The following is a 57,671-nucleotide window of genomic DNA, read 5'->3' as shown; positions in this document are numbered from 1 at the left end:
GCAAATAAGCACATTAATCCCCCTAAAAACGAATATCTTCCTCCCCTAAAAATGTCATTTATTGGTCACATTTGCAATGAAATCATGACTGATTTTTAAACTAACTAACCAAAAAAATAACTTATGAAAAAAAACAAACATGACAAGATGTTTTTTCTTGGAGGAAATTATCTAAAACTAATTTTACTGCTGTTTATGTGTATTCTTTCGACCACAACGAATGCACAGGAAACTTCAATCACAGGAAAAGTAGTCGATAGTCAGGGCTTACCCTTGCCAGGCGTAAATGTGCTTGCAAAAGGAACATCAAAAGGAGTTCAGACAGATTTTGACGGAAATTTTAGTATCAATGTTGCCACTAAGAGTGTATTAGTTTTCTCTTTTATTGGGATGGATGAGGTTTCAGTAGAAACTGAAAATAAAAAGAATCTAAAAGTAGTGATGAAAGCGAGCTCTCAGGCACTAGACGAAATTATAGTAGTAGGTTACGGTACAAAAAAGAAAAGCGACGTAATCAGTTCTGTGGCATCAGTAAAACCGGGTGACATGACTAAAGTTGCCACTTCTGATGTGGCCGAAATGTTAAGAGGTAAAGCAGCAGGGGTTCAGGTATCATTGGCTGATGGCGGACCCGGAAATTCTTCAACAATACAAATTAGAGGAAAAAAATCCATCAACGGAAGCAACGAACCTATCGTAATTGCTGATGGTATCGTAATAGGAAACATCAATGATATTAATGCTAATGATATTGCTTCTTTAGAAATTTTAAAAGATGCCGCCGCGCAATCTATTTATGGGGCAAGAGCATCAAATGGGGTTATTTTAATTACGACTAAAAGAGGAAAAACAGGAAAAGCAAAAATTGCATATAATGGTTTCTCCGGAGTACAGACAATTAATAGAAATTTCGATATCTATAGCGGCGAAGAGTTTGCCCAGCTAAAAAGAGAAGCCTATAGAACAAGTAACAATGGCGTTTACAGACCGGACAATCAGGTTTTTTCTCCGCTTGAATTAGAATCGGTTCAATCCGGAAAATATATCGATTGGGAAAAATACGCTTTAAGAACCGGAGTTACGAACAACCATAGTTTGAGCGTTTCATCGGGAACTGATAAAACCAGCATTTTTACGAGTTTAAATTACATTAATACTTCGGGTGTTGTACCCAATACCGACTTCGAAAAAGTGGCTATGAGAATTAATGTTGACCAAAGAATTACAGACTGGCTTAAAGTGGGAATGAATCTTTCGCTTCAGTTTTCTGAGTCAAATCGTCCTAATGTGGGGAACATTTTAAATAATGCCATTAATACTTCACCGCTGGGTAAAATTTACAATGACGATGGTTCGTTCCGTCATCTTCCGGGAGGAATTCAGGAAACACCAAATCCGCTTATTGATATTTATGAAACCAATACAAATGAGTTAAACAGAAATGACATTATGAATGTGTTTCTGGATATCAACATTTTAAAAGGTTTCACCTATAAATTAAATGCCAGCAGAAGATCGTGGAATTACAAAGCAATGAATTTTAATTCTTCGAGATCACTTTCAGGAATTGCAAATTCAGGACAAGGAAGCGGCAGTATTCTTTTTAAGGATAATGTAGAATATCAGTTTAGTAATATTTTGAATTACAACTTTAACCTGGCCGAAAAAAATCATTTTAGCGCAACAGGAGTTTACGAAATAACATCCTCAGAATATAATGAATTTAAAAATTCCTCAAACAGAATTCCGAGTGATATTTTAGGGATTTATGGTCTGGAAAGTGCTTTCCTGAATACGCCGGAAATTGGCGGTAACGAACGCTCTCTTATTTCATTTGCCGGAAAATTGGAATATGATTTTGACAACAGATATTATTTTACCGTTTCGGGCAGAGCCGATGGATCATCAGTATTTGGTAAAAACAATAAATGGGGATTTTTTCCTGCTGTAAATGCAGCATGGAATGTTTCGAACGAAAATTTTATGAAAGAACACGTTCCTGTATTGAGCAATTTAAAATTAAGAGCCAGTTATGGTAAAGTTGGAAATCAGCCTAAAGATCCGTACCAAAGTATGGCAGTGGCAGACCAGAGAGATTATATTATAAACGGAATAAAAGTATCAGGTTACGTTCCGGGTTCTCAATTGTCTAATCCGGATTTGCGCTGGGAAACTTCAACACAGTTAAACCTTGCCGCTGATTTTGGTTTATTCAAAAACAGATTAACAGGAACAGTTGAGGTTTATAATACAGATACTTCAGACTTATTGATCTATGAAACTTTAAATGCAAATACTGGATATACAACCAAATTGTCCAATCTTGGAAAAGTAAATAACAAAGGTTTAGAGATTACTTTGAATGGAGATTTGATCAAAAAACAAGATTTTAGACTGAATGTTGGCGCAACTTTCACCAAAAATAAAAACAGCATCGTAAGCATTTATGGCAAAGATGCCAACGGAGACGGAAAAGAAGACGATTCTGTGGGAAATCTATGGTTCATCGGGAAACCAATCGATGTTTATTATAGATATAAAGCTGTTGGAATTTATCAGCAAGGCGAAAATATTCCAATTGTTACAGGAACAACTCTGTATCCGGGAGATATAAAATTATACGATGCAGATCCGTCAAACGGGGCAAATCCAAATCCGGATCAGGATAGAGTGATTACTTCAAAACTGCCAGATTGGTTCGGAACTTTTTCAGTGAGTTTAGAATACAAACGTTTCGATTTCTCGGCAGATATTTATACTGTTCAGGGCGTTACCAGAGACAATTTATTTTTATACGATTATGTAAAAGGAGGTTCTTTACGTGGAGTAAAAAACGGTATTAAACAAGATTACTGGACACCGGAAAATCCTGGTGGAAACTGGCCGAGACCAAGAGACGGAAACGATCCGCCATATATCAACACTTTAGGATTACAGGATGCCTCTTATATACGTTTACAAAACGTATCACTTGGGTTTAAATTTCCTGAAAACACACTTAAATCATTGGGCTTAACCAATATGAGACTTTATGTAACAGGAAGTAATTTAATTACCATTACAGATTATCAGTCGTATAGTCCTGAAAAAGAGATAAACGAATATCCTGAACCTGTTACTTGTGTTATAGGCTTACAAGTAGGTTTCTAACAACACATTTAAGACATCAATAAAATAAAAATAACAAGATCATGAAAAATATAAATTTTCTATTTGTTTTGATATTCGGACTTTCTTTAGGATTGACTTCGTGCGAGGAGTTTCTGGAAGAAAACGTAAAAGATCAGATTTCTGTAGATTATATCTACACTTCTCCGGCAGGATTAGAAGTTGGAGTAAATGCACTTTACAACCAGATGAGGTATTATAATTCGCCATCCGGAGATAATAACGATTTATGGGCCAATGTATTTTTTATGGTTGCCACCGATTTAGGATTGCACAGAACCTGGAATACACCTTACGGAACAGGCCATAATCCGCAATCTTTTACAGGATCAAAATGGATTCAGGGATATAAAATTATCGACAGATGTTCCGCCATAATAACTTCGGCAAGATCGATTAATATGGATCAAAATGCGAAGAAAAGATTGGTGGCACAGGCACGTGTTATAAGAGGCGAATTGTATCTGGATTTAAAACAAATGTACGGGGGGATTTTAATTGATACTATTCCAACAACACCCGAAAACATTAATGATGTAGTAGAATACAAAGTAGCCAGCGATGCTGATGTTTACAAATTAATAGATGGCGATCTTGATTATGCTATTGCTAATCTTCCGTTTAAGGTAGATGCAGGACGTTACGGACAAGGTGTTGCAAGACACATTCGCGGTAAAAGCGCTTTATGGCAACAAGATTGGGCAGGAGCAGCAGCACAATTTGATGCCATTATCAATGACGGAACTCACGGTTTAGTACCATTGGCTGAGGTTTGGGGACAAAATGCCAACCATAAAGAATCACTTTTTACCTATCAAAGAGATTTTCTATTAGGACCAAGTGATGATTTGGCAGGTGGCGGAGGTTTTTGGCTTGGAAGTGTTTTTACACAAAGAACGTATGAGCTTAATGCAAGCGAACTAATTCAGGATGTGGCTTATGGAGGCCAGTCTTTAGGATGGTTTTATCCCAACAATTATTTGAAATCACTTTACGATCAGGCCAACGATTTGAGGTTTAAAACCTATTATTATTCGGATAATTATCAGGACTATAAAATCAATGTTCCGGGTAACCCAAAATTTGGCCAGCCTATTACCAATCCTGCAATTGCCGCTCCAAACGGAAATTACAGAGCCTGGCACTGGAGTTTAAAAAAATACCACGATACAGAAAAACTGCCTATGACATCCAACAGTTACAAAGATTATATGTATTACAGACTAGCCGAAACTTATTTACTAGCATCTGAGGCATATCATAATTTGGGGAACGATACAAAAGCGCTTGCCTATTTAAATAAAGTGAGAAGAAGAGGATACACCGGAAATCCGGAAAGTGTTGTAACAACTTTTGATTTAACAGCCTGGACATTAAATAATTATTTAGACGAATCGGCAAGAGAATTGGCTTTCGAAAACAACAGATGGTTTCTGCTAAAACGATTAGGACTTTTGGTAGAAAGACAAAATTTATATTTCCGTTCAAGTCCATCAGGAACGAGTGCCGGAGAAGTGCCTTTAAAAATGACACCAATAATGGTCAATATGCCAATTCCGCAAACTCAGATTGATTTAATGGGAAAACCGGCAGGATTTAATGTGGGCTATAATTAATTAGAATCAAGTTTTTGTTAGTAACAATAGATTTGGAAATCAGATTCAGTTTTGGTTTCCAGATCAAATAAAAAATAACACGATGATAAAGAAACAATATATTTTAGGTCTATTAACCGTTTTGTTGTTTGCTTCTTGCAGCAACGACGAAAAAACAGTTTTTATTAACGTAGATGATGAAACTCCGGTTAATCCGAATCCTGTAACTCAGACTTTAAAAGAAAAAGCAAAGTTCAAAATTGGTGCAGCTGTTAAAATGAAAGATTTACAGGGAGAAGTCAATTATAAAAATGCAGTGCTGAAACATTACAGCCAGATTACTGCCGAATACGAAATGAAAATGGCCAGCATCTGGACTTCGGCCACAACTTACAATTATACTGCGGGCGATTATCTGGCCAGCTTTGCAAAAGACAATAATCTGGAAATTCACGGACATACCTTGGTTTGGTATGATTCATTTCCGGAATGGTTTAAAAATGCCAAATACGATTCTATTGCATTCGAAGCCAAAGTCAAAATTTATATTACCGATGTTGTAGGACATTACAAAGGGAAAGTAAAAAGCTGGGATGTGGTAAACGAGGTTTTTGCAGATGGCGGAGCTTTAAGAAATGAAGCCGTAATAAATCCGCTTTTTAAAGATCCGATTGGATTTTACGGAAGGTGTTTTAAATACGCAAAAGCAGCCGATCCTGATGCCAAATTATTCTACAATGATTACAGCGTTGTAATTGATGCAGGAAAAAGAGCCGCTATCAAAAAAATGGTAACAAGATTCAAAGCCAATGGAGTACCAATTGATGGTTTGGGAGATCAGTTTCATTACGCTACCGACACCAATCGACAAACCATGAAAACGGGTTTTACAGATCTGGCTTCAACGGGATTGTTAATTCATATTTCAGAATTGGACATTAAAGTAAATACAGGAAAATCAGATTCGTATGTCTTTAATGATGCTGAACAGCGAAAACAATCCGAAACCTATAAATACATTACCGCAATGTATGAAGAACTGCCTCAAAATCAAAAATTTGCCATTTCAACCTGGGGTGTAACCGATAAATATACGTGGCTGACAAGCTTCTGGCATTCAAAAGAATATCCATTGCTATTAGATGCTGATTATAACAAGAAACCGGCTTACCAAGGATTTTTAGACGGATTAAAATAAATATAGAGGGAATAGATGCAAGAAGTTAGAAGCAAGATTGCCAAGAAAATAAGCAAAACAGTTATAAAGTCTTTTCTCTTGCCTCTTGCTTCTAATCCTCTCTAAAAAAAGATCAAATGAAAAAAACAATTACAATACTGCTGCTTACTTTTTACTGTACTGCTGTCACAGCGCAAAAGAGCGTGGAGAAAAATGCGGCAGATAAAAAAATAGCCGGGCTTTTGTCGAAAATGACTCTTGAGGAAAAAATCGGACAGATGACTCAGATTACTTTAGGGACTTTTGAAGACAAAGGAAAGCCGGGTTTTAATACAACAAAATTGAATGAAGGAATCCAGAAATATCATATTGGTTCAGTATTAAATACACCATTCCCGTATGCACCAACAGTAAAAGGATGGCAGGATATTATGACAGCCATTCAAACGGCAAATAATAAAACAGGGCTTAAAATTCCGGTATTATATGGTATTGATGCCATACATGGCGCAAGTTATACGCAGGGAGCGACCTTGTTTCCGCAGCAAATTGGTATGGCAGCTACTTTTAATCCGGAAATCGTTAAAAAAGGAGCTGAAATCTCGGCTTATGAAACAAGAGCTTCTTCGATTCCGTGGGTGTTTTCTCCAGATTTAGATTTGCCGAGAAACCCGGCGTGGTCAAGAATTTGGGAATCTTTTGGAGAAGATGTGTACTTGTCTGCTAAAATGGGTGAAGCAATGGTAAACGGTTTTGAAGGTGGAAACATTGGTTCAAAATACCAAGTGGCTTCCTGCATGAAACATTTTATTGGTTACGGAAGCACAACCACAGGAAAAGACAGAACGCCAAGCATTATTCCCGAAAGAGTTTTAAGACAGTTTGATCTTCCTATTTATGAAGCAGCCATTAAAGCGGGCGCAAAAAGTGTCATGATTAGTTCAGGAGAAATAAACGGAACGCCGGTTCACGCCAGTAAATATCTGATTACAGATGTTCTAAAAAAAGAACTAGGTTTTCAGGGTGTTGTCGTAACCGACTGGAAAGATATCATTTACCTGCATACGCGCCATAAAGTAGCCGAAACCAATAGAGAAGCGGTAAAAATGGCTGTTTTGGCAGGCGTAGATATGAGTATGGTTCCCGAAGATTATTCGTTTTGCAATGATTTGTTAGACCTGGTAAACAAAGGCGAAATTCCAATGTCACGTATTGACGATGCCGTAAGCCGAATTCTAAAACTGAAAATCGAATTGAATTTGTTCGAAAATACAATTGCCGATGCAAAGCAATATCCAAAATTTGGTTCTTCAGAATTTATAAAAGAAGCCTATAATGCAGCTGCAGAATCGATCACTTTGCTAAAGAACAAAAATGCAATTCTGCCTTTAAGCAAAAACGAAAAAATTCTCGTAACCGGCCCAACGGCAAATAGTATGATTTCGTTAAACGGAGGATGGACGTACACTTGGCAGGGAGAAAAAACAGATGAAATTGCAGCAGACAAATTCACTATTCTCGAAGCGTTGCAGCAAAAAGCAGGAAAAGAAAATATCCTGTATACAAAAGGTGCTGATTTGGCTTTAGAAAACGAAGACGAAATCAACAAAGCCATTGCATTGGCAAAAGACGCTTCGAAGATTGTTTTGTGTTTAGGCGAAAAGAATTATACCGAAACACCAGGCGATATTACCAATTTGTATATCAGTGCTTCGCAGATCAAATTAGCACTGGCATTATCTAAACTAAACAAGCCTATTATTTTAGTTTTAAATGAAGGAAGACCTCGATTAATTAGTGATTTTGAGGACAAAATGGATGCCATTGTTCAATGTTATTTACCCGGAAATGAAGGAGGAAGGGCTTTGGCGGATATTTTGTACGGCGATGTAAATCCAAGCGGAAGATTGCCTTATAACTACCCGAGATATCCAAATTCATTAGAAAAATACAATCGAAAATATACAGAAAGTCTGGCCGATAATGAGCAGAATGACGACGCAAAATACCAAAGAAGTTATCAGCCTCAATTTGAATTTGGAACAGGTTTATCATATACCACTTTTACGTATTCAAATTTTCAATTCGATAAAAACGAAATTAATTCTAATGAAGAAATTACGGTAAGTGTTGATGTTAAAAATACAGGAAAACTGGCCGGAAAAGAAGCTGTTTTACTTTATCTAAGCGATTTATACGCCAGTATTACGCCCGAAGTAAAAGCCTTAAAACGTTTCGAGAAAATAGATCTTGCCCCAAACGAAACAAAAACGGTTCACTTTACTTTAAACCAAAAAGATTTGCAGTTTGTCAATAACGACTTAAAATGGATTTCGGAAAAAGGAACTTTTAAAATCCAGATAGGCAATCAGACGAAGCAGTTTGTATTGAAATAATTTTTACAGATTAACTAACTATTACTAACCAAAAATTTTGAAATCATGACTTTACAACTAAATCATATATCTAAATTAAAATACCTGTTTTTAGTTCTTTTCATAGGTTTACTTTCCTGTGAAAATGATGTGCGCGAAGTATATCTTTATAATAAAGGAAAGCTAGAAGCAACTTCGACAAACACTTCTGTTAAAGCAGGAGAAACGGTCACATATACCGATTCATCAACAAAAGTTCGTGCTGTAAAATGGACTTTTCAGGGCGGATCTCCAGGAGCCTCAATCGAGCGAAATGTGGAGGTAAAATATACTAAAGGAGGAACGTTTACAACGACTCTCGAAATCACTTTTGTTGATAATACAGTCGAAAAGAAAACATTTGCTGTTGAGGTCGAAGCTCCTGCAATTCCGCCAATTGTTATTCCGACTGACGCCCTTAAAATTTATTCTGACAATCCTGATTTTACCAAAACGGCCCCTGTTTTAAATTGGGTTTCAAGCAATCAGTTTGTAATTAAAGAAGTTGCTAATGATGGTTATGAAGGGGCGTATAGAAATTTTTCTCTTCCGGCAACACCACCTGCAACAGAAGCTAAATGGGCGATGGCAATTCTGTCGTTTGTAAATTTCACTGATATTTCATCTTACACTTATATTAATATGGCGGTAAGAACGACCAGCACCGGAAAAATCAGATTTAGAATGAAAGATGCCTCGAATACAGGATATGTAGAGTTCGATGCCACAAGCAATTTATACGGACTTAAAAGAGATGGAAGCTGGAATATGGTTAAGATTCCAATTGCTGAATATAAAAAACAGAATCCGGCATTAGACCTGACAAAAATCAAAGATATTTTGGTTTTAAGAAGCGTTGATCCTGAAGATGTAAGAGTTTTAAATAATTACGTTTTCGATTTCGATCATATTTATTTATCGAAATAATTTTTTAAACACATAGAGACATAGGTTTTTTAGATTTCAAGAAGAATATAAAAAAAAGAAACTAGTTTTCTCACACATAGATGAGCTATATGAATTTAAACTAGTGAAACGCCTTTTATACTCAAAGTAAATCTATGTTTCTATGTGTTAAAGTACTGTCCCAAAATTTCTTCAATTTCCAAATATTAAAAACTAATGTAATGAAGCATTTCCTTTATCTAATATTCTGTTTTACGAGCCTGATTTCCCTGCACGCACAGAATAATATAAAATACCAAAAAGTCGAAGCGAGACAAAATGCCTTAGACCCAAAATGGGTTTCGTATGAAGCCAAAACGATTGATAAACTTCCCGGTTTTAAAATAAAAAAACAAGAAGCGATTTCGATTTATGGCGGATCAAAAGCCTGGCAGAAAGAAGCAACAGGATTTTTTAGAACGCAAAAAATAGACAACAGATGGTGGATTATCGATCCCGAAGGTTATCCGTTTATTTATAAAGGAGTTGCCGTTTTTAATGCCGGACGTTCTGTAAATCAGCAAAAAGCATTTGATAAAAAATTCGGAAGTTCGGAAAATTGGTTAAAACAAGAATCAAAATTACTTCGCGATAACGGATTTAACGGAGTAGGAGCGTGGTCGAATACAGACTTAGTGAGAAAAGGAGAAAACCCTCTGGTTTATACCGTAATTATTTCGCCAATGGGTATGTATCATTCAGACCATATTAAAAAATATGGTGGAAAATACAAAGAAGCCAGCTGGCAGAATTACCGTTTTGATTTGGTTATGGTTTTTGATAAAGAGTTTGATGCCTATATCGAAAAAGCATTCAAAGACCTTTCTCAATATAAAAATGACAAGTATTTGATGGGTTATTTTACTGATAATGAGCTTCCTTGGTATAACGACGCATTAGATAAACATTTAACTTTATTGGCCAAAGATGAACAAGGATATATTGCGGCAAAAGAATGGTTCGATCAAAGGAAAGGTTTTAGCGCTTCAGCCTCAGATATTACGCAGGAAGATCGAATCGCGTTTACCGCTTTTTACTTTGAAACCTATATGAAAAAGGTAACCGTTGCACTTAAAAAAGCAGATCCCAATCATCTTTATTTAGGATGTCGTTTTAATCAGGATAAAGAGCAAGAATTAACTAATCCGGAGATTTTTAAGGTGGCCGGAAAGTACATGGATATCATTTCGATTAACCATTACAGAAAATGGGAACCGAGTCAGGATTTAATGAATAAATGGGGCGAATGGTCCGGAAAACCGTTTTTAATTACAGAATGGTACACCAAAGGAGAAGATTCCGGATTGCCGAATAATACAGGTGCAGGATGGTTGGTTCGAACTCAAAAAGAGAGAGGCCTTTTTTACCAGAATTTCACATTGGAATTGCTTAAAAATAAAAACTCGGTGGGCTGGCATTGGTTCAAATATATGGACAATGATCCGGAAGATTTAAGTACCGATTATTCAAACAGAGATTCGAATAAAGGTATTGTAAACAGCGCATTTGAACCGTATAAGCCTTTATTGAAAGAGATGAAAATAATCAATGAAAATGCGTTTGAATTGACACGCTATTTTGATAAACAATAAATATTAATTTTTTTAACGGAAGTAAGCGTAATCTTATCGAAATGAAATATTAAACGAAAACATTCTAATGAAAATGAATGCCCTAGCCCCGATAGAAGTGGAAATCCTTTTGTGTAATGAAATGTAGCAAAAGATTGGAACGGATAGCGGGATTAGCTCCTAAAAAAGATTAATAATATCATAGAAATTAGATTGATAAAAATGCGTATAAGGACAAGGATTTATAATTAAAAATAAAAAACAATTTTGACTATGAGAAAAATAATAATGCTGTGTTTTACTTTTCTGTTTTTTGGGAAAACGATGGCACAGGAAATTCCGTTACTATCCAATATTTCGGCTCGAAATAACATCAACTTAAACGGAAAATGGAGTTATATTGTAGATCCGCTCGAAAACGGATATTATGATTATCGGTTAATGCCGTTTAAAAACAACGGATTTTTCGAAAATAAAAAATTCAATACAACAGATTTAACCGAATATAATTTTGCAACGTCGGCAACGATGGATATTCCGTCTGACTGGAATAGTAAAGACGAAAGATTGTTTTTTTACGAAGGGACAGTTTGGTTTCAGAAAGACTTTAATTATAAAAAGAGTTCTCAAACCAAAGGTATTCTTCATTTTGGAGCAGTTAATTACGATGCAAAAGTATATGTAAACGGAAAATTAGCTGGAAGTCACGTAGGCGGCTATACGCCTTTTAATTTTGATGTAACCAATTTGCTTGTTGACGGAAATAATTTTGTGGTAGTAAAAGTGGACAACAAACGTCATAAAGATAATGTACCAACCGTAAACATGGACTGGTGGAATTACGGCGGAATCACCAGAGATGTTACTTTGGCTCAGGTTCCGAATACTTATATCGAAGATTATCTGTTTCAGTTGGATAAAAAAGACCGAACAAAAATTTCGGGCTGGATAAAGCTGAACAGTGAGACAGCAAATCAGTCGGTTTCGATTACAATTCCCGAATTAAAAATCAAAAAAAGCATCACAACAGATGCAAAGGGAATGGCCTATTTTGAAATTAAAACCAATCCCGTTTTGTGGACACCGGAAAAACCCAAATTATACGACGTAACCATTGACAAAACCGATGAAAGTATTGCTGATAAAATTGGTTTTAGAACGATTGAAACCAAAGGAAAAGAAATTCTGTTAAACGGAAAAAAGGTCTTTTTACGCGGTATCAGTATTCACGAAGAAGCACCGTTTAGATCTGGAAGAGCCTGGTCTACAGAAGATGCGGTTACTTTATTAACCTGGGCAAAAGAATTGGGCTGTAATTATGTTCGTTTGGCGCATTATCCGCATAACGAAAATATGGTAAAAGAAGCCGAAAAAATGGGATTGATGATTTGGTCTGAAGTTCCGGTATATTGGACCATTTCGTGGACAAATCCGGATACATACGCCAATGCCGAACGTCAGCTGCACGATATGATTTACAGAGATAAAAATCGCTGCGGAATCGTAATTTGGTCTATAGCAAACGAAACCCCGCATGGCGACGATAGAGATGTCTTTTTGAGTAAACTCGCTAAATATGCCCGTACGCAGGATAATTCACGTTTAATAAGTATGGCTATGGAAGTAACCAAGAGTCCAAATAATGTAAATACACTTCATGATAATATGAACGAATATGTAGACATTGTGAGTTTTAACCAATATTTAGGCTGGTACAGAGGAACAAACGAGTCTTGTAAAGACATGCAATGGATAATTCCGTATAACAAACCTGTTATCATCAGCGAATTTGGCGGTGAAGCGTTGCAAGGTTTACACGGAGACAAAACACAACGCTGGAACGAAGAATATCAAGAAGAATTGTATGTACAAAACACGCAAATGTTCAATCGTATAGAAGGTCTGGCAGGAGTTTCCCCTTGGATTTTAGTTGATTTTAGATCGCCACGCAGACAATTGCCTAATATTCAAGATTTCTTTAACCGCAAAGGCTTGATTTCAGATCAGGGAATTAAAAAGAAAGCTTTTTATGTAATGAAAGATTGGTATGCGCAAAAAGAAAAGGAATATAAATAAAGTTGGAATAAATTAGTTAGAAAAAATGCGGTTGTCTGAAAAGGCAACCGCATTTTTTTTCAATAAATAAATAAATAAGATTCTTATGTATTGGAGTGGTAGATTTTCAAATACAGCAGAGCATAACAAATTGTTTGTGAGGCGTTGCTCAGGCTAATGCTTTTTTTAACTTACTGTTTTGTAATTGATTACGGTGTTCGATTCCCGCAGACTTCATTTTTGTGTACAATACTTTCTATAATTCAAAAAAGAATATTTGTTAAAAGAATAAGAATTGAAGTGATTGAAAGATTTAAAAACGAATGTTTTTTGAGAATTAAATAAAAAAGGAAGGTGTTCTACACCTTCCTTTTTGTGGAGTCGCCGACTATAGCGCTAATTATATCAGAGTTGGTTGTTAATAATTGATTATCAATAAGAAACGCTTGTTTTGTAGTAATTCTTATATTTGTTATAACTAAGTTTTTATAACTAAATATGGCATTATTGTCAACTAAATTGTCAACTGATGAAATACACTTTTAATCTTAAAGAGCCGAAGAGTGATAAAGAAACTTTGATTTTATTTTCATGCTATTTTAAAAATGAGAATAAGAAATTTGTCTTTTCAACTGGTGAGAAAATAATGCCTGAAAATTGGGATTTTGAAAATAGATTCCCTTTTGTAAATGGGAAAAAGAAATCAAAATTTGTTCAAAGTATAAGACTTCAGATGAATCGATACTCTGATTTATTTCTTGAAACAGAAAGCTTGTATAAAAGAATAAATGAACCTTTTACTTCGAAGAATTTAAAAAAAATTTTTGACGAAGAGTTTAAAAAAGCTCCGTCCGGGAAAAATGCATTTTTTGATGCGTATGATGAGTTTACTGCCGAAAAGGAAAAAGGCAAAGAATGGTCTGCGTCAACAATCAAAAGGTATAAAAATATAAAGAATATTCTAGAAAAATTTGAAGCGGCTAGAAAATTCAAATTGACATTTAGTAAGATCGATGAAACATTTCATCGTGAATTCACTGCCTATTGTATGGATGATTTAAAGCATATTAATAATACTTATGCTAGAAATCTAGGGCTTTTCAAAACCTTTATGTTTTGGGCTAGGAAAAATAAATTCACTTATAATGATAGTTTTACAGAATTTAAAAAAGTTGAGAGAGTAATTACAAATCAAATTGCATTAACAATTGATGATTTGAATAAGTTGATGCAACACGAATTTGAAAGTGAAAAGCTAGGGAAAGTTCGTGATGTTTTTGTCTTTGCTTGTGTAACTGGTATGCGTTTTGGTGAATTATCTTTGATAAGAAGAAGTAATGTAACTAATGATTTTATTTTATTAAAAGAAAATAAAGATGAAACTAAAGAAACCAGGGAGATACCTTTAACCAATATTTCTAGATATATTTTATTAAAATATGATTATAAACTGCCTTTAATTGCCAATCAAAAACAGAATAAATATATAAAAGAAGTATTTCAGGAGATGGAATACAATAATAAAGTTCAAAAAGTTACAACTAAAGGGAAAGAAAATATTAAAGAAGAAATGTTCTTCTACAATAGAATAAGTACCCATACAGCAAGACGAACTTTTATTACTATGATGAAAAGACAAGGTAAAAGTGATAAATTAATTGCATCTATAACTGGACACAACGATATGAAAACTTTGAATCAATATTATCAGATTAGTGAACCAGAGAAAAAAGAAGCCATGGATGAAGTTTTTAATGTTGAATTGAAATTGAAAATCGTTTAGTATGGATTTTAAAAAGAAATATTTTAAAAAGAAATCAGAATTTATTGATTTAAAGCCTCTTGATAATAAGAATACTAATAGTGAAATTAAATTAGGTGTAGTTATTCTTATTATGGTTTTTCTTTTTTTGATTGCTTTTTATTTTTTCGAAAATGTTTTTCTGAAATCAGAAGGAATATTTAGACTAGTTGCTATAGGAATAACGTTTTCGGCAGCAATTATGGTTGTTTTATATTTTCGTCTTTTGATTGATAAGACTGATAAGAGGAATAAAATAAATTCAGCAATAGTAAATTATGATTTTTTAAATGATGAAAATAATACAATAGAAGTTCGCTTTAAAGATTTTTTTAAAGATGAATTGTGTTATTTGAATTTTAAAAATAATGCCATTAAAATTGGATTAATTGACCAAAATTGTAAGTGGTTGTATAAAGAAAAAGAAATTTTATACTTCGCTTTATTGTTTTCTAAGTTAAAAGAGAATAATTATTTTAAAAACACAATTGAAAACAAAAATTTTTGTGAGGTTTCTAGCCAATTTTTAGATATTAAAATTAATTCAACGATGCTAACAAAATATGATCTTTCCAAGGAAAATAATCTAATTAAAGCACATCATGAAAAATATTATGAAAATGATTATTCCATTTTTAACCAAATATAATTCAACTCATTTTCAATTGAATTCAATTGAAGATATTGAATACAAATAAATTATAATTAATATGATTAAGTTATAAAATTGTAAAAAATTAAATCTACAATTTTATGCAAAATCCATTTGAAACAATTCAATCAGAATTGAAAGAGCTAAAAAGTTTAGTTGCACAACTTCTTACTAAACCAGAGAAAGATTTATCGAATAACATGTATACTGTCAAAGAAGCGGCAGAACTCTTGCATGTGGATCGCCAGACCATTAGAAACCACATTGAAAAGGGTAATATTAAGGCTTCTTCTATTGGGAGAAGAATTTTAATAAATCACGAAGAGTTATTTGACTCTCTTAATGAAGTAAAATCCCTGAAATATAAAAGACAAGTATAGAAAGCACCATTTCTATACTTGTTTTTTTATTATCTAACCTATTGTATACACTATATATACAATAAAAAACATTGCACAAAATGGAAGAAAAATATTTACGAGTAGGAACTTCCTATTTCAAAATTATAGATAAACCTTTAATTTCTGGTGATAAAGTAAAAGTAATGGTTCGATGGAATCGGGAAACAATCATTTCAGATCATGGAAAATCATTTTTGAACGACATATCCAAATTAGATGGATTTTGCTGTATTCCTAATCATTTTGGTTACGAGCAAATTGTAGATGATTTTTATAATACCTATCATGAACTCCCTAGCCAACCGATCGCTAAGGATTTTTCAATTCATGAACTCGAAAAATTGATTCCGAATTCATTGCAATTTATTCAACATATTTTTGGAGACCAAAGAGAGTTAGGCTTGGACTATATAAAACTTTTATATGAAAAACCTACTCAAACATTGCCAATTCTTTGTTTAGTAAGCAAAGAACGATCGACAGGAAAAAGCTCTTTTATAAAGTGGTTGAAGGCAATTTTTGGAATGAATATGACTTACATAAAAGGCGATTCATTTGGTTCACAGTTTAATTCTGATTGGGCGAGTATGTTACTTGTAGCCATTGATGAAGTCTTTTTTGATAAAAAAGAAATTACAGAACGTTTAAAATACCTTTCTACGACGGACAAAGATAAAGTAGAAGCAAAAGGAAAGGATAGACAAGAAATTGAATTCTTTGCAAAATTTATTCTTTGTTCTAATAATGAAGATAATTTTATTCAAATAGATGAAGAAGAAATCCGTTTTTGGATTCGTAAAATTCGCACTATAAATACAGAAGACGTATTCTTTCTTAAAAAACTGAACAAAGAAATTCCGTATTTCTTAAAGTACCTGCAAATGAGAAATTATTTTTCCGAGCAAAAAACCAGAATGTGGTTTAAACCCGAACAGATTATGACCGCTTCCTTGTTAAAGCTTGTAAATCGAAATAAAGAAGAAATTCTGATGCTTGAATTGATACATGAGTGTTTTGAAAAAATGGAAGAGGATGAGTTGAAATTGGCTCCTAATGATATTTTCATTCTACTGAGGAGGCAAAATAATAGAATAAATATTTCTGCTAATGAAATAAGAAATATTCTGAAACGATGGGGTTTTACTCCTGAAGATAATACGAAGTCTTATTGTGGAATTGAATTATTGTCGCATGGCGAATATGTAAAAGTAGATCGAAGAGGACGTTTTTATACTATCAAAAAGATTTTGTTTTATAAAATATTTGATGCTTTGATGCAAAATTAGTATAAAGTCTTGTAATTGAGCTAAAGAGATCTGCATCAAAGCTTGCATCAAACTAAAAAACAATCTTTTTTGATGCAAAACTGATGCAGGGCAAAAATAAAGTGATGCAATGATGCGGCTATTGATGCAGTGTAATGTTAGTATAATCAATGGATTAGGTGGAATCTGCATCAAAACATCAAAAAAAGAAAAAGTTATAATTCTTTTTTTCATTAGCAAATGAACAGACTTGTACCAAATCAAGTAGAAGGTTTATTAAAAAAAAACAATTATGGAAAAGTTCACTTGTAAAATTGCAAATCAAATTGATTTAGTCAATTATCTTGAAATATTAGGGCATGAGCCATCAAAAATAAAAAATCAGGATCATTGGTATCTATCGCCACTTAGAAATGAAAACACACCCTCTTTTAAAGTGAATCAGAAATTAAATTTATGGTATGACCATGGATTGGGCAAGGGAGGGAATGTAGTTGATTTTGGGATTGAATATTTTAGATGCACTGTTTCGGAATTTTTACAGCTTTTAAATGGCAGTAGTATTTCCTCTGGTATAAGTTTATCACTTAAGAATGACAATCGACAGTATCCAAATCCAAAAATTGCAGATGAAAAGAAAGGTAACCTCACTGATAAAATTGTCATTGTTGACGTACACACATTGGAAAATAGGGTGTTGATGTCTTATTTAGATAACAGAAGCATTTCACAAGAGATCGCAAGGCAACATTGTAAAGAGGTTGATTTTTGTTTAAATAATCGAAAGCATACTGCAATCGGATTTGAAAATATTTCAGGAGGATACGAACTCCGAAATGAATATTTTAAAGGCAGCAGCTCACCAAAAGATATCACATTCATAGATACCCAAGCAAAATCAGTAGTCGTTTTTGAAGGCTTTTTTGACTACCTCTCTTATAAAATGATGAATCAAAAATCGGTTAACCTACAAACAAATTTCCTGATACTTAATTCACTGTCTTTTTTTAAGAAGTCTCTGCAATTAATGGAAAAACACGAGAGAGTAGATCTCTATTTAGACAGAGATACGGGAGGTATAAAATGTACTAATGAAGTCCTGCAAAGAGACTCTATAAAATATATTGACCAAAGTTTTTTATACGATCAAAAAAAAGATTTAAACCAGTGGCTCAATGAGCCAAGACAAATCAAGAAGAGCCAAAATTTTAGGCGATCTATATAACGTCCGAGTGGTAGCCAGCTATGTTTTGGTAAAACCAAAACGCTGGCTCCCCTCATGCTGCCGCATTCGTTGAGAGGGATTTTTTTCATGCATCCGCATTCAAAAAATAAATGATAAAAGACTATGGAAGAGAAAGAAATAAAAAAGAACAGAGGGGGTAGACCAAAAAAGGTAATAAAGAGAGACCAACTGATGGCGATTAAATGTACACTCTACGAGCGTAAAATAATTGAATCCAAAGCTAAAAAAGTAAATCTTACCGTTTCTGAATACCTTCGTGAAATCGGACTCATGGCAAGGATTGATTACAGAAATAAAGTCCTTCCGAAAGAGATTCTAAGCTTTACCGGAGTGCTTAACCACATGGCGGCAAACCTGAACCAAATAGCGAAAAAGAGAAATAGTAACGATGAATTAAGTCCGCTTGAACGAGCAGAGTTAAAAGTACAGTCAGGTCAGGTTAAAGATCTTGCTGTCCAAATTAAAAAATTTATGTCATGATAGGTCATGTAAGTATAGGTCGCTCTTTTTACCACTGCATCAGCTACTGCCTGGAAGATAAAAGGGAATTATCTGAAAAGAAAAAACTTGCACTGGCAATGCAAGACCATTTGCAGCATAAAGGGCGTGCGGAAGTATTGGAATACAATAAATGTTTTGGTAACAAGTATGAGCTTACAGAGCAGTTTAAGGATGTCAGAAAATTAAGCAGGCGTGTTGAAAAACCAATGTTGCACCTGACCTTACGTTTAGCTCCAGAAGACACATTGACTAAAGAACAATTGAGAGAGATTGGAAGAGAATGCGCTAAGGAGTTTGGTATAGCAGACAACCAATACATTTGCGTACTACATAAGGATACCAAAGAGCAGCATATTCATATAGTAGCCAATCGAGTAGGTTTTAATGGTAAGGTTGCCAATGATAGCAATAGCTACAAACGCATGTCTGAACTTTGTCGTCGTCTTGAAAAAAAATATAGTCTTCAAGAAGTATTAAGTCCAAGAGTATTCCTATCTTCTAAAGATAGGTTATTGCCTCGCCATGATAGTAGAAAAGAAAAACTAAAAACAGATATCCAACAGACATTAAAGTATGCCGGTTCTTATTTAGTTTTTGAAAGACAGATGCAAAATTTAGGATATAAAGTTCTTAAAAGTAGGGGGATTTCTTTTATAGATGATAAAAAAGTAAAAATAAAAGGGAGTGAAGTTGGTTTTTCTTTGACAAAAATTGAAAAGATATTACGTCAGAAAAAACAGCTTGCAATAAAAAATGCAGGAGAAGTGAAAAATCGTAATAAAGACAGTCTTTCAATATCCAATTCTTTCAATACTGGTATGCAGAATGAAGAAAAGCAAAGCTATAACTCAGGTAGGACAGGAGGGGAAGTTGTTAAAGAGATTTTAGGGGTTACAGCTCAACTAATGAATTTTGAATATGAACCGGATTATATTGATCCTGAATTACAGAAAATCCCCAAAAAGAAGAAAAATAAGCCATCATTAAGGAGATAATATTTTAAAAAATAGTAATATGGAAACAAATGTAAACAAAGATCATATAGAACGAGAGGCATTACAATTAGTACTGGAGGAATTTACAGAGGAACAGAAAACAAACAATCAGCATATTGAGATGCTTATTATTGCGTTTAATAACGTAGCCAATAAAATGGATACATTTATTAAGGATCATAAAGTAGAAAAAAATGTTTCAGAACCATTGGATGTTAAATTAGTAGAGGCTATTCTGCAAAAAGGTTTTCTTGATATAAAATATATGATTGGCAGACAACCGAAAAGTATCATTAGGAAATTTCAGATTTTGTTATTTCCTGAACAGGATGCGAAACTATTTTATAAAATTGTTTTTGGTAGATGGTTTTTATGGCTTGTTATAATGGTAGCTCTAAGCAATCTTTACAACTGGGGAATACATTATAGTGATAATAGCAAAGAAATTGAAATGCAACAAATTCAAAACGATAGGATAAGAAAAGCTTGGGAATATATGTATACTACTAATAATAAAGAAACTAAAAAACTTATGAAAAAAGCGTATATAAATTCAATGGAAAATAAATGATTGTTGAAAATTTGTAAAATAATTTCTTTCGTTTCATGGCGTTTTTGATAGTGTCTAAAAATAGTTTTTACTGTTTTTAACAACTGTATCTTTAATTATTATTTCTGACAATAAATCATTTTTTTATACTCGAACTTTTCTTTTTAGAACTTTACTGATATTAATTCTATATATAGTTTCGCTCTTTGTATTAAAATAAAAGCAATGCAGTCTATATTCAAATCTACAATCTCCACATCGATACTACATCATTACTACATCAACTGATATTTTTTTCACACAAAAAGATTACATAAACTATTATTATTATGTGATTTAAGTAGTATTTTGTCTTTAGTGAATTTTCTCACAAGTATTTTTTTTGTCGCAGAAGACCTGCAATTACATACATTTGAAATTGTAAAACTTTAATAGATTTTTATTTACAAATAGAAATGGTTTTGTTTTTTCAGTGTTTTGCTTTTTGTGTTATTTATATTAATAAATTAAGACTTGTCTGTGTTTTATAAGCTTAATATTTTTAATTATGTGTATTACAAAATGTTCACTTGAATTGGTCATAAAAAAGTATATAATATTTCATGAATAAAAGAGGTGTTTTAAGTCTAATTGTACTGTTTATTTTTCCAGTGTTTTTATTTGCACAGGTAGAGGTAAGTGGTAAAATTGTTGATCAAAATGGCAAAACATTAGAATTAATGGAAATTCTTATGTTGAGTAGTGATTCAACAGCAGTAAAAAGTGTCCACAGCAACAGTAACGGTGAATTTACTCTAATTATTGACAAAGGTGAATATCTTTTCCAGGTAAAACGATTGGGTAATGTTTTATGGAAAGAAAAACTTAATATAAGTGGTGATCTAAAAATAGGATCTATAATGGTTAATCTAAGTGAAAATCAATTATCGGAAGTAATAATAAGAAGCAAAAGGAAGCTTTTTGAAACAAAAGTAGATCGTGTGGTTTATAATATATCCAATGACGCTTTCAACAAAGGTTCAAATTTAACGGATGCTCTAAAAAGGATTCCAAGATTAAATGTAGAAAATGATGTAATTAAAATAATAGGCAAAACCGGTAATGTAAAATTCTTAATTGATGGAAGAATTCAAAATCTGTCTGATGAGGCTTTAAAAGCTAAAATACGTGGTTTAAGAACAGAACAAGTTGCAAAAGTAGAAATAATAGCCACACCCCCTTCTCGATATAGTGCTGAAGGAAACGGAGGTATGATTAATATTATATTAAAGAAAGACGAAAATCAGGGACTGCAGGGAAATGTTAATAGTGGTGCGGGTGTTCAGTTTGAAAAATTATCCACCGACGCAGGTGCTAATTTGAATTATAAATTGAAAGGGCTTGATGCTTCTTTAATTTTAAATCACAGTGATTCAAACGGTAGCAATGTAAATCGCTTAACGTATGATTTCGGAAAATCTATTACTACAACCGATTTAACGCCAGATTTTAATTCTAAAAATACTGCGTTGAATATGGTTTTACAATATAAAATAAACTCAAAAATCAATATAGGTAGTACACTGGATTTTGGAAAACGAAATGGTCAGATATATTCTCCTAGTACAACACGTTATTACAATAATGTTTTACAAAAAAATGATTCGCTACTATATTCTAAGAATATAAACTATAATAGTAATAAAAGCCAGGCAATTTCAATTTTTTCTGATTATGTTTTGGACAGTATTGGTAAAAAGATTAGTTTAATTTACAATTATTCATTTAATGAAAACTTATCCAATGCAGATAACACTGCTAAAATAGATAACGGTATTGAATTACACAATAGTGCATTTACAAATATGGGCTCCAATCGTTATCAAATTAATGGAGGTCTTTTAGATTTTGAATTGCCTTTTAAGTTTGGAAGAATTGAAACTGGTGCTGCGTACACTGATATTAGTAATAGTACGTCTATATATTATTATGATGAACAAAACATACTAGATCCTACTAGAAGCAGTCAATTTGAGTACAGCGAGAGGACTTCTGCAGCTTACCTTTCCTTTCAGAGAGATGAAAGCAAAAAATGGGGATATAAATTAGGTTTGAGAGTTGAGGATACCCGCACAAAAGGATTTTCTCCAACATTATCTATTACAAACAAAAATCATTACAGTAAATTATTTCCAACATTATTTGTTAGTTATAATCCAAACGATACTAATGCAATTAATCTTTCTTATTCTAAGAGATTGGATAGACCAAGTTTTTATGATTTAAATCCTTTCAGATATTATACAAACCCTTACAATTACATAGCTGGAAATCCACAATTGTTACCTATATATACCAATGCATTAGAGGTAAGTTATACTTTTAAAAATAATTTGAATATAATCGCATATGGCAATTATATTACAAATGGACTAAGTTATTTAACGCAAATTAACTCAGATAATTCATATGTTGTTCATCCTGCGAATAATTTTACGCAAAAAAAAATTGGACTCATTAGTAGCTATACATGGCAGATTTTAAAATGGAATTCTTTGTATATCGCTGCAGACTGTTATTATACTGATTTAGTCTCAAAGAAAAATATACAGGGAATTAGTGGTTATGGAGGAAGTTTTTCGTTCAGGAATTCCATACAGCTAAATAAATCGCAAACCAGTCTTTTAGAATTTGATTATGCAAATTATCTACCTTCAAAGGCACAATACAGTGATTTTACAAGTAAAAACCAAGCCCGATTTGGGATTAATTTTAAACAGCTTTTTCTTGATAATGATTTGGTGCTTAATTTAATGATAACTGATCTTTTTAGACAAAACATTGGGAGATCTGAAAAACAGTATGACACCTTTCATTACTCACAATATAATGATGTTCATAATAAAGGAGTCTATTTTTCACTCAGCTACAATTTTGGTAACAAGAAAGTCCCGGGAATATATAAAGATACCAAAAACAAAGAGAAGTACCGGGTTAGTAAATAAATTGATTATAATTAGCTAAATATAGTTGGGAAGAGGTATAAAGCCCAAGAAAAGAAGACAAAGTATTAACCATGTAAAATAACAAGCTATGAAACTTACTAAATTTTCAATGCAGAAAATGTCTGTTGCAGAAATGACTGCAATTAAGGCTGGTTCGGGATCTTCGGATTGTGGTGGAAGCACTACCACATGTACAGGAACAGATCACGACAAAGGTCCTAGTGACTGGGATTAAGGTTTTTATAGTTAGGGCAAAATGCCCTAACTATTTTAATTTTTTAACACTATTAGTATGATATTAATCTTTACAATTCAATATGATTTTTCCAGTACTTCTATTGTTCAATTACTGACTTTAATGGGACATAGCGTCGTACGAATTAACGCTGATGATTCTGTTCATAAGTTTGAGAGAATAGGTAGTGATGGATCGATATACTTTAAAAATACGATTACGAATGAAAGCATTAATTTGAGTAAAGTCACAGCATGCTGGTGGAGAAGGACTGGGATATCGCAAAACCATTTTTTTAGTGGAGAAAAAGAGTTCAATATTAATCAAAGTGAGTTAACATTCCTAAAAGAAAAAAAAATCGATTATTTCTTTGATGAATTCATGAGTTTAAAAGAATATATTTTCAACTCTCTATATCGAACAACTGAGATAAATTTAGGAAAGCCTCTATTTAATCTTAATCGATTGTTAGTTTTGGATGTAGCAAGAAGAAATAATCTTAAGGTTCCTGACTATGAAGTGATTATAAATGGAGAGCAATTACTAGCAACTAAGCAAAGTTTGGGAAGATCAGTAACCAAGGCAATTTCAAATGGTGTTCAATGGGAAAGTGAGAATTGCAGGTTCTATACTTATACAGAATTGATAGAGGATGACTTTTACGAAAGAAGTGTCAATACTAATTTTTTTCCTTCATTGGTAACAGGATTAATAGAAAAGGAATTAGAAATTAGGACGTTTTACATTGATGGAAGTTTTTTTTCTATGGCGATATTCTCGCAATCTGATAAAAAAACATCAATTGATTTTCGTAAGTATACCAATAATAGAAATGAACCTTATAAATTGCCTTTTGATGTAGAAGAAAAGTTAAAAAATATTTTTACAGATCTGGAATTAAACTGTGGCTCTGCTGATTTAATACTTGATAAAAACGGCGAATATATATTTTTAGAAATTAATCCTGTGGGTCAGTATGCCATGACATCATTACCGTGTAATTATAATTTAGACAAAAAAATCGCCAATTATTTAATAAATGGAAATATCAGAAATTAATTTAACAACAGCTGAATTACAAAACACACCATTGTTTTTACATCGTATTTTTTACAATCAATTAACAACATGGGAGGAAGAAAAAAAGAATTATCACTTTGATAATTTTTCACAAACCAGTTTACATAGAGCATCGTACTCTAAAAGAGAAATTTCTAAAACTATCAATCATAAAATATTTGATTTAAATGAAAAGTGAATTGTTTTTTATATTATCGTCTTCTTGTAAGGTTGTAAAAGGCTATTCGCGAAGCGTAATAATTGATTATTTAAGAGGAAATTTATATTTTATATCACACCAGTATCATGATCTGATAGAAAAACTTGACAGGAATCAAATAGTAAAAATAGCCAACGATCTGGAAGATGAGGAATCAATTGTTTACTTTAATGATTTTCTTTCGTTTGTTTTAGAAAATGAATTGGCTTTTCTGGTTAAGGATGTAGAACTTTATCCTAAAGTAAGTGAAGAAGTTGATGATGATTTTACATTATTGCAGGATGTGATAATAGAAATAGATGAAAATTTATTTAATAAAAATCATTTTGTTGCTTTATGTCATGACTTAACTACTTTGCACTGTAAAGATTTTCAAATTCGATTATTGTCCAGCTTCAATACTGAATTTCTGAATGAAATTATTTTGCTCATTAATGAAACAAATTGCAATTATCTTGAAATTCATTGTAGTTACAATGAAGAAACAACTAGAGAATCTTTAGATAAATTTATTGAAGAGCATTGTATATTAAGTAGAATCTTTATTTATGATGCTCCAAATATTTCAAAGCACGAAGTGGTTAATGAAATTCAAGGACACTATCCTATAAGTCTAGGCGAAATAATGTATATAAATTACTCTTTTGATAATGGTAATTGTTGTGGTATCATTAATTATGAAAGTTTAAATTTTACAAGCTTTTATATGCACAACAAGCTTAAATCAAAAAATGGTTGTTTGGATAAAAAGATTAGTATAGACCGCTATGGAAATATTAAAAATTGCCCATCCATTAAAAATGAATATGGAAATATTCAAAATGATTCGATAATAGAAGTACTGAAAAATGATTTGTTTACAAAATATTGGAATATAAACAAAGATCAAATTACGACTTGTAAAGTTTGTGAGTTCCGATATAACTGTACTGATTGTCGTGCATTTGTCGAAGATTCAAATGATATTTATAGTAAGCCCTCAAAATGTAGTTATAATCCAATAACTTGTATTTGGGAAGATGAGGCAGTTATCAATTAATTTATGACTATTTTTAATTCTTTTCCTTTTGTAGCACAACATGATGCTATGGATTGCGGTCCGGCATGCTTAGCAATGATCTCGAAGTTTTATGGCAAACCACATTCCTTACAGTATTTGCGAGATGTTTCTTTTCTAACAAGAGAGGGGGTGAGTCTCACTGGTTTAAATGAAGCTGCCGAAAATATTGGTTTAGAATCAATGGGAGTAAAAATTACACTTTCTAAACTGCTAGCTGAAAAGCCATTTCCTTGTATTATTTTTTGGAATAATGCACATTTTGTTGTCTTGTATGGTGTGAAAAAGAAGGTTTTTAGCAGAAAAAGAATCTTTAGAATTGCTGACCCAGCAAAAGGATATATTAATATATCGGAGAAAGCTTTTTTACAGTGTTGGAGCAATAATGCAGATGAAGGAGTTGCTTTTTTGGTTTATCCAACCGAGAAGTTTTATAAAACGGAACTAAAGGAAACAGAGAGACATCAAATAAAATATCTTTTAGCATATTTAAATCCATATAAGAAGGAACTTTTGCAGCTATTTTTTAGTTTGGCAATTGGAAGCAGTTTGACGTTGATATTTCCTTTTTTGACAGCATCATTAATAGATAAAGGTGTAAATCAAAAAAGTTTAAATATTGTATTTGTCATACTTTTGGCTCAAATATTTTTATTTGTAGGATCCGTAATTATTGAAATAGTTAGAAATTGGCTTGTAATATATATTGGAGCTAGAATCAATATAGCTATTATTTCAGATTTTTTTAAGAAAATAATGAGGCTGCCATTGCGTTTTTTTGACACCAAATTTTTAGGTGATTTTTATCAGAGAATTCAAGACCATTCACGAATCGAGCATTTTTTGACTTCACAAAGTTTAACCACTTTTTTTTCACTGATTAATTTTCTGATTTTCTTTATAGTTCTCTTACGCTATGATTATAAAATTTTAATAGTTTATGTAACATTAACTTTAGTGGCAGTTTTTTGGTCTCGTATCTTTTTAAAAAATAGAGAACGACTTGATTATTTTAGATTCAAATCAAATGCGCTTAATCAACAAGCGATAAATGAAATGATTTATGGAATCCAGGAAATTAAATTAAACAATTTTGAAAGCTATAAAATTAATGAGTGGGAGAAAGTGCAGGTAGAAGTTTTTGATGTTAATTTAAAAATTTTAAAATTAGATCAGTTACAGCTTACAGGTTTTGATTTTATTAATCAATTAAAGAATATTATTGTTACCTACTTGGCCGCAAGAGAGGTCGTGTTAGGTAATATTACCTTGGGGACTATGTTAAGTATATCCTATATAATAGGGCAAATGAATTCGCCCGTAAATCAGTTGATTGTCTTCTTTAGGTCATTGCAAGATGCACAATTAAGCATGCTTCGTTTAACTGAGGTCCAGAATCACAAAGAGGAAGAGGAGAAAGGACAAAAAAAAATAAAATTCAAAAGCGGCCAAATTGGCAAAGGTGGGATAAATATTAGCAATTTAAATTTCCAATTTGAAGGACCACATTCACCTTTTGTTTTAAAAAATATAAACTTAAATATTCCTGCCGGTAAAACTACTGCTATCGTGGGGGCAAGTGGTGGAGGTAAAACTACTTTAATGAAATTGTTATTGCTTTTTTATGAACCAACTAATGGAGCAATAAAAATCAACCAATATGATTTATCGAAAATCTCGCCCTTAAGCTGGAGAAAAAATTGCGGCGTAGTTATGCAAGATGGGTACATCTTTGCAGATACTATTGAACGTAATATTGCGACTCAAGACATTAATATTGACAAAGAAAAATTCGCAAACGCAATTAAAATTGCCAATATTGGTGATTTTATAGAATCTTTACCACTAAAAGAAAAAACTGTTATTGGATCGACTGGTAATGGTATATCGGGAGGGCAAAGGCAGCGAATTTTATTAGCCAGAGCTGTATATAAAGAGCCACAATATGTGTTTTTTGATGAGGCAACAAGCGCATTAGATACAGAAAATGAAAAAATAATACACGATCATCTAGGAGATTTTTTCAAGGATAAGACCGTGGTGATTATTGCACATAGGTTAAGCACCGTAAGGCATGCAGATCAGATAGTGGTTCTCAAAGAAGGAGAAATTATGGAAATAGGAAATCATAAGAGTTTATTAAAACAAAAGGGGACCTATTATAATTTGGTTAAAAATCAACTAAACCTTGATAAGATATGAGTGATTTAGACGTTGATGAAAAATTAAATAAAAATAAATTTTTTCTTATAAAAAATGCCATTGTAATTAATATTTTGGTTGTTTTTGCTCTAGTTATAATGTTATACTTATTGAAAATAGAAAAAGAATCAATTCTCGAACTAATATTTAAATATTATTTAAACTAATATTTCTAATGAAAAAGAAAACTAGTATTGCCATGTTAATTTGTTATGTTGGAAAACTACCGTGGTATTTTGATTATTTTGCCCATTCTTGCAGATATAATTTAGATATTCATTTTTTTATTATTACAGATGATCAATCTTATAGTAAGGAAGTTCCCGAAAATATTCATTTTATATACAAAACACTTGCAGAAATAAATGGAATTGCTACAAGTAAATTAGGTTTTAGAACTAATATTAAGTCTGGTTATAAGTTATGTGACTTTAAACCTGTGTATGGGCTCTTATTTTCAGAATTAATTGAAGAATATGATTTTTGGGGTCATGGGGACTTAGATATTATATTTGGTGATATTCGAAAGTTTATGACTGAGGATATTCTGGCCAGTCATGATTTAATAGCTGTCAGAGATGATTATTTGACAGGATATTTTTTATTGTTTAGAAACAATAACCAAATGAGACTTCTCTTTACCAATAGTAAAGATTATAAAAAAGTATTTTCTGATGAGAAACATTATTGTTTTGATGAAACTAATTTTAGTTTTACAGATTTTGCAAATGAATTACATTATTCAGAAGTAAAAAGTGAAGTTGAAAGTATGACTCATGTTGTAAAACAGCTACATGAGAAGAAGTTGATAAATGCCTATTTCGATTTTCATGTAATTGAAGGGGCTTATGGTAAATTGTCATGGGAAAAAGGTGTTTTGATGTATAATAATAAATATGAGGCAATGCTTTATCATTTGATTTTGTTAAAAACGATCTATAAACCAAAAAGAAAAATTAAAATTATCCCAGACAGTTTTAAAATTAGTAAAACTAGAATTTATTAGTGTTTGATTTAAGCCACACTATAATTAATGTTCATTTATAGGTTAGTGAAAGTTTTTTATTAACAATGAAATATCAACTAAATTGTCAACTAAAAAATAAAAAGCCTGTAAACATTGAGTTTACAGGCTTTTTTGTGGAGTCGCCGAGAATCGAACTCGGGTCCAAACAAGCAACTAAAGAGCTTTCTACACGTTTATTTCCTGATTGGATTTTCGTTGTTAAGCTAGGTCAGGAACAACCACTCAACACTTATCTTCGTAATTTCGATCTCCACCCGAAGCTCATGGAAATCTAGGTTTATTTTTACGGTTCTCCTGGACTGACCGCCACAAACCAAGGCTTTCAAGGAGAATCCAGCTTTCCTATCTGATAGGAACGTGGCTTAATCTTACTATAATTCGGATTATGCAGCTAAAGCGTAGTTATTTTCGCCGTGTAAAATTGTAAGATCTTATATTTACGAGCAAGGTCTCAATGCTCGACGTGCTTACTTTTCAATTCGACTTGCTGTCAAAACCAGTCGACCCCAAAAATGAGTTTGCAAATTTATACTATTTGAAGTTAGTTTTGTAATAAATTTTAGAGAAAAATAATATTATTCTTCATCTTTAAAATTAAACGGGTAATCGCCAAAAATTGGAGCCAGTTTACGAACCGCATAAGTGTTTCGCGTCATTTTGTTTGATAAAGCAATAATAGTAACATGCTCTTTCATTAAGGGAATATAGGATGAGGTATTACCATGCCACCAACCATTATGGAAGTAATAATTCTGCCCGGTTTCCCAATTGATCATTCTGATTCCTAAACCGTAATTTTTTGTACCTTTTCTTTCATTACTATAACCCGTATAAACTTGTTTTAAAAGTTCCGGTTTCAAAAAGCCCGGAGCATTTCTGGCGCGGTCAAATTTTAAAAGATCTCTTGCGGTCGAAAATACGTTTTTGTCTCCATACACATTATCCAGATAATCAAAACCAATTTCTACACCATTACCTTTATAAGAAGGTACAATCTTTTTTCTGTCTTTATCATCATCAAAAACATAGGTGTGTGTCATTCCCAGAGGTTTGAAAATCATTTGAGACATGGCTTCTTTATATTTTAACCCTGTAATTTTTTCAATAATAAGCGCAAGCATGGCATAATTGGTATTGCAATAACTAAAACGTGTTCCGGTTTTTGATTCTAATCCAATGTCTTTTGTTGCTAAGATATCTAGAATATCTTTATTAGTAAGTTGATTGTGTCTGTCCCAAACCGATTTATCTCTGTCTGTAAAATAAGCATAGTTACGCATTCCGCTGCGGTGGCTTAATAACATTCTTACAGTACAATCAGGATATGGGAAAGTTTTTAAAATCGTATTTACCTTTTGGTCTAAATCAATTTTACCGGCATTAACCAATTTTAAAACTGCTGTTGCAGTTAGGACTTTGCTGACAGAAGCAATCTGCACGGGAGTTTCTGCCGTAATCTTCGTTCCTTCATTTTTATTGGCAAAACCATTATAGCGTTCAAAAATAATCTGACCGTTTTTTGCCACTAAAAAACTTCCGTTCATACTATTGTTGGGCCAGTTTTTTGCATAAAAATGATTTATTCTTCCTGCGACTGAATTAATATAGGCTTGCGAAACTTTAGGTTCAGGACCTAATGGTTTCATTTTAGGTAAAGTATCTTCGACTTCTGCTGTTGTATCTGTTTGTGTTTTTTTGTCTTTACCGCAAGAGGTTAAAACTAGTATTGAGAAAAGTATTTGTGGTATATTTGTTTTTTTAAGGAGGCTCATTTTCATCATTCTTTAAAAACAAATATATAGAATTCAATATTTATGTTTTGTCTTTTTTTACTGTTTAAAAAGATAATTTTAACAAAATATTAAGACGTAGTTTAATTAGTTGATTGTTATTCAGCTTTTAACGGTTTTAAAACATTCTAATTCGTAATTCAACAACAAAACTTTAACTATATTTGTTATATTTGAAACAAATATAGTTCAAAAAGTTATATTAATAATTATTTTTAATCTGCTATAAATGAAATTTGGAATTATTAAGGAAAGAAAAAATCCACCGGACAGGCGTGTTGTATTTTCACCAAATGAACTCACAAGACTGAAACAAACGTATCATGATGCTATTGTTGAAGTAGAAAGTTCTGATATCAGGATTTTTTCTGATGTTCAATATCAAAGTATGGGAATAACTGTTACAGATGATGTTTCAGGGAGTGATGTTTTGTTTGGGGTAAAAGAGGTTCCGGTCGAAAATTTGATTCCAAATAAAGCGTATTTCTTTTTTTCGCATACAATAAAGAAACAGCCTTATAACCAGAAATTGCTAAAAGCAATTTTAGAAAAAAATATTGAATTATATGATCATGAAACTATTGTAGACGATCAAAATCGCCGCTTAATTGGTTTTGGTAAATATGCAGGAATGGTGGGCGTATATAACGGAATTCGTGCTTTTGGAATAAAGTTCGAATTGTTCAAATTACCAAAAGCTGACACTCTTGCGGGTAAAGATGCGTTAATCATGCACTTGAAGCGTATTAATTTGCCTGCACTAAAATTTGTGGTTACCGGAACCGGAAAAGTGGGGAGTGGTGCCAAAGAAATTTTGGATGCCATTAAAGTAAAGGAAATTACAGTTGAGAATTATTTAACCAAAAATTATGCACAACCGGTTTATGTGCAATTGGATGTTTTAGAATACAATAAACGAATTGATGGAGAGGAGAAGGATTTTAATGATTTTGTCTCATATCCTGATGAATATGTTTCTGACTTTGAAAAGTTTACTAAAGTTTCTGATATTTATTTTGCAGGACATTTTTACGCCAGTGAAGCTCCAATGATTTTAACGAGAGAAATGCTGAATGCCAGCGATTGTAAATTAAAAGTAGTTGCTGATATTTCGTGTGATGTAAAAGGTCCTATCGCCTGTACTTTACGCTCTTCTACAATCGAAGATCCTATTTACGGATACTTTCCGCTGGAAGACAGAGAAGTTGAGGTATTTCATCCTGCAGCAGTGGTGGTCATGGCAGTTGATAATTTGCCATGCGAAATCCCAAAAGATGCAAGTGAAGGTTTTGGAGAGCAATTTATGGAATATGTTATTCCTGCTTTCTTTAACGGAGACAAAGACGGGATTCTGCAACGCGCCAAAATTACGGAAAACGGAAAATTAACAGAAAGATTCAGTTATTTACAAGATTACGTAGACGGGAAATAGAAAAAGTTTCAGGTTTCGATTTTTAGTTTAAAAAAGCGGTGTAAAATTTTAAATTTTACACCGCTTTTTTGTGATTGAATTATTTCAAAAACCTGAAACCTGAAACCTGAAACTTTTTAAATAAACGAATCTAAACCATCTCTTCGGGTTTTACCCAGGCATCAAAGTCTTCTGGAGTTACATACCCCAAACGCACGGCTTCGTCTTTAAGAGTTGTTCCGTTTTTATGAGCAGTTTGAGCAATTTCAGCAGCTTTGTAATAGCCAATTTTGGTATTTAAAGCTGTAACCAACATCAACGAGTTGTCTACTAATTCTTTGATACGTTTGTAGTTCGGTTCAATTCCCTGAGCGCAATGTTCGTCAAATGAAATACAGGCATCTCCTAGTAATCGTGCTGATTGAAGGAAATTGGCCGCCATTACAGGTTTAAAAACATTTAGTTCATAATGTCCCTGCATTCCACCAACGGCAATTGCCATGTCGTTTCCTATTACTTGTGCGCAAACCATTGTCAAAGCCTCACATTGGGTTGGGTTTACTTTTCCGGGCATTATCGAAGATCCCGGTTCGTTTTCTGGAATGTGAATTTCTCCAATTCCGGAACGTGGCCCGGAGGCTAACATTCTAATATCGTTTGCTATTTTGTTAAGTGATACAGCCAATTGTTTTAATGCTCCGTGTGTTTCTACAATGGCATCATGTGCTGCTAAAGCTTCAAACTTATTTTCTGCTGTAACGAAAGGTAGGTTGGTAAATTTTGCAATGTATTCAGCAACTTTTACGTCATATCCTTTTGGAGTGTTTAATCCTGTTCCTACTGCCGTTCCGCCTAAAGCAATTTCAGATAAATGGGCTAAAGTGTTTTTAAGTGCTTTTAATCCAAATGACAATTGAGCGGCATATCCGGAAATTTCCTGTCCTAATGTTAGGGGAGTGGCATCCATAAGATGTGTGCGGCCAATTTTTACGACATCCTTAAATTCGGTTGCTTTTGCAGTTAGGGTGGCGTGTAATTTTTCAACTCCCGGAAGGGTTGTTTCGATTACTATTTTATAAGCAGCGATATGCATGGCAGTTGGAAAAGTGTCGTTTGACGATTGTGATTTGTTCACGTCATCATTGGCTTTGATGAAGGGTTCGCCTTCGCCAATATTGAAACCTTTTAGAACTTGTGCGCGATTGGCAACAACCTCGTTTACGTTCATATTGCTTTGGGTTCCTGATCCTGTTTGCCAAATAACCAACGGAAATTCATCTTTTAATTGCCCGGCTAAAATTTCATCGCAAACGGCTGCAATAGCATCCCGTTTTTCAGTAGATAAAACACCTAAATCAGCATTGGCATAGGCGGCTGCTTTTTTGAGATAAGCAAAACCTTCAATGATTTCCTCTGGCATAGATGCTGATGGTCCAATTTTGAAATTGTTTCTGGAACGTTCTGTTTGTGCTCCCCAATATTTATCGGCTGGGACTTGTACTTCGCCCATCGTGTCTTTTTCTATTCTGTATTTCATTTTTTATAGGTAAAAAGTTATATGTAATTTGCAAAATGCTTTTCTTTTAACGGTGGTTTTAAATTGAAAACGGTATTTCTAGCCCCGATAGTAGCGAAAATCCTTTTATTTTTTTTCTTTAGAAAAATAAAAGATTGTAGCGAATAGCGGGAAATAGCTCCTGAAAATACTCATCTTCTTGTGTTTTAGTGCTTTCTCTAAATAGAAGATAATGAACGTTAAAAAACCTTATTTAAAATCAGTTTAAATATACGGATTATTGTGATTTTATGAAAATTGATTTGGAATTTATTGCTAACGAAAAATATATAACATACATTTGTGCTTACATTCAAAAATTCCGGAAAACATGTTTGAATTTTCACAGTATTTAGGCTTTTTACTTTTCTTGACCATACTAACTATAGGGTTTTGGTTGATGTTTTTCTTAGTGGGTTTCGTATCTTATTGGATTACGGGAGCAAGCTGGGAAATGATCAAAGAGAAAAGAGCAAAAAAAAGAGAAGAACAATCGATTTAATTTTAAATTGACTTCATAAAAAAAGGACCGTTTGTACGAGTCCTTTTTTTTATGCTGAAAAATTCAAATTCGAATAAAAAAATTCCAGATTCCAATTTTTTAAGCTTACTTATTAAGTCTTATAATTGAAATCTGGAATTTTTTTATTTGGAATTTACCTTATATTATCCGGGAAATTCTCCTCCTCCGTCGCCACCTTCATTTTTAGGAGCTCCGGGCTTTTCTCTTTCGCTTTTAGGTTTGTTGAAACGGTAGGTGAACGATAAGTTGAATTGACGTTTACGGAACTGCATTTCGCTGTATGATGTTTGGCTCTCATTTGTTACGTCATTCTGAAGGTAAGTATAAGACCTCATAATTCTTGAGTTGAAAATGTCGCTAATATTAAATGCAATGGTAGCCTTGTCTTTTAATACGTCTTTACTGAATGCTGTGTTCATTCCAAACTGACCTAAGTTTTTACCTTGTGCTGTTTTTTGCTCACCGTTATATACACCGCTTAATTGCCAGTCTATCTTGTATGGTAACGTTAGTTTTGAGTTGATTCTTGCAAACCATGTATTGGCTTGATTGTCCAGATTTTGAACAACTGTATTTCCGTTACTATCGGTATAAGTGTTGTTTCCGGTAGTTTTTACATTGTAAAAATTGAAGTTACTGTTGATTCTCCACACTTTGAATGGCGTGTAATTCACTGTAAATTCAAACCCGAATTTTTGCTCTTTTCCTAAGTTAATTGGACGGCTTAGAATAACCGGAATTCCATCAATTTTTTGGCCCGGTGGAGGAGTTACGACCTTACCATCAGGAGTGACAACGTCGCCTGTAGGAGTTCGGACGAAACTAAAAACATCTTTTGTATTTTCAAAATAAGCTGAGGTATTGAAAGTTACTTTTTCCCAACGTTTGATATATCCAATGTCGTATTTGTCTGTTAAAGAAGGATCTAAATCAGGATTTCCCTGAAAAATATTTACGTTACTGGAGTAATTGGTTGCAGGGTTCATGAAACGTCCTCTCGGTCTTGTGAGACGCTTGCTGTAACTTGCAGTAAAGTTGCTTTGGTCTGAAATTTCATAACTAACAAATGCACTTGGAAACAAATTGTTGTATTTTTTAGTGTTGAATTGATTAGTATCTAGTAAGTTAACCTGAATATTGGTATCTTCCCAACGCAGACCAAATAAATAAGAGAACTTGTTTACCTTGAAACCGTATTGAGTGTAGATTGCGTTGATATTTTCCTTGTATTCTAATGTATTTGACAGTTTTGGATCTGGTAAACCTTGATTGTCAGTTATTATATATTGGTTGTTTAAGTCGCCAAAACTTCCTTTATATCCTGCTTCGAACTGACCTCCTTTGCCTAAAGGTAATACGTAATCAGCCTGTAATTGTACTTGTTTCTGAACCTGATCGTTCAAGGTACTATTGTAATTTGGTGCTGCTGTAATAATGCTATTACTATCATCTGTATTTCTTGAAATGGATAGATCGGCAGTAAGTTTGTGTCCTTTATTGTTAAAGTTTTTGATTAAGTTAGACGTATATTCTACATTTTCACTTCCCGTATCACCATTATTAAATCGGTATGAATTGCCTGTAAAATCATGCGCTGCATCAAAATTACTATATTTAATAACATCTTTTGTGTCACCGGAATTCTTTTGATAGTTAATAGCATTCGTCCAAAAAGTGTTCGGAGCTACTGTCCATTCTATACCCGCTCTTCCGTTGAATCCGTCAGAAGTTCTTTTTGTATCGCGATCTTCGTCTAAATACCCTTTAGGTATTCCATTGGCATCAAGATATTCAGTGTTGGTTAAACCACCACCTTCACTCGTTCTTTTGTTGTATCCTAAAGTGGTAAAGTAGTTTAATTTTTCGGTTTTATAGTTCAGATTCCCACTTAAACCATAAGTTTCAGGAATTCCAGTTGAGGCGATAAATGTTCCGTTTAAACCTTGATTTTTTCCTTTTTTAAGAATAATATTAATGATTCCTGAACCACCTTCTGCATCATAACGCGCTGATGGGTTGGTTATCACTTCAACTTTGTCAATAGCATCTGCAGGAAGCTGACGTAGAGCTTCGGCAACGTTGATGGCGTTTGAAGGTCTTCCGTCAATTAAAATTCGGATATTGTCACTACCTCTTAAACTTACGTTTCCTTCAGTATCAACCGAAACTGAGGGTACATTATCTAAAACGTCGCTTACAGTTCCTCCTTTGACCATCATATCCTGACCAACATTGTATACTTTTTTGTCTAATTTTATTTCTACCGATGATTTTTCAGCACGAATAACTACTTCGTTTAATTGTGCTGCATCTTCAGAAAGATTGACAACGCCTAAATTCGTATCGCCCTGAATGCTTTTTCCTTTGATTACAGTAGGTTTAAACGAAATGAATTCAACTTTTATATCATAAGTTCCAGGAGCCACCGCTACATCAAATTCACCTTTTGGATTGGTTATTCCGCCGGCAATCACTTTGGTGTCATTTGGTGCTGTGATAGAGATCGTAGCATATTCAAGAGGTTGTTTGCTTATTTTTTCGAAAACTTTCCCTGTAACTTTTACTTTGTTTTTGTCAGGTGGTCCTTGTTGGGCATAATTGCATATACCTGTAAGAAAGAATACAAGCATTACGGCAAATTTGATTTTTTTCATTGTTATTTTTGGTTTCAATTACTCTTTAGACGGCAAATGTAGCTTTTGGTTTAAAGATGAAAATCACAAAAATATGTTAATTTGATTCTTTATAATCAGTCTAAAAAAGAAGCCAATTTATCTAAATCTCTTCCGATAATGGCTTTTTCGTTCTTTATAACAATCGGACGTTCTATTAAAATAGGATTGTCAACCATAGCTTGAATGATTTGGTCGTTTGTTAATTCTTTTCCCTTATAATTCTCAATCCAGATTTTTTCTTTAACCCGTACTAATTCAACGGGTTGAAGATTTAGTTTTTCAAGCAGCACTTTCAGCGCATCAAAATCAGGGTTTTCCGTCAGATAGGGAATGATTTCATATTCTTCATTAGTTTGTTCTATAAAAGCCAGACAATTTCTTGATTTTCCGCAACGTGGATTGTGGTAAATTTGTATCATTATTATTATATTTAAGTTGCTGTAAGATAATTAAACTAAAAAATAGGTATTTTAGCAAGACCAAAAATAAGATTTACTTAGCAAATCGAATTCTCATTTTTAAATTATTATAAATATGTTTTTAGAACAAGGGATTAAACCCCAAAATAAATTTTGGCTATATCTGATTGGGTCGGTTTTAATTATTATCGCGTCATTTATTGGTCAAATCCCTTTTTCAGTTGCGGTATTGTATAAGACTTTTAGCAATAAAGAAGCTTTTCCAACTGATAATGCTGCTATTATGAAAATATTCGAACCCAATATTACCTTGTTTTTGGTTATGATTTCGTTCGCTTTTGCCCTTGCGGGAATTTTTCTTGTGGTGAAATATTTGCATCATCAAACATTTTTATCGGTGACCACGTCCAGAAAAAAAGTAGATTGGAAACGTGTTGTTTTTTCATTCCTTTTATGGTCTTTTTTTACAATACTAAGTTTTGGGTTAGTGTATTTAAAATCTCCTGAAAATTTTGTGTGGAATTTTAAATTAATTCCATTCTTGATTTTAGTGTTTTTAGGGTCGATATTAATTCCGATACAAACGAGTACTGAAGAATATGTTTTCAGGGGTTATTTGATGCAGGGATTTGCTAATTTGGCGAGAAACAGATGGTTTCCGTTACTGATGACATCACTTATATTTGGTTCAATGCATGTTTTTAACCCGGAAGTTGCTAAAATGGGTTATGTTATAATGATTTATTATATAGGCACAGGTTTATTTTTGGGTATTATCACTCTTATGGATGAAGGAATGGAATTGGCACTGGGTTTTCATGCTGCCAATAACTTGATTGGGGCTTTGTTGGTTACTTCAGATTGGTCTGTTTTTCAAACGCATTCGCTTTTCAAAGATATGTCAGAGCCATCGGCCGGGCTTGATGTTATACTGCCAGTTGTAATCATTTACCCAATTTTGCTTTTTATTTTTAGTAAAAAATACCATTGGAGTAACTGGAAAGAAAAATTAACAGGTAAAATAAATGTTGTAGAAACTTCTAATTAATATCGTCATGACAAAATTAACACATAAAAATGTTCACAATTATTTTAAATTAAATGGCTTTCATTTAAGCGCAGACGAGTTGCGTAATGTGGCGTATGATTATATCAAAGAAGGGGATGGAAATGAAGAGGCAATAGGGGAATTTTTACTTGATTGGTTCGATAGTAAAGAGTACATCGAAATGAAAACTTCAGGCACAACCGGACTTCCAAAATTAGTTCGATTAGAAAAACAAGCCATGATTCAGTCAGCATTGGCCACTGGAGATTTCTTCAAATTAGAACCTGGAGATAGAGCTCTGCTTTGTTTACCGGTACGGTTTATTGCGGGAAAAATGATGTTAGTTCGTGCTATAATTTTAGGTCTCGAATTGGATATTGTAGAGCCAAGCACGCAACCATTGGCTTTAAATGATAAAGTGTACGATTTTGTTGCAATGGTACCTTTGCAAGTTCAAAGTTCTATTGAGGCTTTAAAAAATGTGAAGAAACTAATTGTAGGAGGCGCTAAAATGGATGCTGCTCTTGAAGAGAAAGTTTTACCACTAAAAACAGAAGTTTATGAGACCTACGGTATGACTGAAACGATTACTCATATTGCGGCAAGAAAAGTAGGAGAAAACGTTTTTACCGTTTTACCAAATGTAAAAATCGCTCAGGATGATCGTGGATGTTTGGTAATAAGTGTTGCGGCTATTTCAGAAGAACCTATTGTTACAAATGATTTGGTCGAATTAATAAGGGAAAATCAGTTTATATTTTTGGGAAGAATTGATAATGTTGTCAATAGTGGAGGAGTGAAACTAATCCCGGAACAAATAGAATCAAAACTAATAACAAAAATAACAACTCGTTTTTTTGTAACCGGTGTTCCGGATACTGTTTTAGGAGAAAAATTAATTTTGGTTATCGAAGGCGAAAAACAAGATTTTGCTCCTGACTTTTTTGATGTTCTGGATAAATATGAAAAGCCTAAAGAAATTGTTTTTGTTCCTAAATTCAAAGAAAATGAGAATGGGAAGTTATTGCGTAAACCTAGTCTGGTTTAGGGAAATTCCAAAAAATAAAAAATTCCAAATTCCAACTGTAAAATTGGAATTTGGAATTTTAAAAAAAAAATGAATTTATTTTTGTTCCGCAATCACAGCATTTTTACGTTCCAGTAACGCCATATAAAATCCGTCGAAACCAGATTCTGAAGCTAGGATTTTACGATCTTTTACGAAAGTAAATTGCTTCCCGATTTCAGTTTTTAAGAACTTTTCTACCTGCTCCTGATTTTCTGATGGTAAAACAGAACAAGTGGCATACACTAATTTTCCGCCTGGTTTTACAATTTTAGAATAACTTTCTAAAACTTCTGCCTGAACTTTACGGATGTTATCAATAAACTCAGGTTTTAGCTTCCATTTAGCATCGGGATTTCTTTTAAGAACTCCTAAACCACTACAAGGCGCATCGATTAAAACACGATCTGCTTTTTCATGTAATTTTTTGATCACTTTTGTAGTGTCAATAATACGATATTCAATATTAAAAGCGCCATTTCTTTTCGCTCTTAATTTTAATTGTTTCAATTTGCTTTCGTACAAATCCATTGCAATCAATTGTCCTTTGTTTTCCATCAAAGAAGCAATGTGCAACGTTTTTCCGCCGGCACCGGCACAAGTATCTACCACACGCATTCCTGGTTTTACATCAAGAAAACCGGCAACTAATTGTGAGTTTGCATCCTGAACTTCAAAAAGTCCTTGTTTAAAAGCATCTGTCAAAAATACATTGGCTCTTTCTTTTAAAACTAAAGCTTCAGGCTGATCTTTTAAATATTCTGTTTCAATATTCAAATCCATCAACGTATTTCTTAGACTTTCCTTAGTTCCTTTAAGTGTGTTCGTTCTTAAAATAACTTTTGCAGGTTGGTTTTGAGCAGCGATTTCTGTAGCCCAGACTTTTTCTCCAAGTTCTTTTACACCCAATTCATCCATCCAGTCCGGAATAGATTCTTTTAATGCTCTAACTTTAGAAAGTTCATCAAAACGGCCTTTTATTTTTCTTTCAGGAGTTCCTTCCAGTTGTTTCCAATCCGGAATTGGATATCCTCTTAGAACGGCCCAAACTGCGAACATTCTCCATAAGTTCTCTCTGTCGAAAGGTTCTTTTACTTCGGCAATTTCTGCGTATAATCGTTTCCAACGAACAATTTCGTATATCGTTTCAGCAACAAACTTCCTGTCAGAACTTCCCCAACGTTTGTCTTTTTTTAATGCTCTTGCTACCACTTTGTCTGCATATTCTCCTTCATTGAAAATTGCATTTAAAGAATCGATGGTAGTATAAACTAAATTTCTGTGTAATCTCATTTTAATTATTTGAGTTGCAAAGGTACTATTAATTGATTGAAAGTTAAATTTTTAATTTTGATTGTTGTTTTAACTTTCTTTAGAAAGAAAAAAAAACACTCTGATAAAGTTTAAAAGAGTGTTTTTTGAATGTATTTTATAAAAGTTTTATTTTATAATTCTAGTCAGTCCGATGTTTTCCGGAGCGTGAAGCACCATTGGGAATTTTTCTATTTTTACTGAACTACTGTCTAAACCAAAAGCTCTTTCTTCAGACAAACTCAGTTTCTTAATAAAGAAATAAGAGTTCATGATGATATTTTCGTGCCATCTTAAATCATTATCATTCGAAAGGAATTTTTCAGATAATACAAATTTGAAGTCGCCAATAATGTTGTTTTTGTTTAATGATTCGTAACGGCTGGTAATATCCACTTCGCCACGTTTTACCATATCACGAATTACCTCTCTGAACATCAGATTGATTTTGGTAGGTTCCCTGAATCCTAAATTAAAATCGATTCTGTAAATATCGTCTTTTGCAATCTCAGTAACTTTATATTGCGTTTTATAAGGTTCAGTCAAAATGTTTACATGAACAAACCAGTAGATATCAGCTCTTTTTGGACGTTTTTGCAAAATGGAATAAATTACTTTTTCTTCCAGTTCATCTACACGATTGGCATTCGTCATGTAAACCAAATGCGTAGCATATTTAGGGATAGATAAATCTTCACTCAACTCCATTAATACTTTCTTATAATCATCAATTTTGATGATTTTAGTATAGCTTTTATTAATTTTCTTAGCCAGGTACCAAATTGTCATTATTGATATCAGTAAAGTCGCTATGATCAGTGTTACATAACCACCCTCGGCAAATTTGGTAATATTGGCAATTAAAAAACTGAATTCTATCAGTAAATAAATGGTGATAAGGGGTACCATCAAATACAGTTTTACTCGTTTCATTATCAAATAATAATTAAGTAAAATAGTTGTCATGATCATACATAAAATGATAGCAAGACCATAGGCATGCTCCATATTTCCTGATTTTTGGAAGTGTAAAACGATTCCGACACAGCCAAAAAACAACAACCAGTTGATTGACGGAATGTACAATTGTCCTTTAACTTCTGTAGGGTATTTGATTTTTACTTTTGGCCAGAAATTCAATCGCATTGCCTCGTTGATCAAGGTAAATGAACCACTAATAAGGGCCTGAGATGCAATTACAGCTGCAAGGGTTGCGACTACAATTCCAAATGGAAGAAACCAATGTGGCATGATGAGGTAAAAAGGATTTCCGTTTTCTCCTCCTAATTGTTGCAGTGTACTTCCTTCATGATGAATTAGGTAAGCTGCTTGTCCAAAATAATTTAATACTAATGTTGTTTTTACAAAGATCCAGCTAATTCTGATATTTTTTCTTCCGCAGTGTCCCATATCTGAATACAATGCTTCAGCACCTGTAGTACATAAAAATACAAATCCAAGTACAAAGAAACCGTCAGGGTGTATAGATAATAAATGGTAAGCGTAGTAAGGATTTACGGCTTTTATTACTTCCGGATGATTTAAGATTTGAATTGTTCCCAAAGTTCCCAACATGGCAAACCAAATCAACATCATTGGGGCAAAAAACTTACCAACCAGTTTTGTTCCAAATTGTTGTATTGTAAAAAGAACAAATAAAATCCCGATAACAATATAAACAATTGTCTGCGTCTCCATTGTAGGATAAAACGCTCTAATTCCTTCTACAGCTGATGATATCGAAATAGGTGGGGTTATAATTCCATCGGCAAGTAAGGCACTTCCTCCAATAATGGCGGGTACAATGAGCCATTGAATTTTAGTCTTTTTGACCAGGGCATATAAGGCAAAAATACCGCCTTCGCCGTGATTGTCAGCGCTTAAAGTGATGAGAACATACTTTATAGTGGTTTGTAAAGTCAAGGTCCAAAAAACACATGAGATTCCACCTAAAACAATGTCGGCATTTATGGCATAATCACCAAGTATGGCTTTCATTACATATAACGGAGAGGTACCGATATCTCCATAAATAATCCCTAATGTTATCAATAAACCCCCTATAGACAACTTACTGTGTAAGTTTTTATGCGATGCGCTCATGTATGTTTTTATAAAAGACGGTTGCAAATTTACTGTTTTAAAACAAATTAGAGTCAATTATAATTAAAAAGATAAAAAAAAGCACAATCGTTAAATTGTGCTTTAGATTTTTATTGAGAAATGCGAATTTAATATTAACCTCTTCTTCCTCCTCCACTTCTTGAATCTGAACCACTTTCTCTTTGTGGCTGGCTGCTTCTGGATTCCTGACTTGCTCTTGGAGACTCTGAACGTTGTGTGTTTTGAGATCTTGCTGAGCTTGTTCTGTTTTCAGAATTGCCTCTGTTTTCTGAATAGCTTCTTGGGGTTTCTGTTCTTTGAGTAGACGAACCTCTGTTGCTATTCATGTTTTGCGAACTTTCTCTTGAAACATTCGAATTGTTTTGACTGTAATCTCTTCTGTTCTCTGTTCTTGGAGTGTTATTTTCAACTCTTACAGGATTGTTTACTGTCGCTGAATTGTCTCTGTTTACAGAAGTGTTACGATTCGTATTGTAACTTCTGTCAGCAGTAGTTCTGTTTTCAGTATAATTTCTGTTGGGAGTTCTATTATTGTCTGTCGTAGAAACTCTGCCTGTACTTACTCTGTTTGAACTATAAGTATTTTGATTTCTTCCAATTTCTCTACTTGCAACTCGTCTTTGATCTAAATCGTATCTGTTGGCGACATTAGAGTGTCTTTGAGCAAAACTATAGTCAGGACGTCTTGTTTCGTAACCGTAAGTACGTCTTGATTCATATAAAACAGGAGCTCTGTAACTTCTTCTTGTACTTACATAATTGTAGTGATTGCTTACGTTAATGCATACATTTATGTTGTTTCTGTATCTGTAGATAGGGTAAGGTCTCCATGCATAATAATACGTTGGATAAGCATTCCAGGTCCAGCTTGAATAATAAGGTCTGTAATTTGTAGCCCAGAATGAATTATAGATTACTGGCGTTATATTATAAACCGGCTCATAAATATAGTTGGCCCCGTATAAGTAAGTGTTACCTACAACCTGTACGTTAACCCTGTTGTAATTATCTCTTTCTACATCTATGGTGGCAATGTCCTGATAGACATCACGATCTAAAACTGCCTGAATAATCACAACGTGAGTTCTGTCTTCTACAGATTCTATTACACGTAAATAATCAACCTGGTCGTCTCCATTTAAATCAAGATTTGATATTTGGTATTTTGGATCATTTAAACGTCTTTCAAAATCCTGAAGATTGGCTGATTCTCCAAAAATAGAGGCTACAGCCCTTAAGTCTAAATTATCGCTTATATCTGAATTTTTTGCATAAACAGTAGTTTGGCTTTGTACTTGTACAGAACTAAAACCTAATGTAAGCAGGGCTATAAAAAGTAGTTTAGTTTTCATTTTAAATCACATTAAGATTAATATGGGGAGATATCCAATTACTGTGCCAGAAAAAAACACCCAACTTATTTTATATTTTGTAAATAATTGTATTTTAGCACCAAATAAACCCCAATTTGTATGAAAAAAGTAATTTTATTTTGTTGCGCTTTTGTTTTATTTATGTCTTTTAAGACGCTGCATTACAGCGATAAAGTAGGGTTAAGTGGTTATTTTTCAGCGATACAAGTTGACACTTTGTTTAAGGATAAAATTAGTATCCGTGCCATCTCAATAGATAAAAATAAAATTTGGTATGGAGGTGATAATTCTCGTTTTGGTTATTATGACTTAGATAAAAATGAAAAGTTCGAAGAACATATTTATCGGGATACTTTAAAATTAGAGTTCAGGAGTATTGCCCAAACTTCAAAAGATATTTATTTATTAAGTGTAGGAAATCCTGCACTCCTTTATCAGGTTTCGAAAAAAACACAAAAAGTAAAATTAGTTTATAAAGAAATCAACACAAAGGTGTTTTATGATAGCATGCAATTCTGGAATGATAAAGAAGGAATCGCTATTGGTGATCCTACGGAAGATACGTTCTCGATTATTGTAACGCGTGACGGGGGAGAAACCTGGACAAAATTACTGTCAGACAAATTACCTACCAATGCCGAAGGCGAAGCAGCCTTTGCAGCAAGCAATTCAAATATTGTAATAAAAGGCAATGATACCTGGTTGGTTTCCGGTGGGAAAAAAGCACGTGTGTTCTATTCTCCGGATAAGGCAAAAACATGGAAAGTAATTGAGACTCCGGTCGTTCAGGGGAAAGCAATGACAGGAATTTTTACAGCTGATTTTTATGATGCAAAACACGGATTTGTTGCCGGTGGAGATTATGAGCTTCCAAATCATAATTCAGACAATAAAGCGGTAACGAATGATGGAGGTAAAACCTGGGAATTAATTGGTCAGAATCAAGGGTTTGGTTATGCTTCATGTGTGCAATATGTTCCGGGAGGTAACGGAAAAGAGTTAGTTTGCGTTGGATCCGGAGGACTACAATATTCAACTGATAGTGGATCATCATGGATTCAGTTGTCTGATGATACCAAACTCTTTACAATTCGTTTCATTAATAGAAATACTGCAATTGCTGCAGGTCATAACAAAGTAGTCCGAATTCATTTTAGATAGAGAATTCTTTAAATAACAAGAACCCTAAATAATAAAGTAAGTATTATTATATAGGGTTCCTGTCGCTGTTGTTTCGTAATAGAATTTTAATCTTTTGCTGCTGCTTTGTCTCGGTATTGTTGCAGTAGTTTTCGATTAAAATCGTCTTCTGATTTTTTAAGTTTCAGTATTTTTTTTGCTGAAAGTATCTTTTTTAAACTGGTCATATATTTATCACGCAAAATATATAATTCTTTATCTGTGCTTTCCATCTGAGACAGAAGGGTAACGGCATCTTTCTCTGACATCGAATTGATATTGTCATCATCTAATTTACGCATATATGTTTTCATTTTCTGATGTCTTAATTCAAATTGCTTGTCGTCGTAAGCATTATAGATGGGCCAGAATTTTTCAGCTTCTGTTGAAGTTAATTCAAGTTCGGTTGTTAAAAAAGAAACTTTGTAAGCTTTAATCTTCTCCCGTTTTTCATCTGTTTTGCCATTTTGTGCATAAAACGAAAAACTAACTAGAAACAGGATTATCGGAAGTATATTTTTGATTTTCATCTTTTAAGTTGTTTTATTGTATAATTAAATGCTCAATATTTGGATTTGTTGCCAGAATGTCCTCAAGGGTTTCATCTTCGATTGCAACATTTTGACTTAGCGCCTGAATGTCTTTGGTATCTAATTTTTGAATCAGGTCGTACTGATTCAGATTTGACTGATACGATAAATAGGTTTCTAAAGTGTCTTCATCAAGATCTTTAGAAGTATTATTGTAATTGTTAACGATCGGGATCATGAATGCAATAACAACTACAGCGGCTGCAACAATAAAAAGCACCTTTTTTCTTCTGTAAATAGGGATTACTTTTACTTTCTTCTGTTCGTTAATTTGCTGTAAAACTTTTGCTGAAAGAGTATCAAAATAATATTCCGGAGTTTTAAATCCGGTCGCTATTTTTGTTTCTTCTTCTAATTTAAATGTTTTCATAATATCTATAAGACAGGTTTTGTTACAAAAGGTTTAATTTGATGTAACATATATTTCAATTTTTTTTACTGCATGATGATACGATGCTTTCAAGGCACCCACTGAAGTTCCGAGAATTTCAGCAATTTCTTCGTATTTTAATTCCTCAAAGTATTTCATTTTAAAGACCAACTGTTGCTTTTCCGGTAAGGTTACAATAGCTTTTTGAAGTTTTATCTGAATTTCATCACCGTCAAAATACACATCGGCTTTTAAATTGTCGATGGTTTTATTTTGTAATGCTTCAGATGTTAATCCGCTTAGTTTGGCTTTTTGATTTAAAAAAGTCAAGGCTTCATTAGTGGCAATTCTGTACATCCACGAAAAAAGTTTACTTTCTCCTTTAAAATTTTTTAAATACTGAAAAACTTTTACAAAAGTATTTTGCAAAACATCGTCTGCATCATCATGATTCAAAACAATATTTCGAATATGGGAATACAAAGGTTTTTGATAATCGGACAAGAGCTTTTGAAACGCTGTATTTTGCGTTTTAGGATTTAATAATTTTTGTATAAATTCCTTCTCGTCTGTCAAATTCTCTGATTTATCTTATTAGAATGAATTTTAAGCAAAAGGTTTTGTCGACCTTCATTATTTTAGAATTCTGATTGTTCTTCCTCTGTGGTCTTTGGAGTAGTCGTTTTAGGGGCTTCTGCAGGTTTTGCAGCCGGAGTTACAGGTTCTGTATCATTTCTGTAAACAGGAGCTTTTACAACCGGAACAGCTTTGGGTTTTATTGGGAAATAAATTTCCGTCATCAACTTAGAAGAACTTTTTACGTCCAGTTTACTAATTGTTAGAATCTCAAGATGAGACCAGCTTAAATCCGGGGTGATTTTTTCTTTGTTTATAAAAGCTGTCGTTTTTGCAATTGCCTCATTAACATGAGAATAATCACCAGTTAAAGTTGTTTTTACAGCTTCAAAACCATCTAGTTTTCCACCTGAAATATCACTTCCTGAGGCTGTCATAATCTCTTTGTTGGTAGGTAAACAAATAGAAATTTTGGCTAATCCGGTTGTGGTGTCGTAAGTATGGTAAATGATAAAAGGTTTCCCGTTCGTAGATAAACCATTGTTCTGGCTAAACTCAATAAGTTTCGGAATTACAATTCTTGCGTTTTTATTTACCTTCTGAATTTCACTTGTAAACGTTTGTCTGATATACGCCGTTTCAGTTTTTCTCACTACTCCATTTACTTTTATGGCAAAAGTTTTTGTTTCGTAATCCAGGTTTTTATCAATATTTGCAAGGCTTTTTTCGTAAATAGTTCCAATAACTTTGTCAGAACCACCATGTAATGCAGTATAAACTTTAAATAAAAAACTCATTGTTCCTGTTGCTTTCCAGGTAACTTTTGTTTTTCCTGCCAGGGTATCTTTAAAGGTCCAGTTAACATTGGCTTCTGTTCCGTCGTATTTTACTTTTTGCTGAATGCTTTCTCCTTCTTTAGTTTTAAGTGTGATTGCGTTTCCGTTTCCTTCGGCTCCGGTCCAGTAATAAGAAGCGCCATTTCCGGGTGTTTTATTCGGAAATGTCATTTTTATCGAAGGATCTGCTACAGACCAGGATTCAAAATCTTCGTAGTTTCTAAAATCATTCAAATAATTATAAACCGTTGCTTTTGGTGAGTTGATCACTTTGCTTCTTTCAACAGAAAAAACACCTTTTTGGGTAGCAACAAAAACAGTAAGAGCAACTAAGCTTAGTAATAATAGTAAGAATAAATATTTTAGAATCTTCATTGGAGTCAGTTATTTGGTGTCGTAAAGTTATAAATTTTATTACTAGCGACGTTAATAGTGTAGCAATAAAAGTACACTTTATAAAATTATTTTGGACAAAAAAAGCTTCAGATAAAACGTTTTTACAGCAGTTTAATTGTTGTGCTTCTGAAATTATTTTATTCTAAATATAGCAATTATTTTTTGGAATTATCTTTTAAAGAAGAATTTGATCACAAACAAAAGAGCAATAAAAATCAGGAATACAATTAATACTTTATAATTTCCTTTGTAAAAAATTCGGTGTAAAGCGAGATCTTTTCGATAAGCAAATATCATTACGATTACAAATGCAATAAAAAAACAGAGTGCGAATATTAATTGTCCTTGACTAAACATAGTAAAAAATTATTTTTTACAAATTTAGAGAATTGTATATGAATAGTTGCTAATTTGGCATTTCATTTAAGTAAATAAAATCATGAGAAAACAACTTGATGCAGTAACTGAATTTCATACTGCTTTTAAAATAGGACACAGTCATACGCCAATTGCTGATTTGGGGGAACATAAGAAAATACTTCGTTATAATTTAATGAAAGAAGAAAACGAAGAATATCTTGAAGCAGTACAAAATAATGATTTAGTCGAAATTGCTGACGCTCTTGGAGATATGATGTATATTTTGTGCGGAACAATTATCGAACATGGTTTGCAGGATAAAATAGAAGCTGTTTTTGATGAAATTCAGCGTAGTAACATGAGTAAATTAGGCGAAGACGGACAGCCTATTTACAGAGAAGATGGTAAAGTAATGAAAGGCCCAAATTATTTTAAACCTGATTTTTCTAAATTGCTTTAAATACAAATCCCTAATAGGTTTCTAAAACTTATTAGGGATTTTTATTTTGTTATTCCGCAGCAGGAATATCTTCTAAACGATAATAGATTTTCAGACCTCTTTCTGTTGCAATTCGAACGTCGTTGTCAGCTCCTTTTGATGCTCCTTCGAGTCTAAGAACGGCATCGCATTTTTCCAGAAGACGATGCGCAACAGGATATTGAATTTCGTCCCAAACGCTGTCTCCAATGTGTTTTGAGCCTGCTAAATGAAGCAATGGTAAAGCCAGCCATTCGCCAATTACAGGCAAATGTCCCATTCTGAATAAAGGGAGCGCTACAGCTTCTAATTTTTCTAAATTTTGTTGAATCAATTTTGGATCATCATTTGTCCCGCCACGATAAGGTCCGGCAATAAGTATAAGCATATCTTTTTCTTTTTTACAAAGCACGTAAAGATATCGCAGCAAAAAAATAATGTAGTTTAAGAAAATGCTTGTTTATTTTTGTTGGCTTTAATCATACTTAAAAACTCAGGCGTAATGCCTAAATACGAAGCAATTTGTTTTTGTGTGACTTGTTTTGCCACTTGAGGATATTTCTCCAGAAAGATATAATACCGTTGTTCTGCAGAAAGCGAAAGGTTCTGAATAACTCTTAATTGTTCTCTTATATAAGCGTTTTGCATAATAATCCTGAAAAAGCGTTCGAACTTTGGAATTTTAAGATACAAATTATCCAAATCTTCTTTTTGTAAATGCAGTATAACACTTTCTTCTATAGTTTCAATATTTAGCATTGCGGGTTGCTGGTTGATAAAACACGACATATCTGTAATCCACCAGTCAGAAACGGCAAACATAATGGTGGATTCTTTTCCTTGCTGATCTCGATAGAATGCTCTTAAAGTCCCGGATTGAACAAAATTTATCGTTCTGCAAATTTCTCCTTCTTTTAAAATAATGCTTTTTTTTGGATATTTCTTTTCCTTTAGAATCGAAAGAAAATAAGATATTTCATTTTCGTCAAGCGAAATATGTTTGGCAATATTTTTTAAAATCAGGTTCTCAGTCATTTTTAGGGAGTTTGAAAAGCAAATATAAAAAAGAAGCCCGACGTGCGAATGTATCGAAACGTCGGGCTGTATTGTTTTTAAAAGTCTTTTGCTTATTGTACCTTAACAGTCCACCCAAAAGTATCTTCAGAAAGTTTGTTTTGAAGATTGGTTAGTTTTTCTTTCAAAAGAGCAGCATAAGAATTCTCAACCGGAGTCATTTCATAATAAACATCCTGATAAGAGAAACCTTTAATAACACTGATCACTGCAGCAGTTCCGGCTCCGAAGATTTCTTTTAGAGATCCGTTTTTAGCAGCTTCTACCAATTCTGAAACAATAACAGGGCGAACCTCTACATTAAGACCTTCTTTTTCAGCCATGGCAATCAAACTTTTTCTGGTAATACCATCTAAAATTCTTTCGCTTGTTGGAGCAGTCAGTAAAGTATCATTGATTCTAAAGAAAACGTTCATTGTTCCCGCTTCTTCCAGTTTGGTATGCGTTGCGTCATCTGTCCAGATTACTTGCTGAAAACCATCTTTGTTTGCTAAATTAGTTGGGTAAAACTGTGCAGCGTAGTTTCCGGCAGCTTTTGCAGCTCCAATTCCACCATTTGCAGCTCTACTATAATGTTCCGCAATAATTACTTTTACTTCACCTGCATAATATGATTGAGCAGGAGAAAGTAAAATCATAAATTTATATTCGTCAGAAGGATTTGCTACAACACCAGCGCCCGTAGCAATCATAAACGGACGAATGTACATACTGCTTCCGTTTCCTTTTTGAATCCATTCCTGATCAATTTTCAATAACTCATTCAAACCATCCATAAAAATAGCTTCCGGAACTTCCGGCATAGCCATACGAACAGCAGAGCTGTTAAAACGTTTGAAGTTTTCGTCAGGTCTGAACAACCAAACATCATTATTGTCGTCTTTATAAGCTTTCATTCCTTCAAAAATAGCTTGTCCGTAATGAAAGACTTTTGAAGATGGATCCATTAAAATTGGAGCATAAGGCTTAATGACAGGATTTGACCACTCTCCATTTTTAAAATCACATTCGAATAAATGGTCTGTAAAAACAGCACCAAAGCTTAAGTTTTGAAAGTCTACTCCGCTTATTTTTGACGAAGTTGCTTTTCTGATTTCAATTTTGCTTGTTTGAGTTGTACTCATAATTATGTAAAGTTTTTATGTAATTTTCATTGCAATAGAAAGATTCTAAAGTAATGATTTGGTGTAAAATAGAATTTATTGAATGCAAAATTAAGTAAAAATAAGTAATTTGCTTAGTAAAACTGCATTATTTATGGCCTTTAACTGAGATTTATTTATCTTATAATAAAGTAAAAAAAATGAGACAGTTTTATAAAGAATTTATGAAAAAACAGCCGATTTTTAAGGCTTTACGCATTTGTTTTGATTAAATTTGACTCAGAAAATGCCTTAAATACCAATAAAACCAGATTATAAATTCTTAAAAAGTGAAAAGAGAAATAATTAAAACGCTAGATGGCTCAACGACAATTCATTTACAGGAATGGGACGAATGTTACCATTCTAAACATGGTGCCATTCAGGAAGCCAAGCATGTTTTTATAAAAAATGGACTTTCGTTATTTGACAATAAGCCTGTAAGTATTCTTGAAATTGGTTTTGGAACAGGTTTAAATGCTTTTATTACCTTTTTAGAATCGATTCAAAAACAGCAACAAATTAATTATGTTGGGGTAGAAGCATACCCTGTTGCTGCAGCAGAAGTTTTAGAAATGAATTATGTCAGTGAGCTTGACGCATTGGAATTTGAGAATATTTTTGAGGAAATGCATAAATGTGAATGGGATCAAAAAATAGAAATTTGCAAAACGTTCTCGTTAACCAAAAGGAAACAATTTTTTGACGAAATAGACGATTTTGAAATTTTTGATTTGATTTACTTTGATGCCTTCGGATATCGGGTACAACCAGAGCTTTGGAGTACTGCTATTTTTCAGAAGATGTACAATAGTCTAAAGCCAAATGGAGTTTTGGTAACGTATGCTGCAAGAGGAGTTGTTAAAAGAAGTATGATCGAAGTTGGATTTACTGTTGAGAAATTGGCTGGCCCTCCGGGAAAACGAGAAATGTTTAGAGCCTTTAAAAAGGTTTAAATGAGTTGTTTAGAATTATTCTATATTGATTTATATGTATTAAGAAAACGTATTCGTTGCTAAAGTTTTTAAAATAATAAGTTAAAATGAATGCTTATGAATGATATTTGATTAAATTTGTGCGAGTTTAAAAATAATGATAACCCCCGAAAATCTTATTTTATTATGTCAAAAATGATGTTTGATTACACGAAATCAATACTTGAGAGAGTTAGTTTCGATCCGATACTTTTCTGTAAAGAACTAGAAAAAGCTATCAAAACACTGTTACCATACGAAATGGAACAATTGCAAGAATGGTTAATGAATTTTATTATTGAAAAACCAGAACTAAAACAAAGTTTACTACTAATCACAGTATAAGAAAAAGGAGCCAATTGGCTCCTTTTTCTATTTTTATTTCTTTTGTTGTAGTGGACTAATGATTTGAACATTCTGAAAAACAATGGCTCCTTTGACAACTCCGGCGATTGTAGATCGTAATGCATCAATGATTTGCATTTTTAATTCGCTCTTAGGGTAAATTAAACTTACCTCGCGGGCAGGTTTTGGTTCTTTAAAGTTTCGTAGTTTCAGTTTATCGGAATCTTTTAAGTCTAAGGTGTGCAAGTACGGAAGTAACGTTGTGCCCAAACCTTCGTCGGCTAATTTGATTAGGGTTTCAAAGCTGCCGCTTTGTATCTGAAAATTATTCTGATCGATATCAGAACCGTTTTTGCATAAATTCAAAATTCCATCTCTAAAACAATGTCCGTCCTGCAGAAGCAAAATCTCATTTAAGTTTAAATCGGAGACTTCAATTTCCTCTTTTTGAAAACTGGCATGGTGTTCCGGGATATAAGCCACAAAAGGTTCAAAATATAAAACGATCTCTTTTATTTTTTCATCCTCAAGCGGAGTTGCCGCAATTGCAGCATCAAGGTGACCATTTTTTAACTTTAGAATAATTTCATCGGTATTCAGTTCCTCAATCAGGAGTTTTACTTTTGGGTATTTCTTGATGAAGTTGTTTAAAAACATGGGCAAAAGTGTTGGCATAATAGTAGGGATAATCCCTAAGCGAAATTCACCTCCTATAAAACCTTTTTGCTGCTCTACAATATCTTTGATTCTATCGGCTTCGTTTACAATGTTTTTGGCCTGGTTGACAATTTTTTGACCAATATCAGTAAGTTGAATGGGTTTTTTACTTCTGTCGAAAATTAAAATATTGAGTTCTTCTTCAATTTTTTGAATTTGCATACTTAAAGTCGGTTGAGTAACAAAACATTTTTCTGCAGCAAGTGTAAAATTTTTGTGTTCGGCAACAGCTAACACATATTGTAATTGAGTAATCGTCATTTTGATAGTATTTTGTGATGCAAAAATAAGAAAATATAATTTTTTTTTATAACATTTTTAAAGAACTTATATTAAATTTGTAGTAAACTTATTATAAAATGAAAACTATGAAAACAAATATTTTAGGATTACCAGTTAAAGAGTCAGAATTGTTAGTAAAAGAATTGAATATTCTGTTGTCAAATTTTCAAGTATATTATCAGAACTTAAGAGGAATACATTGGAACATTCGTGGTAAACGTTTCTTTGATTTACATGTTAAATTTGAAGAGTTGTACACAGATGCCCAATTAAAAATCGATATGATTGCAGAAAGAGTGCTGACAATAGGCGGAACCCCTTTGCATACTTTTGAGGATTACATTAAAAATAATAAATTAACTGTTGGAAAGAACATCTCAAACGATGAAAAAGCAGTTCATTTAATTGTAAGTTCATTATCTGATTTATTAAAAATAGAAAGAGAAATTCTGAAGCAATCAGATGAAATTAATGATGAAGGAACTAATTCGATGATGAGTGACTTCATTGCAGAACAGGAAAAAACGATTTGGATGATGAATGCATGGTTAGAAGAAGAACTGTAATTGATTGTTTTTTAGTATAATATAAACAGAATGATGGTTTCTCCGTCATTCTGTTTTTTTATGATTGTTAAATTTGTATAAATTTTTTGCTCTCACGCTTTGATTTTATTTGTTTAACACTATTTTTGCTGCAATGAAACTAATCGCTCGCATATTATTATTCATATTTATTGCTTTCTTATCTACCCCAACAATTGTTCAGGTGATAAAGAAAGGGACAAATACGGCTATATCTTTTAATTGCGCTGAAGAAGAAGTTCATAAGGAACTTAAATCTGTAGTTCATGCTACCATATTGGAGCATGAGGTTTTGTTACCTGTTTATATTCAAAAGAAAACGATTGTTTCTGGAAACATCGTAAAATTAGATAATATTTCTCCGAGCATTTTTGCTCCACCTCCTAACTTGATATAATACTTCCGATTATTTTGAACTACACTGCATTTTTGATTAAATGTGGTAAATCTTTAATGAATAATTTTTTTAGTATTGTATTATGACAAAAAAAATCAATCTTTTTGCCAACCTTAAATCTGATTTTGCTTCAGGTTTAGTGGTTTTCTTGGTGGCTCTACCGTTGTGTTTAGGTATCGCAATGGCTTCTGGAGCACCTTTATTTTCGGGAATTATTTCAGGTGTTATTGGTGGTATTGTGGTTGGTTATTTAAGCCAGTCGCACATTAGTGTTTCGGGACCAGCAGCCGGGTTAACTGCTATTATTTTGACTGCTATTACTGATTTAGGTGCTTTTGATGTGTTTTTAATGTCTGTTTTTATTGCTGGATTAATTCAATTAGCATTAGGGTTTTTAAGAGCCGGAAGTATCTCAAACTATTTTCCAACGAATGTTATTGAAGGAATGTTAGCGGGAATCGGGATCATTATTATATTAAAACAATTGCCTCATGCTTTTGGTTATGACGCAGATTTCGAAGGTGATCAGGCTTTTGTCCAAAACGACGGAAGTAATTCCTTTTCGTTTTTATTTGATGTCCTGAATCACATACATTTAGGAGCAGTAGTAATTTCACTTGTTTCATTTGTGATCTTAATTTCATGGGATAAAGTTTCCTTTTTAAAGAAATTGAAATTAATTCCCGGGGCACTTGTTGCTGTTCTCGTTGGTATTGCTTTAAATGAAATTTTTGTTTCTACAGGAAGCTCATTGGCGATTGCAAAAGAACATTTGGTTTCATTGCCAGTTCCAAAATCTTTTGATGAATTTAAATCTATTTTAATTACACCAAATTTTGCAGCGGTTACAAATCCGCAAGTTTGGGTAGTTGCTATTACAATTGCCATTGTAGCTTCTATAGAAACATTATTATGTATTGAAGCTGCTGACAGAATGGATGTTCAAAAACGTTACACCAATACAAATGTTGAGCTTAGGGCGCAAGGTATTGGTAATATTGTAAGTTCACTTTTAGGTGGTTTACCCATGACATCAGTTGTAGTGAGATCATCAGCTAATAACAATGCAGGTGCAAAATCAAAAATGTCGGCTATTATTCACGGGGTACTTTTGCTATTAAGTGTTTTGGCTATTCCGGCACTTTTAAACAAAATTCCATTGGCAACTTTGGCAACCGTGCTAATCCTGGTCGGATATAAATTAGCTAAACCTGCAACATTCAAACATTTTTGGGAGAAAGGAAAATACCAATTCATACCGTTTGTAGCCACTTTAGTATTTGTTGTGGCAACAGATTTACTTAAAGGTGTTGCATTAGGGATTATTATAAGTATTATTTTTGTATTGAGAGGGAACTTAAAAAGAGCGTACAGCTTCAAAAAAGAAGAATACGAAGATGGAGATGTTATTCATATCGATTTGGCACAAGAAGTTTCATTTTTGAACAAAGCAGCTATAAAATTGACACTGAATGAGATTCCTGAAAATTCTAAAGTTATTATTAATGCCCAGGATACAGAATATATTGCACATGATGTTTTAGATTTGATTCGCGAGTTTAAAGAAACACGTGCTGTCGACGAAAACATTAAAGTAAAACTAAAAGGGTTTAAAGAAGCATACGAGCTCGAGAATTCTCCTGATGTTAACAACCATGTGACTATAGAGCATTATTATGATGTTGCAAAAAGAGCATTGGTTAAAAAAGAAACGGTAAAAGAAGATTTTTAAGATAAATTTATTAAACGAGGTATTTCTTACGTGTTGAGGAGTGTCAAATTTAGGTAACTTTGAACAAAGTTCTTTTGATATGTTCTGAACATATAAAATACCATTCAAAAACTACAAAAAAACAAAAAAATGAGAGAGTTTTATAAGCAACTACTAGAAAACAACAAAGAATGGGTTGAAAAATCATTAGCATTAGATCCTAATTATTTTGCAGATTTAGCTAAAGGTCAAACACCGCCATTATTATGGATTGGATGTTCTGACAGCCGTGTTCCTGCCAATGAAATTATTGGTGCTAAACCAGGAGAAGTTTTTGTACACCGTAATATTGCCAATATGGTGGTACACTCTGACATGAATATGTTAAGTGTTCTTGATTATGCTGTAAACGTTTTGAAGGTAAAACATGTTATTGTTTGCGGACACTACGGTTGTGGTGGTGTAAAAGCGGCAATGGGTAATATGTCTGTTGGAATTATCGACAACTGGATTCGTCACATTAAAGATGAATACCGTTTGCATGACAAATACTTAAACTCGATTGAAGATGAAACAGAGCGTTTTAATGCTTTTGTTGAAATCAATGCTAAAGAGCAGGTTTATAATTTGGCCAAAACGTCAATTGTACAAAGTGCCTGGAAAAATGGTCAGGATTTAATGCTTCACGGATGGGTTTACGGATTAAATTCCGGTTTTGTAACTGATTTAGATGTGAACATTAGTTCGAATGACGAATTAGATGAGGTTTATCAACTGAGTAATCTATAAAACATAAAAAATCGCCTCAAAAGGGCGATTTTTTTTATTCGTTTTCATCCAGATTTTCATTAAAAGCCGATGGTAATAAGGTTGGGATAAACTTGATTAAAATCGGTAATAATAAACTTCCGCCCGGAAGTAAAAAGATGGTCAGTGACGGAATCGTTTTGCAAATATCTAAAAGCTGTTTTTTTACTTTCTTTTTTTCTTTGGCATCCAGATCTCTCGTGGTTGAATAGGCCAATAGAATCATTAATTCTTTACTCTGGATAATTTCCTTAACCAATCTGTTTTTGTTTCTTACGATTAGTTTTACAACGCTATGCGTCATCTGATCGTAAAAGTGTTTTACAGGATTGGAATAATTAAAATACGGAATTTTCTTTTTATGTGTGGTGATAAAAGTATTCGTTGTATCGATGCTTTTGGTTACAAAATCATCAGAAACGCCCATCATTGATCCTA

52 protein-coding genes and 1 other RNA gene (1 of these 53 running past the window's edge) are annotated in these 57,671 nt (G+C 33.1%); 35 read left to right on the top strand and 18 right to left on the bottom strand.

Going from position 1 to position 57,671, the window contains the following annotated elements:
- Nucleotides 1–123: 123 nt before the first annotated feature.
- The 23 genes from ACQY44_RS01425 (at nucleotide 124) to ACQY44_RS01315 (ending at nucleotide 29,099) form a co-directional block, all read left to right on the top strand.
- Entirely contained in the window at nucleotides 124–3,150 is a 3,027-nt protein-coding gene (locus ACQY44_RS01425; RefSeq protein WP_428228637.1) for a SusC/RagA family TonB-linked outer membrane protein, read from the top strand.
- 41 nt (nucleotides 3,151–3,191) lie between these two features.
- Nucleotides 3,192–4,784 carry a RagB/SusD family nutrient uptake outer membrane protein gene (locus ACQY44_RS01420; protein ID WP_428228636.1) on the top strand — a complete coding sequence of 531 codons (1,593 nt, stop codon included), beginning with the start codon at nucleotides 3,192–3,194 and terminating at the stop codon, nucleotides 4,782–4,784.
- Between the two features lie 82 nt (nucleotides 4,785–4,866).
- A complete protein-coding gene (locus ACQY44_RS01415; protein ID WP_428228635.1) occupies nucleotides 4,867–5,961 on the top strand; it encodes an endo-1,4-beta-xylanase in 1,095 nt (364 codons plus the stop codon).
- 116 nt (nucleotides 5,962–6,077) lie between these two features.
- Nucleotides 6,078–8,336, top strand: a complete 2,259-nt coding sequence (locus tag ACQY44_RS01410; protein ID WP_428228634.1) for a glycoside hydrolase family 3 N-terminal domain-containing protein — start codon at nucleotides 6,078–6,080, stop codon at nucleotides 8,334–8,336.
- Between the two features lie 45 nt (nucleotides 8,337–8,381).
- Nucleotides 8,382–9,281, top strand: a complete 900-nt coding sequence (locus ACQY44_RS01405; protein ID WP_428228632.1) for a PKD domain-containing protein — start codon at nucleotides 8,382–8,384, stop codon at nucleotides 9,279–9,281.
- 200 nt (nucleotides 9,282–9,481) lie between these two features.
- Complete coding sequence (locus tag ACQY44_RS01400) at nucleotides 9,482–10,891, top strand: hypothetical protein (RefSeq protein ID WP_428228631.1); 1,410 nt, start codon at nucleotides 9,482–9,484, stop codon at nucleotides 10,889–10,891.
- Nucleotides 10,892–11,143: 252 nt separating this feature from the next.
- Complete coding sequence (locus ACQY44_RS01395) at nucleotides 11,144–12,946, top strand: glycoside hydrolase family 2 protein (RefSeq protein WP_428228630.1); 1,803 nt, start codon at nucleotides 11,144–11,146, stop codon at nucleotides 12,944–12,946.
- A gap of 508 nt (nucleotides 12,947–13,454) precedes the next feature.
- The gene (locus tag ACQY44_RS01390; RefSeq protein WP_428228629.1) at nucleotides 13,455–14,708 is read left to right on the top strand and encodes a tyrosine-type recombinase/integrase; all 1,254 of its coding nucleotides are present in this window, start codon (nucleotides 13,455–13,457) and stop codon (nucleotides 14,706–14,708) included.
- A 1-nt stretch (nucleotide 14,709) separates the two neighbouring features.
- Entirely contained in the window at nucleotides 14,710–15,375 is a 666-nt protein-coding gene (locus ACQY44_RS01385; RefSeq protein ID WP_428228628.1) for a hypothetical protein, read from the top strand.
- Between the two features lie 104 nt (nucleotides 15,376–15,479).
- A complete protein-coding gene (locus ACQY44_RS01380; protein WP_428228627.1) occupies nucleotides 15,480–15,758 on the top strand; it encodes a helix-turn-helix domain-containing protein in 279 nt (92 codons plus the stop codon).
- 80 nt (nucleotides 15,759–15,838) lie between these two features.
- The gene (locus tag ACQY44_RS01375) at nucleotides 15,839–17,065 is read left to right on the top strand and encodes a primase-helicase family protein (RefSeq protein ID WP_428228626.1); all 1,227 of its coding nucleotides are present in this window, start codon (nucleotides 15,839–15,841) and stop codon (nucleotides 17,063–17,065) included.
- Nucleotides 17,066–17,336: 271 nt separating this feature from the next.
- On the top strand, nucleotides 17,337–18,269 hold the full coding sequence (locus tag ACQY44_RS01370; protein WP_428228625.1) for a toprim domain-containing protein: 933 nt from the start codon (nucleotides 17,337–17,339) through the stop codon (nucleotides 18,267–18,269).
- Between the two features lie 123 nt (nucleotides 18,270–18,392).
- The gene (locus tag ACQY44_RS01365; protein WP_428228624.1) at nucleotides 18,393–18,770 is read left to right on the top strand and encodes a plasmid mobilization protein; all 378 of its coding nucleotides are present in this window, start codon (nucleotides 18,393–18,395) and stop codon (nucleotides 18,768–18,770) included.
- Nucleotides 18,767–19,786 (top strand): relaxase/mobilization nuclease domain-containing protein, encoded by a 1,020-nt coding sequence (locus tag ACQY44_RS01360; protein ID WP_428228623.1) that lies wholly within the window; start codon nucleotides 18,767–18,769, stop codon nucleotides 19,784–19,786. The genes ACQY44_RS01365 and ACQY44_RS01360 overlap by 4 nt, the downstream gene beginning before the upstream one ends.
- Before the next feature lie 19 nt (nucleotides 19,787–19,805).
- Nucleotides 19,806–20,357, top strand: coding sequence for a hypothetical protein (locus ACQY44_RS01355; protein WP_428228622.1), 552 nt, complete (start codon nucleotides 19,806–19,808; stop codon nucleotides 20,355–20,357).
- A 581-nt stretch (nucleotides 20,358–20,938) separates the two neighbouring features.
- Nucleotides 20,939–23,320 (top strand): TonB-dependent receptor domain-containing protein, encoded by a 2,382-nt coding sequence (locus ACQY44_RS01350; protein ID WP_428228621.1) that lies wholly within the window; start codon nucleotides 20,939–20,941, stop codon nucleotides 23,318–23,320.
- An 88-nt stretch (nucleotides 23,321–23,408) separates the two neighbouring features.
- Complete coding sequence (locus tag ACQY44_RS01345; RefSeq protein ID WP_428228620.1) at nucleotides 23,409–23,555, top strand: hypothetical protein; 147 nt, start codon at nucleotides 23,409–23,411, stop codon at nucleotides 23,553–23,555.
- A 57-nt stretch (nucleotides 23,556–23,612) separates the two neighbouring features.
- Nucleotides 23,613–24,614 (top strand): grasp-with-spasm system ATP-grasp peptide maturase, encoded by a 1,002-nt coding sequence (gene gwsG / locus ACQY44_RS01340; protein WP_428228619.1) that lies wholly within the window; start codon nucleotides 23,613–23,615, stop codon nucleotides 24,612–24,614.
- Nucleotides 24,595–24,813: a hypothetical protein gene (locus ACQY44_RS01335; protein ID WP_428228618.1), complete on the top strand. Its 219-nt coding sequence runs from the start codon at nucleotides 24,595–24,597 to the stop codon at nucleotides 24,811–24,813. The genes gwsG and ACQY44_RS01335 overlap by 20 nt, the downstream gene beginning before the upstream one ends.
- Nucleotides 24,803–25,873, top strand: a complete 1,071-nt coding sequence (gwsS, locus tag ACQY44_RS01330; RefSeq protein ID WP_428228617.1) for a grasp-with-spasm system SPASM domain peptide maturase — start codon at nucleotides 24,803–24,805, stop codon at nucleotides 25,871–25,873. The genes ACQY44_RS01335 and gwsS overlap by 11 nt, the downstream gene beginning before the upstream one ends.
- 3 nt (nucleotides 25,874–25,876) lie before the next feature.
- Nucleotides 25,877–28,093, top strand: coding sequence for a peptidase domain-containing ABC transporter (locus tag ACQY44_RS01325; RefSeq protein WP_428228616.1), 2,217 nt, complete (start codon nucleotides 25,877–25,879; stop codon nucleotides 28,091–28,093).
- On the top strand, nucleotides 28,090–28,260 hold the full coding sequence (locus ACQY44_RS01320) for a hypothetical protein (protein WP_428228615.1): 171 nt from the start codon (nucleotides 28,090–28,092) through the stop codon (nucleotides 28,258–28,260). Before ACQY44_RS01325 ends, ACQY44_RS01320 begins: the two co-directional genes overlap by 4 nt.
- Nucleotides 28,261–28,268: 8 nt before the next feature.
- Entirely contained in the window at nucleotides 28,269–29,099 is an 831-nt protein-coding gene (locus ACQY44_RS01315) for a DUF6625 family protein (protein WP_428228614.1), read from the top strand.
- A 132-nt stretch (nucleotides 29,100–29,231) separates the two neighbouring features.
- Here the strand turns inward: ACQY44_RS01315 and ssrA are convergent.
- Both ssrA and ACQY44_RS01305 read right to left on the bottom strand, forming a co-directional pair.
- Nucleotides 29,232–29,628, bottom strand: a transfer-messenger RNA (tmRNA) gene (ssrA, locus tag ACQY44_RS01310).
- A gap of 67 nt (nucleotides 29,629–29,695) precedes the next feature.
- Nucleotides 29,696–30,898, bottom strand: coding sequence for a serine hydrolase domain-containing protein (locus ACQY44_RS01305; protein WP_428228785.1), 1,203 nt, complete (start codon nucleotides 30,896–30,898; stop codon nucleotides 29,696–29,698).
- Between the two features lie 241 nt (nucleotides 30,899–31,139).
- Between ACQY44_RS01305 and ACQY44_RS01300 the strand changes: the two genes are divergently transcribed.
- On the top strand, nucleotides 31,140–32,342 hold the full coding sequence (locus ACQY44_RS01300; RefSeq protein ID WP_428228613.1) for an NAD(P)-dependent oxidoreductase: 1,203 nt from the start codon (nucleotides 31,140–31,142) through the stop codon (nucleotides 32,340–32,342).
- 130 nt (nucleotides 32,343–32,472) lie between these two features.
- Here ACQY44_RS01300 and fumC read toward each other — a convergent pair whose 3' ends face one another.
- Nucleotides 32,473–33,858, bottom strand: coding sequence for a class II fumarate hydratase (gene fumC / locus ACQY44_RS01295; RefSeq protein ID WP_428228612.1), 1,386 nt, complete (start codon nucleotides 33,856–33,858; stop codon nucleotides 32,473–32,475).
- A gap of 349 nt (nucleotides 33,859–34,207) precedes the next feature.
- Here fumC and ACQY44_RS01290 point away from each other — a divergent pair, with 349 nt between their 5' ends.
- Nucleotides 34,208–34,378: a hypothetical protein gene (locus ACQY44_RS01290; RefSeq protein WP_428228611.1), complete on the top strand. Its 171-nt coding sequence runs from the start codon at nucleotides 34,208–34,210 to the stop codon at nucleotides 34,376–34,378.
- A 164-nt stretch (nucleotides 34,379–34,542) separates the two neighbouring features.
- On the opposite strand, the gene ACQY44_RS01285 is transcribed toward ACQY44_RS01290, so the two are convergent.
- Nucleotides 34,543–37,053 carry a TonB-dependent receptor domain-containing protein gene (locus ACQY44_RS01285; protein WP_428228610.1) on the bottom strand — a complete coding sequence of 837 codons (2,511 nt, stop codon included), beginning with the start codon at nucleotides 37,051–37,053 and terminating at the stop codon, nucleotides 34,543–34,545.
- A gap of 95 nt (nucleotides 37,054–37,148) precedes the next feature.
- Nucleotides 37,149–37,493, bottom strand: a complete 345-nt coding sequence (locus tag ACQY44_RS01280) for an arsenate reductase family protein (protein ID WP_428228609.1) — start codon at nucleotides 37,491–37,493, stop codon at nucleotides 37,149–37,151.
- 115 nt (nucleotides 37,494–37,608) lie between these two features.
- Here ACQY44_RS01280 and ACQY44_RS01275 point away from each other — a divergent pair, with 115 nt between their 5' ends.
- On the top strand, nucleotides 37,609–38,541 hold the full coding sequence (locus tag ACQY44_RS01275; protein ID WP_428228608.1) for a lysostaphin resistance A-like protein: 933 nt from the start codon (nucleotides 37,609–37,611) through the stop codon (nucleotides 38,539–38,541).
- Nucleotides 38,542–38,548: 7 nt separating this feature from the next.
- Nucleotides 38,549–39,589 carry an AMP-binding protein gene (locus ACQY44_RS01270; protein ID WP_428228606.1) on the top strand — a complete coding sequence of 347 codons (1,041 nt, stop codon included), beginning with the start codon at nucleotides 38,549–38,551 and terminating at the stop codon, nucleotides 39,587–39,589.
- 75 nt (nucleotides 39,590–39,664) lie between these two features.
- Here ACQY44_RS01270 and ACQY44_RS01265 read toward each other — a convergent pair whose 3' ends face one another.
- The 3 genes from ACQY44_RS01265 to ACQY44_RS01255 all read right to left on the bottom strand — a co-directional run bounded on the left by ACQY44_RS01265 (nucleotide 39,665) and on the right by ACQY44_RS01255 (nucleotide 44,394).
- Nucleotides 39,665–40,900, bottom strand: coding sequence for an RsmB/NOP family class I SAM-dependent RNA methyltransferase (locus ACQY44_RS01265; protein WP_428228605.1), 1,236 nt, complete (start codon nucleotides 40,898–40,900; stop codon nucleotides 39,665–39,667).
- A gap of 147 nt (nucleotides 40,901–41,047) precedes the next feature.
- Nucleotides 41,048–43,021 carry a KUP/HAK/KT family potassium transporter gene (locus tag ACQY44_RS01260; RefSeq protein WP_428228604.1) on the bottom strand — a complete coding sequence of 658 codons (1,974 nt, stop codon included), beginning with the start codon at nucleotides 43,019–43,021 and terminating at the stop codon, nucleotides 41,048–41,050.
- 134 nt (nucleotides 43,022–43,155) lie between these two features.
- Nucleotides 43,156–44,394 (bottom strand): hypothetical protein, encoded by a 1,239-nt coding sequence (locus ACQY44_RS01255; protein ID WP_428228603.1) that lies wholly within the window; start codon nucleotides 44,392–44,394, stop codon nucleotides 43,156–43,158.
- A gap of 120 nt (nucleotides 44,395–44,514) precedes the next feature.
- Here ACQY44_RS01255 and ACQY44_RS01250 point away from each other — a divergent pair, with 120 nt between their 5' ends.
- Complete coding sequence (locus ACQY44_RS01250; protein ID WP_428228602.1) at nucleotides 44,515–45,576, top strand: oxidoreductase; 1,062 nt, start codon at nucleotides 44,515–44,517, stop codon at nucleotides 45,574–45,576.
- Between the two features lie 86 nt (nucleotides 45,577–45,662).
- Here ACQY44_RS01250 and ACQY44_RS01245 read toward each other — a convergent pair whose 3' ends face one another.
- From ACQY44_RS01245 to ACQY44_RS01225, 5 genes are all read right to left on the bottom strand, one after another.
- Nucleotides 45,663–46,124: a sensor of ECF-type sigma factor gene (locus ACQY44_RS01245; protein ID WP_428228601.1), complete on the bottom strand. Its 462-nt coding sequence runs from the start codon at nucleotides 46,122–46,124 to the stop codon at nucleotides 45,663–45,665.
- A 13-nt stretch (nucleotides 46,125–46,137) separates the two neighbouring features.
- Complete coding sequence (locus tag ACQY44_RS01240) at nucleotides 46,138–46,554, bottom strand: hypothetical protein (RefSeq protein ID WP_428228600.1); 417 nt, start codon at nucleotides 46,552–46,554, stop codon at nucleotides 46,138–46,140.
- A 33-nt stretch (nucleotides 46,555–46,587) separates the two neighbouring features.
- Nucleotides 46,588–47,130, bottom strand: a complete 543-nt coding sequence (locus ACQY44_RS01235) for an RNA polymerase sigma factor (protein ID WP_428228599.1) — start codon at nucleotides 47,128–47,130, stop codon at nucleotides 46,588–46,590.
- 62 nt (nucleotides 47,131–47,192) lie between these two features.
- Nucleotides 47,193–48,341 (bottom strand): SRPBCC family protein, encoded by a 1,149-nt coding sequence (locus ACQY44_RS01230; protein WP_428228598.1) that lies wholly within the window; start codon nucleotides 48,339–48,341, stop codon nucleotides 47,193–47,195.
- Between the two features lie 189 nt (nucleotides 48,342–48,530).
- A complete protein-coding gene (locus ACQY44_RS01225; protein ID WP_065450561.1) occupies nucleotides 48,531–48,719 on the bottom strand; it encodes a hypothetical protein in 189 nt (62 codons plus the stop codon).
- Nucleotides 48,720–48,801: 82 nt separating this feature from the next.
- On the opposite strand from ACQY44_RS01225, the gene ACQY44_RS01220 reads away from it, so the two are divergent.
- A complete protein-coding gene (locus ACQY44_RS01220; protein WP_428228597.1) occupies nucleotides 48,802–49,182 on the top strand; it encodes a hypothetical protein in 381 nt (126 codons plus the stop codon).
- A gap of 49 nt (nucleotides 49,183–49,231) precedes the next feature.
- Here the strand turns inward: ACQY44_RS01220 and ACQY44_RS01215 are convergent, their stop codons facing one another.
- From ACQY44_RS01215 to ACQY44_RS01205, 3 genes are all read right to left on the bottom strand, one after another.
- Nucleotides 49,232–49,588 carry a DUF4406 domain-containing protein gene (locus ACQY44_RS01215; protein WP_428228596.1) on the bottom strand — a complete coding sequence of 119 codons (357 nt, stop codon included), beginning with the start codon at nucleotides 49,586–49,588 and terminating at the stop codon, nucleotides 49,232–49,234.
- A 56-nt stretch (nucleotides 49,589–49,644) separates the two neighbouring features.
- A complete protein-coding gene (locus tag ACQY44_RS01210) occupies nucleotides 49,645–50,235 on the bottom strand; it encodes a Crp/Fnr family transcriptional regulator (protein ID WP_428228595.1) in 591 nt (196 codons plus the stop codon).
- 92 nt (nucleotides 50,236–50,327) lie between these two features.
- Entirely contained in the window at nucleotides 50,328–51,398 is a 1,071-nt protein-coding gene (locus ACQY44_RS01205) for a branched-chain amino acid aminotransferase (RefSeq protein WP_428228594.1), read from the bottom strand.
- 308 nt (nucleotides 51,399–51,706) lie between these two features.
- Here ACQY44_RS01205 and mnmD point away from each other — a divergent pair, with 308 nt between their 5' ends.
- Both mnmD and ACQY44_RS01195 read left to right on the top strand, forming a co-directional pair.
- The gene (gene mnmD, locus ACQY44_RS01200; RefSeq protein ID WP_428228593.1) at nucleotides 51,707–52,372 is read left to right on the top strand and encodes a tRNA (5-methylaminomethyl-2-thiouridine)(34)-methyltransferase MnmD; all 666 of its coding nucleotides are present in this window, start codon (nucleotides 51,707–51,709) and stop codon (nucleotides 52,370–52,372) included.
- A gap of 165 nt (nucleotides 52,373–52,537) precedes the next feature.
- On the top strand, nucleotides 52,538–52,735 hold the full coding sequence (locus ACQY44_RS01195) for a hypothetical protein (RefSeq protein WP_428228592.1): 198 nt from the start codon (nucleotides 52,538–52,540) through the stop codon (nucleotides 52,733–52,735).
- A 33-nt stretch (nucleotides 52,736–52,768) separates the two neighbouring features.
- On the opposite strand, the gene ACQY44_RS01190 is transcribed toward ACQY44_RS01195, so the two are convergent.
- Nucleotides 52,769–53,713: a LysR substrate-binding domain-containing protein gene (locus ACQY44_RS01190; protein WP_428228591.1), complete on the bottom strand. Its 945-nt coding sequence runs from the start codon at nucleotides 53,711–53,713 to the stop codon at nucleotides 52,769–52,771.
- 107 nt (nucleotides 53,714–53,820) lie between these two features.
- Here ACQY44_RS01190 and ACQY44_RS01185 point away from each other — a divergent pair, with 107 nt between their 5' ends.
- From ACQY44_RS01185 to can, 4 genes are all read left to right on the top strand, one after another.
- A complete protein-coding gene (locus tag ACQY44_RS01185) occupies nucleotides 53,821–54,300 on the top strand; it encodes a Dps family protein (protein WP_428228590.1) in 480 nt (159 codons plus the stop codon).
- A 133-nt stretch (nucleotides 54,301–54,433) separates the two neighbouring features.
- Nucleotides 54,434–54,715 (top strand): hypothetical protein, encoded by a 282-nt coding sequence (locus ACQY44_RS01180; protein ID WP_428228589.1) that lies wholly within the window; start codon nucleotides 54,434–54,436, stop codon nucleotides 54,713–54,715.
- Between the two features lie 82 nt (nucleotides 54,716–54,797).
- Entirely contained in the window at nucleotides 54,798–56,447 is a 1,650-nt protein-coding gene (locus ACQY44_RS01175; RefSeq protein WP_428228588.1) for a SulP family inorganic anion transporter, read from the top strand.
- Nucleotides 56,448–56,576: 129 nt separating this feature from the next.
- Nucleotides 56,577–57,215: a carbonate dehydratase gene (gene can, locus ACQY44_RS01170; RefSeq protein WP_428228587.1), complete on the top strand. Its 639-nt coding sequence runs from the start codon at nucleotides 56,577–56,579 to the stop codon at nucleotides 57,213–57,215.
- Nucleotides 57,216–57,249: 34 nt separating this feature from the next.
- Here the strand turns inward: can and ACQY44_RS01165 are convergent, their stop codons facing one another.
- On the bottom strand, nucleotides 57,250–57,671 hold the 3' portion of the coding sequence (locus tag ACQY44_RS01165) for an LETM1-related biofilm-associated protein (RefSeq protein WP_428228586.1). The gene runs 781 nt beyond the window's last position; 422 of the gene's 1,203 nt are visible here — the last part of the coding sequence; its start codon lies off the right edge, out of view — the gene reads right to left on this strand; the stop codon is at nucleotides 57,250–57,252.

Origin of the sequence: Flavobacterium sp. (assembly GCF_965277525.1) — a bacterium.
In the GTDB taxonomy this organism is placed as follows: domain Bacteria; phylum Bacteroidota; class Bacteroidia; order Flavobacteriales; family Flavobacteriaceae; genus Flavobacterium.
This window is presented reverse-complemented; position numbering and strand designations above follow the sequence as displayed.

Bases quoted from the DNA above. Each gene is read 5' to 3' on its own strand.
- ACQY44_RS01335 (WP_428228618.1), top strand. From the start codon at position 24,595: ATGGAAATATCAGAAATTAATTTAACAACAGCTGAATTACAAAACACA.
- ACQY44_RS01225 (WP_065450561.1), bottom strand. From the start codon at position 48,719: ATGTTTAGTCAAGGACAATTAATATTCGCACTCTGTTTTTTTATTGCA.
- ACQY44_RS01245 (WP_428228601.1), bottom strand. From the start codon at position 46,124: ATGAAAATCAAAAATATACTTCCGATAATCCTGTTTCTAGTTAGTTTT.
- ACQY44_RS01175 (WP_428228588.1), top strand. From the start codon at position 54,798: ATGACAAAAAAAATCAATCTTTTTGCCAACCTTAAATCTGATTTTGCT.
- ACQY44_RS01395 (WP_428228630.1), top strand. From the start codon at position 11,144: ATGAGAAAAATAATAATGCTGTGTTTTACTTTTCTGTTTTTTGGGAAA.
- ACQY44_RS01210 (WP_428228595.1), bottom strand. From the start codon at position 50,235: ATGACTGAGAACCTGATTTTAAAAAATATTGCCAAACATATTTCGCTT.
- ACQY44_RS01390 (WP_428228629.1), top strand. From the start codon at position 13,455: ATGAAATACACTTTTAATCTTAAAGAGCCGAAGAGTGATAAAGAAACT.
- ACQY44_RS01320 (WP_428228615.1), top strand. From the start codon at position 28,090: ATGAGTGATTTAGACGTTGATGAAAAATTAAATAAAAATAAATTTTTT.
- ACQY44_RS01350 (WP_428228621.1), top strand. From the start codon at position 20,939: ATGAATAAAAGAGGTGTTTTAAGTCTAATTGTACTGTTTATTTTTCCA.
- ACQY44_RS01315 (WP_428228614.1), top strand. From the start codon at position 28,269: ATGAAAAAGAAAACTAGTATTGCCATGTTAATTTGTTATGTTGGAAAA.
- ACQY44_RS01240 (WP_428228600.1), bottom strand. From the start codon at position 46,554: ATGAAAACATTTAAATTAGAAGAAGAAACAAAAATAGCGACCGGATTT.
- ACQY44_RS01365 (WP_428228624.1), top strand. From the start codon at position 18,393: ATGGAAGAGAAAGAAATAAAAAAGAACAGAGGGGGTAGACCAAAAAAG.
- ACQY44_RS01290 (WP_428228611.1), top strand. From the start codon at position 34,208: ATGTTTGAATTTTCACAGTATTTAGGCTTTTTACTTTTCTTGACCATA.
- ACQY44_RS01425 (WP_428228637.1), top strand. From the start codon at position 124: ATGAAAAAAAACAAACATGACAAGATGTTTTTTCTTGGAGGAAATTAT.
- ACQY44_RS01215 (WP_428228596.1), bottom strand. From the start codon at position 49,588: ATGCTTATACTTATTGCCGGACCTTATCGTGGCGGGACAAATGATGAT.
- ACQY44_RS01265 (WP_428228605.1), bottom strand. From the start codon at position 40,900: ATGAGATTACACAGAAATTTAGTTTATACTACCATCGATTCTTTAAAT.
- ACQY44_RS01410 (WP_428228634.1), top strand. From the start codon at position 6,078: ATGAAAAAAACAATTACAATACTGCTGCTTACTTTTTACTGTACTGCT.
- can (WP_428228587.1), top strand. From the start codon at position 56,577: ATGAGAGAGTTTTATAAGCAACTACTAGAAAACAACAAAGAATGGGTT.
- fumC (WP_428228612.1), bottom strand. From the start codon at position 33,858: ATGAAATACAGAATAGAAAAAGACACGATGGGCGAAGTACAAGTCCCA.
- ACQY44_RS01375 (WP_428228626.1), top strand. From the start codon at position 15,839: ATGGAAGAAAAATATTTACGAGTAGGAACTTCCTATTTCAAAATTATA.
- ACQY44_RS01255 (WP_428228603.1), bottom strand. From the start codon at position 44,394: ATGAAAACTAAACTACTTTTTATAGCCCTGCTTACATTAGGTTTTAGT.
- ACQY44_RS01420 (WP_428228636.1), top strand. From the start codon at position 3,192: ATGAAAAATATAAATTTTCTATTTGTTTTGATATTCGGACTTTCTTTA.
- ACQY44_RS01270 (WP_428228606.1), top strand. From the start codon at position 38,549: ATGACAAAATTAACACATAAAAATGTTCACAATTATTTTAAATTAAAT.
- ACQY44_RS01400 (WP_428228631.1), top strand. From the start codon at position 9,482: ATGAAGCATTTCCTTTATCTAATATTCTGTTTTACGAGCCTGATTTCC.
- ACQY44_RS01195 (WP_428228592.1), top strand. From the start codon at position 52,538: ATGTCAAAAATGATGTTTGATTACACGAAATCAATACTTGAGAGAGTT.
- ACQY44_RS01345 (WP_428228620.1), top strand. From the start codon at position 23,409: ATGAAACTTACTAAATTTTCAATGCAGAAAATGTCTGTTGCAGAAATG.
- ACQY44_RS01230 (WP_428228598.1), bottom strand. From the start codon at position 48,341: ATGAAGATTCTAAAATATTTATTCTTACTATTATTACTAAGCTTAGTT.
- ACQY44_RS01185 (WP_428228590.1), top strand. From the start codon at position 53,821: ATGAAAACAAATATTTTAGGATTACCAGTTAAAGAGTCAGAATTGTTA.
- ACQY44_RS01280 (WP_428228609.1), bottom strand. From the start codon at position 37,493: ATGATACAAATTTACCACAATCCACGTTGCGGAAAATCAAGAAATTGT.
- ACQY44_RS01355 (WP_428228622.1), top strand. From the start codon at position 19,806: ATGGAAACAAATGTAAACAAAGATCATATAGAACGAGAGGCATTACAA.
- ACQY44_RS01260 (WP_428228604.1), bottom strand. From the start codon at position 43,021: ATGAGCGCATCGCATAAAAACTTACACAGTAAGTTGTCTATAGGGGGT.
- ACQY44_RS01380 (WP_428228627.1), top strand. From the start codon at position 15,480: ATGCAAAATCCATTTGAAACAATTCAATCAGAATTGAAAGAGCTAAAA.
- ACQY44_RS01325 (WP_428228616.1), top strand. From the start codon at position 25,877: ATGACTATTTTTAATTCTTTTCCTTTTGTAGCACAACATGATGCTATG.
- ACQY44_RS01305 (WP_428228785.1), bottom strand. From the start codon at position 30,898: ATGAAAATGAGCCTCCTTAAAAAAACAAATATACCACAAATACTTTTC.
- ACQY44_RS01275 (WP_428228608.1), top strand. From the start codon at position 37,609: ATGTTTTTAGAACAAGGGATTAAACCCCAAAATAAATTTTGGCTATAT.
- ACQY44_RS01385 (WP_428228628.1), top strand. From the start codon at position 14,710: ATGGATTTTAAAAAGAAATATTTTAAAAAGAAATCAGAATTTATTGAT.
- ACQY44_RS01285 (WP_428228610.1), bottom strand. From the start codon at position 37,053: ATGAAAAAAATCAAATTTGCCGTAATGCTTGTATTCTTTCTTACAGGT.
- ACQY44_RS01370 (WP_428228625.1), top strand. From the start codon at position 17,337: ATGGAAAAGTTCACTTGTAAAATTGCAAATCAAATTGATTTAGTCAAT.
- gwsS (WP_428228617.1), top strand. From the start codon at position 24,803: ATGAAAAGTGAATTGTTTTTTATATTATCGTCTTCTTGTAAGGTTGTA.
- ACQY44_RS01250 (WP_428228602.1), top strand. From the start codon at position 44,515: ATGAAAAAAGTAATTTTATTTTGTTGCGCTTTTGTTTTATTTATGTCT.
- gwsG (WP_428228619.1), top strand. From the start codon at position 23,613: ATGATATTAATCTTTACAATTCAATATGATTTTTCCAGTACTTCTATT.
- ACQY44_RS01300 (WP_428228613.1), top strand. From the start codon at position 31,140: ATGAAATTTGGAATTATTAAGGAAAGAAAAAATCCACCGGACAGGCGT.
- ACQY44_RS01360 (WP_428228623.1), top strand. From the start codon at position 18,767: ATGATAGGTCATGTAAGTATAGGTCGCTCTTTTTACCACTGCATCAGC.
- ACQY44_RS01190 (WP_428228591.1), bottom strand. From the start codon at position 53,713: ATGACGATTACTCAATTACAATATGTGTTAGCTGTTGCCGAACACAAA.
- ACQY44_RS01205 (WP_428228594.1), bottom strand. From the start codon at position 51,398: ATGAGTACAACTCAAACAAGCAAAATTGAAATCAGAAAAGCAACTTCG.
- ACQY44_RS01405 (WP_428228632.1), top strand. From the start codon at position 8,382: ATGACTTTACAACTAAATCATATATCTAAATTAAAATACCTGTTTTTA.
- ACQY44_RS01220 (WP_428228597.1), top strand. From the start codon at position 48,802: ATGAGAAAACAACTTGATGCAGTAACTGAATTTCATACTGCTTTTAAA.
- ACQY44_RS01180 (WP_428228589.1), top strand. From the start codon at position 54,434: ATGAAACTAATCGCTCGCATATTATTATTCATATTTATTGCTTTCTTA.
- ACQY44_RS01415 (WP_428228635.1), top strand. From the start codon at position 4,867: ATGATAAAGAAACAATATATTTTAGGTCTATTAACCGTTTTGTTGTTT.